The sequence below is a fragment of the Streptacidiphilus sp. MAP12-33 genome (genome assembly GCF_041261265.1).
GTDB lineage: Bacteria > Actinomycetota > Actinomycetes > Streptomycetales > Streptomycetaceae > Streptacidiphilus.
This window is the reverse complement of record NZ_JBGCCA010000004.1, coordinates 57672-114649: the sequence shown is the minus strand read 5'-3', so window position 1 is coordinate 114649 and position 56978 is coordinate 57672. Positions and strand designations below refer to the sequence as shown.

Sequence of the window (56978 nt, the reverse complement as noted above, 5' to 3'; positions counted from 1 at the left end):
CGAGGCGCTCGTAGATCCGGTGCGCGTAGGTCATCTGCCGCTGCGAGGACATGACGATGCGCGGCAGCTCCAGCTCCCGTGCGCGGGCGATGACGGCGTGGACCATCAGTTCGCCGATGCCGCGTCCGCGGGCCGTCGGCTCCGGGGAGACGGCCAGCATCCGGAACTCGCCCTCGCGGCCGTGTGCGAGGTCCGCGTACGGGGAGCCGGGCGGGGCGAAGGTGACCGAGCCGAGCACTGCTCCGTTCTCCTCGTCCACGGCGACCATCAGCTCCGCCTTCTCGGCCCGGTCCCGGGGGTCGCGCAGCAGCTTGGCGTAGTCGCCGTCGCGCTCGGTGTGGCCGTCGGTGATGAAGGCCTCGGCGACGAGGTGACCTGCGGCGTCGTATTCGGCGGGCTGGGCGGTGCGGACGATGATGCTCATCCCTGAAGTCTGCCTGACGCCTCCGGGGGGCTCGGGTGGGGGTCGCCGGAAGGCGCGACGGAGGGTGACGTGCCATGGTCGTTGAGTGATGAACGGGATGAGCCGGCGACGCGTCGGCGCTGTGGTGGCCGGAGCGATAGCCGCGGGAGCGTTGGCTGTGCTGCCCGTGTCGGCGGCACAGGCGGCACAGGCGGCACCGGCTCCCGCGTGCGCCGGGGCGGCCCGGTCGAACCCGGTGGCGGTGACCCTCGGCGGCGTCCGCTCCGCGTACCCGGTGGGCGGACCGTGGACGAGCATGCGGCTGACGCTGCGCAACCGCACCCGCGCCGTCTGCGGCCGGCTCGATCCGGTGCTGGTCTACGGCGCGCGCAACCGGACCCTGCGCCGCGACGCGGTCCGCCTGGAGACACTGACCGGCAACCGCTGGCGCGCCGTGCCGCTGCGGACGGCGCTGGGCGAGCTCACCGGCGCGGTCGGCCCGGCCCAGGGACTGCGGCTGCGCCCGGGCGCGTCGGTGACCCTCACGGTGCGCATGCGGTTCACCCGGAGCGCGCCGCGCGGGCAGTGGCTTTCCCTGGCCGTCGCATACGCCCCGATGGAGGCGAAGGGCACCAGCGTCGACTGGCCGGTCGGGGTGACGAACCCGGCGTACTTCCGGGTGGTCCCGGCGCGGCGCACGCATCGGGCCGCCTAGGTTCCGCCGAGGCCGCGCCGACCGCGCGGAGCGTCCCGCCGCTCAGCCCTCGGTCAGGTGCGGGCGGATGTTCCAGCAGTCCAGTGTGAGGGCTCCCTTCGCGTCGCGGAGCCAGCGGGTGACCGAGGTGTTGGCGACCGCGCCGTCACGGGCCAGGGTGGTGAGATCGGTCTCCTGGAGGTCGTCGATGACGTGCCGCAGCAGCATCACCACCGCGTCGTGGGCGACCACCAGGACGCGGCGGTCGGGTTCCGCCTCGTAGAGGTCGCGCAGCGCGCTGCGGACGCGCAGGGCGACGTCGGAGTGCGACTCGCCGCCCGGGGGGCGCCAGCGCAGTTCGCCGAGCAGACGGCGGCGGGCCGCCTCCTCGGGGTGGCGCAGCTCGATCGCCGCGGAGGTGAGCATCTCCAGCAGGCCCAGTTCGCGGTCGCGCAGACGTTCGTCGGTGCAGAGCTCGGGCAGCGGGAGCCCGGCCCGGTCCAGCTCCTCGACGACGAGTGCCGCGGTCTGCTGGGTGCGCAGGTAGGGAGAGACCCAGAGGCTGTGCGGCAGCCCGTCGTCGCCGCGGCCGGCGAGCCAGCGGCCGAGCGCCCGCGCCTCCTCGCGGCCGAGCTCGGTCAGCGGGAGGTCGGCGTCGCGGCAGCTGATGCCCACGTCCAGCGCGCCCACCGCCTCCGCGGCATGGAAGGCGGCGTTCGCGGTGCTCTGGCCGTGGCGGACGGCGGTCAGTGACAGGGGGCCGGGCAGCGCGGGGAACAGCCGCCTCGGCGCCGTGCGCAGGGCTCCCGGGCTTCGGTCCGTCGGTGCTTGGTCGGTCAGTGACACGTCGCCCCCTGGGGATCGACTGGGCCCGCCGCGGGAGTGCGAACGGGCCGCCGTCCCAGTGTGCGGGAGCGGGCGGCCCGTTCTAAGGGCGCATCAGGTGGTGACGGGGGCGATCACCTCAGGACCGTGCTCCGGGTCGCCGCTGACCGGTGTTTTGTCCTCGACGTCGGCGGTGTAGTCGGCGGTGACCGTCTCGTCGACGCCCTCCGGGGACTTCACGGCCTTCAGGAGCAGGGTGAGCACGACCGCGATGGCCAGGTTCAGTGCGAGCGCGGTCACGCCGATGTAGCCGATCTGGCCGATCACCGGGATGTTGGCGGCGCTGCCACCGAAGTGCGAGCCGGGCTTGCCGGCGGCGGCGACTCCGTAGGCCTTCCAGGTGCCGTAGGCCATGCCGGCCGCCCAGCCGGCGAGCAGCGCCCAGCGGTGGAACCACCGGGTGAACAGCCCGCCGACGATCGCCGGGAAGGTCTGCAGGATCCAGATGCCGCCCAGCAGCTGGAGGTTGATCGAGAACTGCTTGTCGATGCCGAGCACGAAGCCCAGTGCGCCGAGCTTGACCACCAGGGAGACCAGCTTGGCCACCTTGGTCTCCTGCGCCGGGGTGGCGTCCGGCTTCAGCAGGTCCTTGTAGATGTTGCGGGTGAACAGGTTCGCGGCGGCGATGGACATGATCGCCGCGGGCACCAGCGCGCCGATGCCGATGGCGGCGAAGGCGACGCCGGCGAACCAGCTCGGGAACATCTGCTGGAACAGCTGCGGGATGGCGAGCTGGGAGTTGTAGCCCTTGACGCCCTTGCCCACGCCGGCCGAGATCGCCATGAAGCCCAGCAGTGAGAGCAGGCCCAGCATCAGCGAGTAGGCCGGCATGACGGCCAGGTTGCGGCGCACGGTGAGCCGGTTCCTGGCGGCCATCACGCCGGTGGCCGAGTGCGGGTACATGAACAGGGCCAGCGCCGAGCCGAGGGCCAGGGTGGCGTACGACCACTGGGCCTGCGGTCCGGGGATCATCGAACCGCGGGGCTTGCCCGTGGCGGGGTTGGTCCTGGCCATGGCGGTGGCGGCGTCGTGGAAGATGTGGCCGTAGCCGCCGAGCCGGATCGGGATGTAGATGATCGCGACCAGGACCACGACGTAGACCAGGGTGTCCTTGACGAAGGCGATCAGCGCGGGGGCGCGCAGGCCGGAGCTGTAGGTGTAGGCCGCCAGCACCGCGAACGCGATGAGCAGCGGCAGGTCCTTGCCGAAGCTGCTGCTGCCGCCGACGTGCAGCGTGTCCAGCACCGCCTGGATGCCGACGAGTTGCAGCGCGATGTAGGGCATGGTGGCGAGGATGCCGGTGAGGGCGACGGCCACCGCGACGCTCTTGCTGCCGTAGCGGCCGCGGGCGAAGTCGGCGAGGGTGACGTAGCCCTTGCGCCGGGCCACGGACCAGAGCCTGGGCAGGAAGAGGAAGACCAGCGGCCAGGCGATGATCGTGTAGGGCACGGCGTAGAAGCCCTGCGCGCCCACGCCGTAGATCAGCGCCGGAACGGCGATGAAGGTGTAGGCGGTGTAGAGGTCCCCGCCGAGCAGGAACCAGCTGATCACGGTGCCGAAGCTGCGGCCGCCGAGGCCCCACTCGTCCAGGTGCTCGGCGTTGTCCGGCCTGCGCCAGCGGGCGGCGACGAAGCCGATCACGGTGACCAGCAGGAAGAAGAGAACGAAGACGGTCAGGGCCGTCCAGTCGGTCTTCACGCCTGATCACCCCCACGAGCGACGCGCAGGGCCTTGCGCTGCTTCTCCTCACGGGTGAACAGGACGTAGGCGATGCCGGTCATCAGCGCCGACAGGATCACCCACAGGAGCTGGTACCAGTAGAAGAACGGGATCCCGACGAAGGTCGGCGTGAGGGTCGCATACGAGCCGACCCAGAGCAGTGCGACGAAGGGTGCGGCCAGCAGCACCGCGCAGACCACGCGCACGGGCGTGACCAGCGCAAGCCTGGCCTCCGGAAGTTGTGGCATGAAACGGCAGCTCCCCCATGAGTCGTTGACGGTTTGTTGATCAACGGATCACAGGGGAGGCTAGACCTTTGCCGCGCTCACGTCACGAGGGTGCGCGAACCTTTCACGCTTCCGGTCTGCGCAGGCGTGCCGTGAACTTGTAGCGGTCGCCGCGGTACACCGAGCGGACCCACTCGACCGGCTCGCCGCCCGCGTCGAAGGAGTGGCGGGAGAGCAGCAGCATCGGCAGGCCGACGTCGGTGCCCAGCACGCCCGCCTCACGCGGGGTGGCCAGCGAGGTCTCGATGGTCTCCTCGGCCTCGGCGACGCTGACGCTGTAGACCTCGCTGAGCGCGGTGTACAGCGAGTTGTACTTGACCAGGTTCCGGCGCAGCGCGGGGAAGCGCTTGGCGCTCAGGTGCGCGGTCTCGATCGCCATCGGGTCGCCGTTGGCCAGGCGCAGGCGCTCGACGCGCAGCACCCGCCCGCCGGGCCGGATGTCCAGCAACTCGGCCAGCCGGTCGTCGGCGGTGATGTAGCCGACCTCCAGCAGCCGGGAGGCGGGCTCCAGGCCCTGGGCCCGCATGTCCTCGGTGTACGAGGTGAGTTGCAGCGCCTGGGAGACCTTGGGCTTGGCGACGAACGTGCCCTTGCCCTGGATCCGCTCCAGTCGGCCCTCGACCACCAGTTCCTGCAGCGCCTGGCGCACCGTGGTCCGCGAGGTCTCGAACTCCAGCGCCAGGGTCCGCTCCGGCGGCACCGGCGTGCCGGGCGCCTGGGTCTGGGTGATCTGCAGCAGGTGGCGCTTGAGCCGGTAGTACTTCGGGACGCGCGCGGTGGACGCCCCCGTCTGAGCCTCCTCGGCCAGGGCCGGCCCGGGGCCCCCTTCGGTCGTCATCACCGCTCCTGGTTCCTCGTCCCCTGTCCTCGCCGCCGGCTGCATGCCGCTCGGCCCTTATGGTGGCACGTCCGCCTGCGCGAAAGCATGCTGAGCGCCATGCCCGGATCCCTCCGCGCGCCGCGGGAGGGGCCCGCGGCGGCGATTGGTCCAGGCCAAGCGCTTCTGCATGGTCTAGACCTTGAACGGGTCACTTGGCAAGACCCCAGTTCCGGACGAGTGCGACCGGTCCAGGTCAAACGGTGGACCAATCGGTCACGCTGCGGAACCCCTCGGATGTCGGCTTGATAACGGCTCCGGTTCTTCTGTCCGCAACCCGTTGACACTCGTATTTGGTCTAGGCCAAGCTCCAGGCACTGGTCTAAACCACAGCGACCAAACAACAATCCCCGACCCATCGCTGGGACAACGGCACCCTCGACTCTGCATCAGGCAGGGGGCCGTACCGCAACGGATGGGGGGAAATCCGGGCATCCCAGGAGGATGGCGTGAACCGTCGACTTATCGCCGCTGTCGGCACCGCGGCCGTGCTGGTCAGCGTTGCCGCATGCAGTTCCAGCTCCAAGAGCACCACTGCTTCCGGCTCGCCGAGCAGCTACGCCGGCAAGACCCTCACCGTCTGGTTCATGAGCGGCTCGAACACGCCGAAGTGGACCGCCCAGGTCACCTCGGACTTCGAGAAGGCGTACCCGGGTGCCAAGCTGAACATCCAGGTCCAGCAGTGGAACGGCATCGGCCAGAAGGTCACCACCGCCCTGTCGGAGAACAACCCGCCGGACGTCCTGGAGATGGGCAACACCCAGACCGCGGGTTACGCGGCCACCGGTGGTCTGATGGACCTGACCTCGGTCAAGTCCGAGATCGGCGGCGACAAGTGGGCTGCCAACCTGAACAACTCCGCCATGTACAACGGCAAGCAGTACGCCGCCCCGTGGTACTTCACCAACCGCGTCGTCATCTACAACAAGAAGCTGTGGTCCGCGGCCGGCATCACCAGCACCCCGCAGACGCTGACCGACTTCTACGCTGACCTCACCAAGCTGAACAGCACCAAGGGTGTCTCCCAGGCGCTCTACATGCCGGGTGAGGAGTGGTACACCTACTTCGGCATGCTGCTCGGCCAGGGCGGCAAGGTGGCGGTCCAGAACAACGGCAAGTGGGTCGGCAACCTGGAGTCCCCCGAGGCCAAGGCCGCCATGGCGGTCTACGCGAAGCTGCAGGGCTTCTCCAAGGCCCCCAAGGACAAGGACGAGGCGACCCCGCAGCAGTCCACCGTCTTCTCCAAGGGTGACGTCGGCGCCGAGATCGGCCTGAGCTGGGAGGCCCCGGCCCCCACCGCCATCCCGGCGGACCAGATCGGCTACTTCGCGCTCCCGAGCGACACCGCGGGCAAGCCGATGCCGGTCTTCCTCGGCGGCTCGAACCTGGCGATCTCCCAGAACAGCCAGAACAAGGACCTCGCGGTCGGCTTCCTGAAGATCGCGCTGGACGACAAGAACGAGGGCGAGTTCGCCTCCGAGGCGGGCATCGTCCCGAACAACCCGGCGCTGAACTCGCTGGCGAACACCCCGTTCGCCCAGGCCGCCCTGCCGGCCGCCGGTCAGGGTGACACCACCCCGAACCTGCCGCAGTGGGCCGCGGTCGAGAACACCCCGAACCCGATCAAGCAGTTCATGACGGACGTGCTCGAGGGCAAGGACTACGCGACCGCCGCGAAGACCGCGGACGACGAGATCACCAAGCGCCTCAACGCTCAGCAGTAATCCCGCGGCGGTGCCGCCGGTCGTCCGCTCAGGGCGGCCGGCGGCACCGCTCGGCGCGTTCCCGGCCGGTTCGAGGAAGTGGTAGGCATGACAGTGCAGTCCGAGGGAGTGCAGACTCACTCGCCCCGCAGTGGATCCGCCGGCGGGCCCAAGGCCCCGGCGCTGAAGCGGAACAGAGGCGGCAGCGGCGCCGGCCGGCTGTCCAGAGCGACCCCGTACCTGCTGCTGCTGCCGGCGACGCTGGCGACGCTGGTGCTGCTGGGGTACCCGGCCGTCAAGATCGTGCTGATCTCGTTCCAGAAGCTCAACATGTTCGAGCTGATCCAGCACGTGACGGTGTGGAACGGCTTCCAGAACTACACCGACCAGCTGACCAGTGCCGAGTTCTGGCACACCGCCGAGCGGTCGGTCTTCTTCACCCTGGCCAATGTCGTGCTGATCATGCTGATCGGTTCGCTGGTCGGCCTGCTGCTCAACCGGCTCGGCAAGCGCATGCGGCTCTTCCTCTCGGTGGCGCTGATCCTCGCCTGGGCGATGCCCGTGGTCGCCGCGACCACCGTCTACCAGTGGCTGTTCGACTCGCAGTTCGGTGTCGTCGACTGGTTCCTCAGTGCCTTCGGCTGGCACTCGATGGCGCACTACAACTGGTTCAGCACCCAGCTGTCCACCTTCGCCGTGATCACGCTGCTGATCACCTGGATGTCGATCCCGTTCGTGGCGCTCACCATGTACGCGGGACTGACCACCATTCCCGGCGAGCTGTACGAGGCGGCCCGGATGGACGGGGCCGGCACCTGGAAGTCCTTCCGCTTCGTGACCTTCCCGGCGCTGAAGCCGTTCTTCCTCGGCACGACCTTCCTCGAGGTCATCTGGATCTTCAAGGCGTTCACCCAGGTCCTGGCGATCAACCAGGGCGGGCCCGACCGTCTGACCGAGACCCTCCCCGTGTACTCATTCGTCGAGGGTGTGGGCAACCAGCACTACGGGGTGGGTGCCGCGATCGCGGTGCTGACCATCCTGATCCTGCTGGCGCTGACGGCCTACTACCTCCGGATCATCCTGAAGCAGGAGGACGAGCTGTGAGGCGCTCCCTGTTCGGACGGACCTGGCCCAACGCCGTCGCGGTCGTCCTGTTCGTGTTCTTCGTGTTCCCCGTGTACTGGATGGTGGCGACGTCCTTCAAGAAGGACACCGACATCATCAGCTCCACCCCGGTCTTCCTCCCGCTGAACGGCACGCTCCAGCACTTCACCCGGGCGTTCCACTCGCAGGGGTTCTGGACGCTGGTGCTCGACAGCATCACGGTCACCTCGCTCTCGGTGATCTGCTCGCTGGCGATCGCGCTGCTCGCGGCCTTCGCGGTGACCCGGATGCGGTTCAAGGGACGCAAGGCGTTCCTGCTGGTCATCATGATCGCGCAGATGGCCCCCTGGGAGGTCATGGTCATCGCGGTCTACATGATCGTGCGTGACAGCAACATGCTGAACAGCCTGGTCCCGCTGACCGCGTTCTACATGATGATGGTCCTGCCCTTCACCATCCTCACCCTGCGCGGCTTCATCGCGGCGGTGCCCAAGGAGCTGGAGGAGTCGGCGATGGTCGACGGCTGCTCGCGCCGCCAGGCCTTCGTCAAGGTGGTCCTGCCCCTGCTGGCGCCCGGCCTGATGGCCACCTCGCTCTTCGGCTTCATCACCGCCTGGAACGAGTACCCGCTGGTCCTGGTCCTGAACAAGGAGAGCGCGCAGACCCTGCCGCTGTGGCTGACCCAGTTCCAGACCAACTTCGGCGACGACTGGGGTGCCACCATGGCCGCCTCCACGGTCTTCGCCCTGCCGATCCTCGTGGTCTTCTTCATCCTGCAGCGCAAGGCCGTCGGCGGCCTCACGGCCGGCGCGGTGAAGGGCTGACGTGCACGTGTCCTTCATCGAACCGTCCTCGTCCCGGACGAAGGACCGGCTGCACCGTGACGCGCTCACCGTGCTCCAGCCGGGCTTCGTGGGCACCGAGCCGCCGGACTGGCTGCGCCGCCACCTCGGTGACGGGCTCGGCTCGGTGGCCCTGTTCGCCCGCAACGTGACCGACCCGGCCCAGCTCGCCCGGCTCACCGCCGAGTTGCGCCGGGAGAACCCGCACGTGCTGGTCGCCATCGACGAGGAGGGTGGCGACGTCACCCGCCTGGAGGCGGGCAGCGGCTCCTCCTGGCCCGGCAACCTCGCGCTCGGCGCGGTCGACGACCCGGGGCTCACCCGGGACGTGGCCAGGGAGCTGGGCCGGGCGCTGGCCGAGTGCGGCGTCAACTACAACTGGGCGCCCTCCGCCGACGTCAACTCCAACCCGGACAACCCGGTGATCGGCGTCCGCTCCTTCGGCGCCGACCCGGAGCTGTGCGCCCGTCACACGGCGGCCTGGGTGGAGGGCCTGCAGTCGGCCGGTGTGGCCGCCTGCGCCAAGCACTTCCCCGGCCACGGCGACACCGCCGTGGACTCGCACCTCGGCCTGCCCGTCGTCGACGTCGACGTGGACCTGCTGCGCTCGCGGGACCTGGTCCCGTTCAAGGCGGCGATCGCGGCCGGTGCCAAGGCCGTGATGACCGCTCACATCATGGTCCCGGCGCTCGACGGCGACCGTCCCGCGACGCTCAGCAGCGCGGTGCTGGACCTGCTGCGTTCGGCCCCGGCCGCCGGCGGGCTCGGCTACGACGGTCTGATCGTCACCGACGGCATCGAGATGGGCGCCATCGCGGACACCTACGGGGTGGCCCGCGGCAGCGTGCTGGCCGTCGCGGCCGGTGTCGACGCGATCTGCGTCGGCGGGGGCCTCGCCGACGAGGAGACCGTGCTGGGCCTGCGCGACGCGCTGGTGCGCGCGGTGCGCGACGGCGAGCTCGCCGAGGAGCGGCTGGCGCAGGCCGCCGACCGGGTCCGGGCGCTCGGCGCGTGGACCGCGGAGCAGGTCGAGGCGGGGGGCCGGCTGGCGCCGGACCTGGCCATCGGGCTGCGCGCCGCCCGGCGCGCGCTGCGGGTGACCCGGGCGCCGGGGATCGGATTCGCGCCGGTCACCGAGCGGCCCTACGTCCTGTCCTTCAGCCCCGTCGCCAACATCGCGGTGGGCGACGAGACGCCGTGGGGCGTGGCCGGCATGCTCGCCGCGCGCTTCCCCGGCACGCGGGTCGAGAGCGTCGGCCCCGACGACGTGACGCCGCAGTCGCTGCCCGCGTTCGTGGAGCGGGTGCGGCGCGAGGCGGCAGGTCGCCGCCTGGTGCTGGTCGTGCGCGACCTGCACCGGCACGCCTGGATGGCCGCGGCCGCCGACGGCCTGCTGGCGGGTCGTCCGGACGCCGCGGTGGTCGAGATGGGCGTCCCGCAGGCACCGCCCCGCGGTGCGCTGCACGTGGCCACGCACGGCGCCGCCCGCGTCTGCGGCCTGGCCGCGGTCGAGGTGCTGACCGGGCAGCCGGGCATCCAACTCTGAACGGGCGCCAGGGACATGAATACCCGTGTTCATGTCGCGTACAGGTCGAGGTCCCGGTCCGGTAACGGTCGCAACTCCCGTCACTCCACGCATTGACGGCCCCAATGGTCTAGTCCAAGCTTCCCTGCAATTGGTCGAGACCATTGGGGAGAGTGGTGCGAGCATGAGACGTCGTGGTGTTGCTCTGGGGATCTGTTCGACCGTCGCCGCGCTGAGCCTGAGCGCCTGCGGCCTGATCGGGGCCGGCGGCGGAGGGGGCGGCAGCCCCTCGCCGACGAGTTGGGACGGGAAGACCCTGGTCGTCTGGCTGATGAAGGGCGACGACCAGGGCGCCTGGATGACCAGCGTCAAGAACGAGTTCCAGCACGGCTATCCCGGAGCCAAGATCGACTTCGAGGTCCAGGACTGGGACGGCATCCAGCAGCGGGTCACCGACGCGCTCGCCTCGCTGAACCCGCCGGACGTCATCGACATCGGCAACACCCAGACCCCGTACTACGCCGCCGAGGGCGGCCTGCTGGACCTCACCCCCTACCTCGCCCAGCTCGGTGGCAAGGGCTGGACGGCGTCGATGAACGCCTCCGCCGTCTACCAGGGCAAGCAGTACGCCGCGCCCTGGTACGCGGGCAACCGCGTGGTGATGTACAACCTGAAGCTCTGGAAGCGGGCCGGCCTCGGCGACCCGCCGCAGACCATGCAGGACTGGGAGGACGACCTGGCCAAGCTGCAGGGCACCAGCGGAGTCTCCTCCGCCCTGTGGCTGCCGGGCCAGAACTGGTACGCCTTCGACGGCTTCCTCCAGGACGCGGGCGCGCAGATCGTCAAGCGGTCCCCGGAGGGTGTCTGGACCGGCGAGCTCACCAGCCCCGCGGCGCAGAAGGCGGCAGCGCTGTTCAAGAAGCTGCAGGCCTTCGGGCATGCGCCGATGGACGGCAACGAGGCGAACCAGGCGAGCGACTTCGCCAAGGGCGACGTCGGCTGCATGATCGCCATGGGCTACGAGGGTCAGCAGGTCATCCAGGCCAAGCCGGCCCTGAACGGCGAGATCGGGTGGTTCCCGATCCCCGGCAGCAAGGCCGGCCAGCCGGCCAAGACCTTCCTCGGTGGCTCGGACCTGACGGTCTCGCAGAACACGATGAACAAGGATCTGGCGATCGGCTTCCTGAAGATCGCGATGGACGACGCGAACGAGTCGCTGATGGCGAAGTCCTCGGGCTTCCTCCCGAACCGGCAGAGCCTGTACAGCGCCCTCGACGGCAACGCGTACGCACAGGCGGCGGCGAAGTCGGTGCCGTACGCCGGTTACACCCCGCTGCTGCCCACCTGGGGCAACGTCGAGACCACCCCGAACCCGGTGATCACCCTCTTCCTCACCCCGTTCCTCCAGGGCAAGGACCCCGCCGACGCGGCGGCCGCGGCCGACTCGGAGCTGACGCGCAGGCTGGGCTGGAACTAGGAGTCGCAACCGCCTGGGGGCGGAGGCTCCGCTTGATCAACTGCGGGCGCGAACAATCACCGGCGTGCGGATGGCCCTGTGCGCCCCGGACCATCCACACGCCGGAGGGGGTCCCCCCGGCCGAAGGCTGGGGGATTGTCGCGCCCGCAGTTGATCAAGCAGTTCCTCGCGCCCCTGGCGGCTGCGCCGCCTGAAGGGGCGAACGGCGAAAGGCCGCGAGTGCCGGGAGCGGGACCCTCAGCCCGCGCCGGCACCGCGGCCTTCGGCCTCGTCGGAGGAGGACTCCGCTCGCGGCGTGGCGGGTGTGCGGGCCCGGGACGCGGCTGCGGATCGACCGACGGTGGGGGAGTGTCGGCCGCGCGGTCAGGGCAGATGCGCGGGGCGGTCACTCCTTGGTGCTGATTCGATTGTGGACTAGACCATTCAAGGTTGTCCAGACCAATAGCCAAGGTAATCCGCCGGGCCCCCGGCCCGCGGAATCCGCCCCGGCGCCGCCGGGCGACTACGCTCGGGCCATGCCTTCCCTGAACGAGCTGGTGCGCCACCACACCTCGCTGGAACCCGCCGACGTGGAGTGGATCCACCTGCTGGTCTCCGAATGGCAGCTGCTCTCGGACCTGTCCTTCGCCGACCTCGTGCTCTGGGTGCCGACCAGGGACGGCACCCGCTACGTCTCCCTCGCCCAGATGCGGCCCAACACCGGGCCCACCTCCTACCAGGACGACATGGTCGGGCACCTCGTGCCGCGCGGCCGCAGGCCCCTGCTGGACATGGCGCTGGACGAGGGCAGGATCGTCCGTGAGGGTGACCCCGAGTGGCGCGAGGACGTACCCGTTCGGGTGGAGTCGATCCCGGTGCGGCGCGAGGGCCGCATCCTCGGGGTGATCGCCCGCAACACCAACCTGCTGACCGTGCGCACGCCCAGCCGGCTGGAGCTCACCTACCTGCAGAGCGCCTCCGACCTGGCCCAGATGATCGCCAACGGCACCTTCCCCTTCCTGGGGGAGCAGGTCGACATGGACGCCTCCCCGCGTGCCGGCGACGGACTGATCCGGCTCGACGCCGACGGCGTGGTCACCTACGCCAGCCCCAACGCGCTCTCCGCCTACCACCGGCTCGGCCTCTCCTCCGACCTGGTCGGGCTGAACCTCGGCAAGACCACCGCCGACCTGATCCCGCCCACCCGCGGCGCCGTCGACGAGGCGCTGGTCAAGATGGCCAGCGGCTGGGCGCCTCGGCAGACCGAGATCGAGCACCCCGAAGCCGTCGTCCAGCTGCGCACCATCCCGCTGAAGCCCAAGGGCGAGCCCATCGGCTCGCTGGTGCTGCTGCGCGACGTCACCGAGCTGCGCCGGCGCGAGCGTGAGCTGATGACCAAGGACGCGACGATCCGGGAGATCCACCACCGGGTCAAGAACAACCTGCAGACCGTCGCCGCGCTGCTGCGGCTCCAGTCCCGCCGGATGGACTCCGCGCCCGCGCGGGCCGCGCTGGACGAGGCGGTGCGCCGGGTCGGCTCGATCGCGATCGTGCACGAGACGCTGTCGATGACGCTGGACGAGCGGGTCGCCTTCGACGAGATCGCCGACCGGGTGCTGGGGATGGTGATGGAGCTCTCGACGGACGGCCGGGTGACGACCCGTCGCAAGGGCAGCTTCGGCATCCTGTCGGCGGAGGTGGCCACCCCGCTGTCCATGATCTTGACCGAGATCCTGCAGAATGCCCTGGAGCACGCCTACGGGCCCAAGTCCGGTGGCGTGGTCGAGGTCGCCGCCCGCCGCGAGGAGGGTGTGCTGCACATCACCGTCACCGACGACGGCTCAGGTCTGCCCGAGGGCTTCGACCCGCAGACGGCGGGAAACCTCGGCCTGCAGATCGTCCGCACCCTGGCCGCAGGGGAGTTGGGCGGGAGCTTCGACATGCAGCCGGCCCCCGGGGCGGGAACCCGCGTGGTGCTCACCATCCCGTTTGACTGACTGTTGGGTGGTTTTTACCGGTTCCTCACCTTGCCGAGGCCAACCACAAGGGATCCTGGTTCGTCTACAGTCACAGGCGCCACGGGAGTCGCATCGAGGCGCTGAGCAGGATCAACCCAAACTGACGCCCGGCGAGAACATACGTGGATCAACAGAACTTCATCGCGCCCGCCCGCCCCACCGCCTCCGGCGTGGGCACCGTCGCCGCACCTTCCTGGCAGACGGGCGCGGTGTGGCCGACGTCCGATCCGGCCCCGGCCCGGACGCTGCTGGACATCCTCGACGAGACCGCCTGGCGTCATCCCGACGCCCCGGCACTCGACACCGGCAGCGCCGTCCTCTCCTACCGGCAACTGCTGCACGCCGTCGGCCGACTGGCCGCCGAGCTGGCCGGCTACGGCATCGGCCCCGGTGACCGGGTCGGCGTCCGCGTGCCCAGCGGCACCCCCGAGCTCTACCTCGGCATCCTCGGCGTGCTGCGCGCCGGCGCGGCCTACGTCCCCGTCGACGTGGACGATCCGGACGAGCGCGCCGAGATGATCTGGACCGACGCCGGGGTCTGCGCCATCGTCGGCGCCGGCCTCTCGGTGGTCGCCGGTCCGAGCCCCACCGGCGGCGAGCCCGGCACCGCGCGGCTGAGCGACGACGCCTGGATCATCTTCACCTCCGGTACCACCGGCCGCCCCAAGGGCGTCGCGGTGACCCACCGCAGCGCCGCCGCCTTCGTCGACGCCGAGGCACGGCTGTTCCTGCGCCAGGCGCCGCTCGGCCCCGGCGACCGGGTGCTGGCCGGGCTCTCCGTCGCCTTCGACGCCTCCTGCGAGGAGATGTGGCTGGCCTGGCGCCACGGCGCCTGCCTGGTGCCCGCGCCGCGCTCGCTGGTCAAGGCCGGCACCGACCTCGGCCCCTGGCTCGTCGAGCGCGGCATCACCGTCGTCTCCACGGTGCCGACGCTCGTCGCGCTCTGGCCCGAGCAGGCGCTGGACCGCGTCCGGCTGCTCATCGTCGGCGGCGAGGCGTGCCCGTCGGAACTGGTGGAGCGGCTGGCCGTGCCGGGGCGCGAGTTCTGGAACACCTACGGCCCGACCGAAGCCACCGTCGTCGCCTGCGCCTCGCTGATGCGCGCAGGCGAGCCGGTGCGCATCGGCGCGCCGCTGGACGGCTGGGAGCTGGCGGTCGTCGGCCCCGGCAACCGGCCCGTCGCCTGGGGCGAGGTCGGCGAGCTGGTGATCGGCGGCGTCGGCACCGCCCGCTATCTCGACCCGGCCAAGGACGCCGAGAAGTTCGGCGCGCAGCCGTGGCACGGGCGCCCCGAGCGCGTCTACCGCAGCGGCGACCTGGTCCGCGCCGACCCGCAGGGCCTGGTCTTCATGGGCCGCGCGGACGAGCAGGTCAAGCTCGGCGGCCGCCGCATCGAGCTCGGGGAGGTCGACGCCGCCCTCCAGGCCCTCCCGGGCATCCGAGCGGCCGCCGCGGCGGTCAAGGAGACCCCGGCCGGCGGTCAGGTCCTGGTCGGCTACCTCGTGGCCGAGGGCCGGACCGCTGGTGGCGCTGCCGTGCCGGGGCAGGCCGCCGCGCCCGGCTCCGCCGGGGCAGCCGGCCGGACACTCCAGTTGCGCGCACAGCGCGCCGCGGACGACGCGGCACCCGGCTTCGCCGGCGCCGTGCGCTCCGGCGTCTCCGCGCCCGGCGCGGGCGGGCCCGACCTCGCCGCCCTCCGCACGCTCCTGCTGGACAGGCTGCCGCAGGCGCTCCTCCCCGTTCTCGCCGTCGTGCCCGAACTGCCGACGCGGACCTCCGGCAAGGTCGACCGGAAGGCGCTGCCCTGGCCGCTGCCGGGAGTCGGCACGGACGCCGGGGCCGACGCGGGCGGGCCGTTGCACGGGACCGCGGCGTGGCTGGGCGAGCAGTGGCAGGCCGTGCTCGGGGTGCCCGTCGGCCCGGAGAGTGACTTCTTCGCCCTGGGCGGCACCAGCCTCGCCGCCGCCAAGCTCGTCTCGCTGCTGCGGCAGCGCTTCCCCGGCGCGTCCGTCGCCGACCTCTACCAGCAGCCCCGGCTGCGGTCGCTCGCCGACCACCTCGACGGCGGCGCCGACGAGGTCGCGCAGGCCCGCGAGGTGCGGCCGGTGCCGCGTCACGTCGGGCTGTACCAGGCGCTCGTGCTGGCCGTCCTCTACACCGTCACCGGCCTGCGCTGGGTGCTGGCCCTGGCCGCCGTCGACAACGTCATAGGGCCACTGCCGTGGGCCCCGCACACCTCCTGGGCGCTGATCGTCGGAGGCTGGGTGCTGCTCTCCAGCGCCCTCGGCCGCTCGCTGATCGGAGCGCTCGGCGCGCGTCTGCTGACGGCGGGTCTGAAGCCGGGCAGCTATCCGCGCGGCGGCGCGGCGCACCTGCGGCTGTGGACGGCCGAGCGGCTGGTCGCGATGTTCAACGTGGCCGCCGTCATCGGCACCCCGCTGGCCCGCCGCTACGCGCGGATGCTCGGCTGCAAGGTCGGCCGTGACGTCGAGCTGCACAGCATGCCGCCGGTCACCGGCATGGCCGTCTACGGCGACGGCTGCGCGGTGGAGACCGAGGTCGACGCCGCCGGCTGGTGGCTCGACGGCGACGTGCTGCACCTGGGCACGGTCCGCATCGGCAACGGCGCCCGCGTCGGCACCCGCACCATGCTGATGCCCGGCGCCGAGATCGGTTACGACGCCGAGGTGCTGCCCGGCAGCTGCGTCGTCGGACGCGTTCCGGCCCGGGCCCGCGTGCACGGCAACCCGGCCGCCCCGGACGAGAACCCGGTGCCGCCCACCGAGATCTGGCCCGCGCCCGCGCACCGGCGGTCGCGCGCATGGAACCTGGCCTTCGCCGTCGCGCTGCCCGGCTTCCAGCTGCTGCCGCTGCTCTCCGCGCTGCCGGCCGTCGCGGTCGTCTGGACCCTGATCGGGACCGACCCCTCCTACCTCGGCGTCTTCGACCGGATCCTGGTCGCCTCCGTCCCGCTCGCGCTGCTCACCATGGCCCTGTACGCGCTGGCCGTGATCGCGACGGTCCGGCTGCTGTCGATCCCGATCAAGCCGGGGCTGCACCCGGCCCACGGCAGGGTCGGCTTCTGCGTCTGGGCCGTCCACAACCTGATGGCATCCTCGCGGGTCACCCTGTTCCCCTTCTACGCGAGCCTGATGACCCCGCTGTGGCTGCGGGCCCTGGGAGCGACGATCGGCCGCCGGGTCGAGGCCTCGACCGCGATCGGCCTGCCGGGCCTGATGCGGGTGGACGACCACGCGTTCCTCGCCGACGACACCATGGTCGGCTCCTTCGCCGTGCGCGGCGGCTGGATGCGCCTGGGTGTCTCCTCGGTCGGCAAGCGCTCCTTCGTCGGAAACTCCGGCATCGTCGCCCCCGGGCGCGCGCTGCCGGACGACTCCCTCGTCGGTGTGCTCTCCGACGCGCCCGCCGTCGCGGAACCGGGCAGCTCCTGGCTGGGCCGTCCGGGCATGCGGGTGCAGCGCGTCGTGGAGGGCGGCGAGGACACCGCCCGCACCTACGACCCGCCGCGCAGGCTGGTCTGGGCGCGTGCCGCCGTGGAGCTGTGCCGGATCGTGCCGGTGCTGTTCGCGGTGCTGCTCGGCGACCTGGCCGCCACCGGCCTGCAGGCCCTGTTCGACTGGGACGGCCTGACGGCGACCGCGGCCCTGGCCGGCGTGCTGCTGCTGGTGCTCGGGGTGACGGCGTGTCTGATCACCACCGCCGCCAAGTGGTTGCTGATGGGTCGCTTCCGGGAGGGCCAGCAGCCACTGTGGAGCTCGTTCGTGTGGCGCAACGAACTCTTCGACACCTTCGTCGAGGAGCTCGCCATGCCGTGGCTGGGCGGCACGCTGGTCGGCACGCCGTTCTTCACCGCGTGGCTGCGCAGCCTCGGCACCCGGATCGGTCGCGGAGTGTGGTGCGAGTCGCACTGGTTCCCGGAGACCGACCTGATCGGCCTCGGTGACGGAGTCACCGTCAACCGCGGTGTGGTGGTGCAGACTCACCTGTTCCACGACCGCTTGATGCGGATGGACGCCATCGAGGTGGAGGCCGGCGCGACGATCGGCCCGCACTCCATCGTGCTGCTCGGCTCGACGCTGGGGGAGGGGGCCGTGGTCGGCCCGTCCTCGCTGGTGATGCGTGGCGAGTCGGTCCCGGCGGGCACCCGCTGGCTGGGCAACCCGGTGCGTCGCTGGGCGTGACGCCGCCGTACGTGAGAAGGGCCCGTCCGCAGCTGCGGACGGGCCCTTCTCACGTACGCCCCGGATGTTCTGGGGATGTCTGGAGACGAAGCGAGGCCCTGCCGAACGGGGGGGAGGTTCGGCAGGGCCTCTTGACCTGCTCCGGCCGTCGGGGGGAGTCGGCCGGAGCAGGGGCTCTGTGATGACAGTAGCGCTCCGTGCACGGCACGGGCGACTGCCCTCGGCTCCGACGGTATCAAATCCTCGGGGCCGTTGAGCAATGCACAGGTGTGCATTGCTCCGGAAAATGCTCGCTCTCCGTTGAGAGCGGCACTTGATCAAGGGCTGATCGAAGGGTGGAACGGTGGTGCGGTTACTCTGAGTGTCAGCCGGGTGGGCCGAGTGTCAGGCGGTGCGGGCACGGTTGCGGGCGGCGCGGCGCTTCATCGCACGACGCTCGTCCTCGCTCATGCCGCCCCAGACACCGGCGTCCTGACCGGACTCCAGCGCCCACTGGAGGCAGCTCTCCATGACCGGGCAACGACGGCACACGGCCTTCGCCTCCTCGATCTGGAGCAGCGCGGGGCCGGTGTTGCCGATCGGGAAGAACAGCTCGGGGTCCTCTTCCCGGCAGACAGCGCGGTGGCGCCAGTCCATCTTGTCCAACTCCTCTAAAGGCGGGGATGTCCCACCAGTATCAATGGCAGCTTGTGAATGTGAACGCTTTCACGAACCCGATGGCAGGCACTGGGCCGACAGGTGGGTCGGCGCACGGATGCTCGCGGCGTTGCGGGGTGGATTCGGGCGACTCAGGCGGTCTCCGTTACGGACCGTCCCGATCGCCATGTAAAGGTTCGCAAACCTCGACCTCGGATACAACCCCCTTCGGGTAGGAAATTTTGAATCGTCGGTGTCGCTTGGGTCACACCCTGTACTTCGATGGAGTGAAGCGGTGCGTGCGTTCGAGAACAAGGCCAAACGGCCCTCGCGTTCACACAATCACACGCAGTGCCCGAGATACGCCTGTGAAGCTGATGGTGTTCCGCTCTCCAAGGTGGTCCCCATCGACCTGGAACGGCAGCGGTTCCTGCGAATGCAAGGTGAATTCGGAGAGATCGTGGTAAGCGACCACGTGTTTGCCATGCGGTCCGGCCCCCGTGGAATCCAGCAGTTGCGGGATCGTGCGCAGGGTCTGAACGAGTGACATCCGGGTCATGCCGAAGAGGTCCAGGCTCGTGTCGAAGCCGGCCTCGGGGGACGCGTAGACCGGCCGGTTCCCCAGGTACGTCCACGGCGAGGTGTTGGAGACTATCGACACCGCGAGGCCGGGGACCGGCTCCGCATCGTCGCTACTGAACGTGATGGGCCCGTGCCGGCGGTGCTGCTTCTCCTCGAAGAACTGCTTCCACGCCTGCCCCACGTACAGCGCGTGCGTCGACCGCTTCCCGCTGCGGCGCGCCTGCTCCACCCGGCCCACGACGCCGGCGTCGAATCCGAACCCCGCGGTGAAGGTGAACCACCGGTCCGGCAGCCCCTCTCCTCCGGAGCGCCCCAGACTGATCGACCGCTGTCTCGGCGCGCCGGGCGCGCCGAGCGCGTCCAGCAGGACGCCGGTCGCCTCCACGGGATCGTTCGGAAGGCCGAGCGCGCGGGCGAAGACGTTGGTGCTGCCGCCCGGGACCACCGCGAGTGCGGGCAGGTGTTCGCCGGGTCCATCGTGCAGCAGCCCGTTGACGACCTCGTTCACCGTGCCGTCCCCGCCGAGCGCGACGACGAGGTCATGCGTGCCCTCGCGGGCCGCCTCCCGCGCGAGATCACGCGCGTGGCCCCGGTAACCGGTGGCGACGACGTCCAGTTTCAGGTCGTTGGCGAGGGCGTGCGTGAGGACGTCTCTGGTCCGTCCACTGGTGGTGGTCGCTTTGGGATTGACGACCAGGAGCGCACGCATGCTGGTAAGGGTACCTACGGGGGGAAGTTGCAACCCTCCACGGGCGCGAGGCTCTGCCCGGTGAATTGCGTGCGCGGGGAACCCACCCGAGGGAGACGGCCCTGTTCGCTCGGGATCTCAAGGCCCGGGGTGGCTTGTCGCGCACGCAGTTCATCGGGCAGAGCCCCGCGCCCCTGGAGGCTGTACCTCCCGAGGTAGTGCAAGTGATCAAAAGTGCACGGGCTAGCCTGGAGCGGTGACTGTCGATGCCGTACTGCCTGCCGCCCCCGCGCGTCCGTGGACGCTGACCACCGGGGCGTGGTTCTCCGTCGCCCAGGGTGTCGTGATCGCCGCCTACGGCGTCTACGTCATGGTGGCCCCGCTCACCTCCAGCACCAAGACCGGTGTCGGGATGGCCGAGTTCGCCGGCGTGATCCTGCTGCTGATGGGCCTGCTGCCGCTGCTCGCGGGCCGCGCGCTGCTGCGCGTGAGGAAGTGGGGGCGCAGCCCGGCCGTGATGGTCGACACGCTGTGCCTCGCGGTCGCGTACTTCGCGGTCGAGAACGGCGGAGCCTTCATCGCGCTGGGCGCGGCCGTCGGTCTCGCCGGGATCGCGGGCGTCGTCCTGCTCCTGCACCCGAGGACCACCGCCGCGCTGTGGCCCTCGGGTCAGTGAGGCTGCTGACTACTCCTCGATGAGGAGCTTCTCCCGCAGCTGCGCCAGGGTCCTGGCCAGCAGGCGGGAGACGTGCATCTGCGAGATGCCGACCTCCGCCGCGATCTGCGACTGCGTCATGTTCCGGAAGAACCGCAGCACCAGGATCCGCTGCTCGCGCTGGGGCAGCTGCGCCAGCAGCGGCTTCAGCGACTCGCGGTACTCCACGCCCTCCAGGGCGTCGTCCTCCGCGCCCAGTGTGTCCGCGACCGCGGGGGACTCGTCGTCGGTGTCCGGGACGTCCAGCGAGAGCGTGCTGTAGGCGTTCGCCGACTCCAGGCCCTCCAGCACCTCCTCCTCGGAGATGCCCAGGTGCTCCGCCAGCTCGTGCACCGTGGGCGAGCGGCCGTGGCGCTGCGAGAGCTCGCTGGTCGCCGTGGTCAGCGACAGCCGCAGCTCCTGCAGGCGGCGCGGCACGCGGACCGCCCAGCCCTTGTCGCGGAAGTGCCGCTTGATCTCGCCGACGATGGTCGGGGTCGCGTAGGTGGAGAACTCCACCCCGCGCTCCGGGTCGAATCGGTCCACGGACTTGATCAGACCGATGGTGGCGACCTGCGTCAGGTCGTCCAGCGGCTCGCCGCGGTTGCGGAAGCGGCGGGCGAGGTGCTCGACCAGCGGGATGTGCATGCGCACCAGCTGGTTCCGAAGTTCCACCCGCTCCGGCGAACCGTCGGGCAGCTGTGCGAGACGGACGAAGAGCGCACGGGCGGCCTCGCGGTCCGGCGCGCTGTGGCGCTGCGGCGCGGCCGTGCGCGGACCGCCCGGGCCCCACGGCTCGGCCGGCTTCTCGTCCTCGACCACGACCTCGACGTCGTCCTCGGTCTCGTCCTTGACCGCGGTCTCGTCCCCGTCCGCGTCGCCGACCTCGGTTTCGTCCACCGCGGTGTCGTCCGCCACGGTGTCGAGCTCGAGTTCGGCCGGCCCGTCGTCGGCGTGCCCCGCCTGCGCGGCCTCGGGGGCCGAACGGGCGTCGGCGCGCTCGGGGTCGTCCGCGAACACCCTTGCCTCCGTCTGCTTCTGGTCGCTCGCGTCCGCCTGGGCGGGCACGTGGGCCCGGTCCGTTCCGGGCCGGTGGTTGAGGTCTCTCACGGCGATCCCCCGCTCCCGTCTCCTCGCGTCACGGCTGGCCGGGGCCGGCCCCGCGCTTCTTGTGCAGGCTGATGGTCACCGTCTTGTCCGGCTCGACGATGGACTCGACCTCGCCGGCCAGAGCGGAGAGCACCGTCCAGGCGAAGGTGTCGCGCTCGGGAGCGCGGCCGTCCGTGGTCGGGGCGGAGACGGTCACCTTGAGCGAGTCGCCGACCAGCTTGAACAGGCAGCTCAGGACGGACCCGGGCACCGCCTGCTGGAGCAGGATCGCGCACGCCTCGTCGACCGCGATGCGCAGGTCCTCGATCTCGTCGAGCGTGAAATCGAGCCGCGCCGCGAGACCGGCTGTCGCGGTTCGCAGAACCGAGAGGTAGGCGCCCGCCGCGGGAAGTCGGACCTCGACGAAGTCCTGCGCGTCGGGCTCGCCGTCGATCTGGGACACCCTCACCTCCGAGCTGTTCCGTGCCGTGCTGTGCATAGGGCTGTGCGTGTGGCTGTTTGGTGCCGTGACCGGTGACGCTATCGCGATCGCGAGCGCCGTGTCGCCCATCTGGCCACCCCGAGCTTGCCGGTGACTCATAGTAGGTCCCCATATACGGACCGTGGCAATGGTGGTGGCGAAATCAGGAGAAATCAGCTGCCGAGCTCCGCCAGGGCGTCGTCGCTGAGCCGGTACACGGTCCACTCGTCCATCGGCGTCGCGCCGAGGGCGCGGTAGAAGGCGATCGACGGCTCGTTCCAGTCCAGCACGGACCACTCCAGCCGTCCGTAGCCGCGGTCCACGCAGATCCGCGCCAGCTCCGTCAGCAGCGCCTTGCCGTGGCCGCCGCCGCGCGCCTCCGGGCGGACGTAGAGGTCCTCCAGGTAGACGCCGTGGGTGCCGGTCCAGGTGGAGAAGTTGCGGAACCAGAGCGCGAAGCCCACCGTGCGGCCCGCCTCGTCCTCGGCGACGTGCGCGAACGCGGCGGGGTGCGCGCAGAAGAGCGCGTCGTGCAGCTGCCGCTCGGTGGCCTTCGCGTCGGCGAGGCACTTCTCGTAGTCGGCGAGCTCGCGCACCATCGCGTGGATCTCGGGGACGTCGGTGGGGACGGCGGGTCGGATCATGTCTGAAGCCTAAGCGAGTGCGCGGCGGTGGCGGAAAGGCCGGACGGGAGGGTCACACCAGTCGTTGGTCCTCGTAGCACCAGCGCCAGCTCTCGCCGGGCTCGAAGCTGCGCATCACGGCGTGGCCGGTCCGCCGGTGGTGCTCGGTGGCCCAACGGCCCGGCGTGGAGTCGCAGCAGCCGACGTGCCCGCAGTGCAGGCACAGGCGCAGCGCGACGGGGCGCTGACCGAGGTCCGCGCAGTGCGCGCAGGTGGGTGCGGCCGCGATCGGCTCCGGCTCTGGCAGCTCGGCGAGGTGCACGCAGGGGCGGGAGGGGGACATGGCGTCCAGGGTACGGTGCGGTGCCTGGTCTGTGTGGTTCTGTGTGGCTATGGCGATGAGCAGTCCCGGTGCGTTGTTGGTGCTGGTCGCGGGGAGTACGGCGGTGGCGGGGGTCGCCCGCCGTTACCGGCTTTCGGCGCCGCTGCTGCTCGTGGTGGCCGGGCTGGTCGCCTCGGAGGTCCCCGGCGTCCCGGACTACTCGCTGGACCCGGAGATCGTGCTGCCGCTGGTGCTGCCGCCGCTCCTCTACACCTCCGCCCAGGACGCCTCGTACACCAGCATCCGGGCCAACCTGCGGCCGGTGGCGATGCTCTCCGTCGGCTACGTGCTCTTCTGCACGGTCTCGATGGGCCTGATCACGCACGCGCTGATCCCGGCGATGCCGCTGGCGGTCGCCTTCGTCCTCGGCGCCGTGATCGCGCCGCCGGACGCGGTGGCCGCCACCGCGATCGCCCGCCGGGTCGGCCTGCCACCGCAGCTCGTCTCGATCCTCCAGGGCGAGAGCCTGGTCAACGACGCCACCGCGATCACCGCCTACCGGGTGGCGGTCGCGGCGGCCGTGGGCCAGGGCTTCTCCTTCGGCAGCGCGGTCGGGGAGTTCCTGCTGGCCGCACTCGGGGGCGCGGCGGTGGGTCTGGCCCTGATGTGGCCGTTGCAGTGGCTGCGGGTGCGGCTCGGCGACCCACTGCTGAGCAACAGCTTCTCGCTGCTGGTCCCGTTCGCCGCCTACGCGGCGGCCGAGGCGTTCCATGCCTCCGGCGTGATCGCGGTCGTGGTCGTCGGGCTCTACCTGGGCCACTACGCGAACTGCGTCGACTTCGCGTTGCGCCTGCAGGAGGAGGCGGTCTGGCGGATGGTCTCGTTCCTGCTGGAGTCGACGGTGTTCGCCCTGATCGGGCTGCAACTTCCGGTGGTCGTCCGGCAGTTGGGTGACTACTCGGCGGGGGAGCTGGCGCTGTGGACGACGGTGCTGCTGGTTGCGCTGATCGGGCTGCGCTTCGTCTGGTCCTGGCCGGCGACCTACCTGCCCGGTCTGCTCAGCCGCCGCGTCCGCGAGCGGGAGGGCCGTCCGGCCTGGACGCGGCCCTTTCTGGTCTCCTGGGCCGGGATGCGCGGCGTCGTCTCCCTGGCGGTGGCCTTCTCCATCCCGGAGACCACACAGGACGGCGCGCCGTTCCCGGAGCGGGACCTGGTCCTGTTCCTGGTCTTCGCGCTCGTCATCGGCACGCTGCTGGTGCAGGGGCTGACCCTGCCGGGTCTGGTGCGCCGCCTGCCGTTCCCGTCCCCCGACCGCGCGGCCGAGACGCTGCGGGAGGCCCAGGCGCAGTACGAGGCCTCGACGGCGGCGGAGGCCCGCCTGGACGAGCTGCTGCGGGATCCGCGCAACCGCGTTCCCGAGGTCCTGGAGGCCCGCCTGCGCAAGCTGCTGGACCGGCGCCGCAACGCCGTGTGGGAACGGATGGGCGCGCCGGTCCACGAGGAGACGGGCGAGTCCGTCGACACCGCGTACCGCAGGCTCGCCCGCGAGACGCTCGACGCGGAGCGACGGGCGCTCGTCGCCCAGCGGGGCTCGGGCCGGGTGGACGACGAGCTGCTGCGGCGGCTGGTCCGCCGCCTGGACTTCGAGGAGGCCCTGATGGAGCACACGGAGGAATAGGCCGTAGCTCTGGTTGCACCCTCCAGGGGCGCGGGGCTTGTACCGATATGCGGCTCCTCCCCCAGCCTTCGGCCGGGAGGTGCCCCCTGCGTGGGCGCGAGAAACCCACCCGAGGCGGATGGCTCTGCGCGCCCCGGACCATCTGCTCGTCGGAGGGGGCACCTCGGGGCACCTCCCGGCCGAAGGCTGGGGGATTGTCGCGCACGCAGTTGATCGAGCAGAGCCCCGCGCCCCCGGACAGTGCAGCGGTGCGTCCGCGGTCAGCGGGCGGTCAGCGGCGCGGGCGAGTCTCGTACTCGTGAGCGCACCGCAGAGCGCGGGGCCGGGGAAACGAGGAGCCTGCCATGGACCGCGTGTCGACGAAGAAGATCCTGATCTCCGGCGCCAGCATCGCCGGCCCGGCACTCGCGCTGTGGCTGGGCCGATGCGGCCACGACGTCACCGTCGTCGAGCGGGCGGCGACCTTCCGGGAGGGTGGGGGCGCGGTCGACTACCGGGGGAGCGTGCACCGCGAGGTGCTGGCGCGGATGGGCGTCCTGGACACGCTCCGCGGTCTGGACACGGGCATGGGCGAGCAGGCCGTCCTGGACGAGCAGGGACGCGAACTCCTGCGGCTGCCCGCCTCGTTCATGAGCGGGGAGCTGGAGGTGACCCGCGGCGACCTGGCCCGGACGCTCTACGAGGCGAGCCTGCCGTTCGCCCGCTACGTCTTCGGTGACTCCGTGCGGACGTTGACCGAGCACGGCACCGGCGTCACCGTCGATTTCGAGCACGGTCCGACCCAGGACTTCGACCTCGTCGTCGGCGCCGACGGAATCCACTCGACGACCCGGCGGCTGGCCTTCGGGCCGGAGGAGGCGTACCGGCGGGACTCCGGCTGGTTCTTCTCCACCTTCTCGGCGAAGGCGCCGAGCCACCTGGGCCTGCGCGACAGCGCGGTGCTCTGGAACGATCCGGGGCGGATGGTCGGGCTCGGCAACACCCTCGGTGAGGACGGCGCGATGCTCGTCTTCCACGCCCCGGGGCTGACGTACGACCACCGGGACGTGGCGGCGCAGAAGGAGCTGGTGCTGCGGCGCTTCGCCGACGCGGGGTGGGAGGTGCCGGCGGTGCTGCGGTCGGTGCCGGGGGCGCCGGACTTCTACTTCGACTCGTTGAGCCAGATCGTGATGGACCGCTGGTCGAGCGGGCGGGTCGTGCTGCTCGGTGACGCGGCCTGGGCGCCGGCGCCGGGCGGCATGGGCAACGGGCTGGCGGTCGTGGGCGCCTACGTGCTGGCGGGGGAGTTGGCGACGGCGCCCGACCACGCGACGGCCTTTGCCCGGTACGAGGAGCGAATGCGCCCGTATGCGGTCAAATGCCAGAAGCAGGGCGCGGGGGCCGGCCGGTTCCTGGCGCCGGTCACCGCCAAGCAGTTGAAGCAGCGGAACCGTGCCTATCGTTTGCTCTGCCACCGAACGATGCGTGGCCTCTTTGAGTGGTTGACCACGCGGACGGCCGAGGCGATCGATCTGCCCGCATACGGACTTTCTGTCCCGAGCCGTGCCGAAGCACCCGTGATCTCACAGTTGTAGACGAACCCTCAATCCCCCAAGCAGGGGAAGCAGAAACCACCAGACGGCGGGCTACGCGCGTTGCACTGCGCTGAGCTCGCCGTTTGTTCACTTGAGGGCCGCATGTGCGTCGGCTCTCTGTGAATTGACTGTTGACCCAGATTCGTCAACCCTGCTTTGCTTTCGCAACGAGCCGGACAGCACCACCACAAGTGGTGACACTGAGCCAATTCACCTGTGTGCGCGACGAATTGGCTGCAAGTGGCTGATCCGCAGCGAGTTCTCCCAGGGCAAGCGGATGCCTCGTCCCCCATTCGTGGGCATCCGCGACGAGAGAGGAACACTCCCCACATGCGCAACTCCCACATGAGAGGCGCGACGCTCGCCGGCGTCGCTTCTCTCTCCCTCGCCGCGGCGGGGCTGGCCTTCATGGCCCCCGTGGCTCAGGCCTCCACCGGTGGTCACCGCCACGTCTCCGGCATGGCGCACCACCAGGCCGCTGCGGTCTCCGGCACTGCCGTGAACAACGAGTTCAACCCCTACGCCTCGTCGATCAACGCCAGCAAGACCCCGGGCGTGAAGCAGTGGGAGGCCAAGCAGCGCCAGCTGCGCGCCACCCGCGCGACCGCTGCGGCGACCGGCCAGGAGACCCTGTCCTACGGCGGTGGCGTCGACGGCATCGGTGTCCAGAGCGGCCACTCCAAGGTCTACCTGGTGTTCTACGGGACCCAGTGGGGCACCCAGAGCACCGACGCCAACGGCAACCTGAAGTTCTCCGGCGACTCCGCCGGTGCCGCCGGTGCCGCCCAGCAGATGTTCAAGGGCATCGGCACCAACGGCGAGACCTGGTCGGCCGACCTGACCCAGTGGTGTGACGGCCCGAACGTCGCCTCCGGAGCGGTCAGCTGCCCGAGCAACGCCAACTTCATCCCGTACCAGAGCGGCGGCGTCCTCTCCGGCGTCTGGTACGACAACGCGGGTGCCTCGCCCGCCGGCGCGACCGGCAACCAGCTGGCCCAGGAGGCCATCAACGCGGCCGGCCACTTCGGCAACACCACCTCCGCGGCCAACCGGGACGCGTACTACGTCATCCTGTCGCCCCACGGCACGGACCCGGACAACTACGAGGACCCGAACACCGGCTACTGCGCCTGGCACGACTGGAACGGCGACACCACCCTCACCGGCGGTGCGGCGACCTCGCCCTACGGCGACATCGCCTTCTCCAACCAGCCCTACAACATCGACCAGGGCGCCAACTGCGGCGTCGGCTTCGTGAACTCGCCCGGCACCACGGACGGCTTCACGATGACCCTCGGCCACGAGTGGCACGAGATGATGTCGGACCAGAACCCGGCGGGCGGCTGGACCAACCACGTCTCCGGCTCGTCCTACAACGGCCAGGAGAACTCCGACGAGTGCGCGTGGCTGAAGCCGGGCACCGCCGGTGGCGCCGCCAACGTCTCCTTCGGCTCCTTCGGCTCCTACGCCGAGCAGGCCAGCTGGTCGAACGACACCAACGCCTGTGCCATCTCGCACACCATCCTGACCCACGGCAACACGGTCACGGTCACCAACCCGGGCAGCCAGTCCGGCACCGTCGGCACCGCCGCCTCGCTGCAGATCAGCGGCTCCGACTCGGCCTCGGGTCAGACCCTGACCTACTCCGCGACCGGTCTCCCGGCCGGCCTGTCGATCTCCTCGACCGGCCTGATCTCCGGCACCCCGTCCGCTGCCGGCACCTCCTCGGTGACCGTCACGGGGACCGACACCACCGGCGCCACCGGCTCCACCACCTTCACCTGGACCGAGGCGACCTCGGGCGGCGGCGGTGGCGGTAGCTCCGTCACCAACGGCGGCTTCGAGACCGGTTCCTTCTCCGGCTGGACCACCACCGGCAACGCCACGGTCATCGCCGGTGCGGCCCACACCGGCAGCTACGGCGCGATGCTCGGCTCCACCAACCCGAGCACGACCTCCACGGCGGCGCAGACCTTCACCGCCGCGAGCGGCACCAGCCACCTGTCCTTCTACTACAGCAACACCTGCCCGGACACGGTCACCTACGACTGGGCCACGGCGACGCTGAAGGACAACACCACCGGCACCACCACCACGATCCTCGCCAAGACCTGCGCCAGCAGCTCGGCCTGGACCCCGGTCACCGCGTCCGTCACGGCCGGCCACAGCTACACGCTGACGCTGACCAACAAGGACGACAACTACCCGGGTGACCCGACCTACACCTACTACGACGACGTGACCGTCTCCTGATCATCCTGACCTGATCGGGAGCGACGAGAAGTCGCCGAAGCGCGCGAGCGGAGACCGCCTGGGGGCGGCCTCCGCTCGCTGCGTTTTCCCCGCTCCCAGGGCTCTCCGGTCAGACGCGCACCAGCACGCCCCGGGCGGCGGTGCCGTCGGCGAGCGTCCAGCCGGCGGTGACCGTGCCGGTGGCGTCGGGGGCCGCCGAACCGGCCTGGGGGACGCGGACGAAGTCGAGGGGCAGACCGGCGGTCGCGTCGGTGGCGAGCTCGCCCACGACCGTCAGGTCCGGGGTGTCGCTCTCGCTCTGGGCCTGGGCCACGGCCTCGCCGCGCAGCAGCGCGGCCAGCTGGGCGCGCAGCACCGGGTCCTGGGTGCCGTCGTAGATCCAGCGCTTGCCGAGCAGGCCGTGCTCGCAGGTGCCGATCAGCGCGTGCTCCGCGCCGTCGAGCGCCGCGCCGCGGTAGGTCATCGGCACGTGGTAGGCCACGGAGCCCTCGGTGACCACCATGAACTCGATCCCGACCTCACCCGCGGGGTCGTCCAGCCGGAAGCCGCCGGCCTTCCGCGGGTCCGCCGGGCCGTCCGCCTCGCCCCGGTACCAGGGCTGCCGGGGCAGCCACGCGGCGAGCAGTTCCAGCTTGGTGGGCGTCAACGTGGTGTGGTGGACCACGGCCATCGGGGTGCTCCTCGGGGTAGGGGGACGGCAGGAGTGCCGAAGGGCCCGGCCGTGTGGACGGCCGGGCCCTTCGACGTACGCGTGGTGACGCGAAGGCCGGGTCAGGCCTTCTTGGTCTCCCAGAAGATCTTGTCGATCTCGGCGATCAGGTCGAGCGCCTTCTGGCCGGTCGCCGGGTCCGTGGAGGCCTTGGCGGCGGACAGCGCCTTCAGGGTGTCGTTCACCAGCTGGTGCAGCTGCGGGTACTTCTCGAAGTGGGGCGCCTTGAAGTAGTCGCTCCACAGGACGGAGACGTGGTGCTTCGCCATCTCCGCGCGCTCTTCCTTGATCACGGTGGCGCGGGCGCGGAAGTGCGCGTCTTCGTTGGCCTGGTACTTCTCCTGGACGGCCTTGACGGACTCAGCCTCGATACGAGCCTGAGCCGGGTCGTAGACGCCGCAGGGGAGGTCGCAGTGAGCGTGGACAGTGACCCGCGGAGCAAAGAACCGAGAGAACATGGGAGTCCTTCCTGTGATCGTCTTCCCAGGGAGGAGGTTACCGCCGAAAGCGCCGCGCTTCGCGTCCACCCCGGAGGCTTAGGACAAAGGTCGTAGCAGTCCGGGTATCGGTGGTGGACTTGTCCACCGTGCTTGCGAAGATGGAACGGGACGGAGCCGCGAGCATGGGCGAGGTTGAACGGGATGGCCGAGCGGATGGGTGACCGCGACGCGCAGGCGCTGTTGCAGGAACCCCCGGAGGGGGGACCGGTGACGGGAAAGTTCGGGGTGCTGCTGGTCGACGGGCCGTCGATGGCCCCGACCCTGGCGCACGGGGACCGGCTGCTGTGCCACTACGGCGCGCGGGTGCGCGCGGGGTCGGTGGTGGTGGCCCAGCATCCGCTGCGCCAGGACCTGCTCGTGGTCAAGCGCGCGGTGGAACACCGCGAGGCCGGCTGGTGGCTCCTGTCGGACAACAGCGCGGTCGAGAGCGACTCCCGGGACTACGGCCCGGTCCCGGACGAGTTGATCCTCGGCCGCGTCCTGCTGCGCTACACGCCCCGCCCGGCCTGGCTCGCCCCACCCCCGTGGTCCCGCACGGCGCTGCGGGTGATGCCGTACGCCATGGCCCGGCGCTTCGGCGACTTCCGCAGGGCTTGAGCTTTCGCTCCCGCAGGTGCTTGCACCACCGGGGGCGCGGGGAACTGCGCGAGGAACCCACCCGAGGGGATGGCCCTGCTCGCCCGGGATCCGACTGCCCAGGGTGGCTTGTCGCGCAGTTCCCCGCGCCCCTCGGTGTTTGCAACGTCCCCCTGCGTACATCAGGCCGAAGCGGCCTCGCGCTTGCGGGCGCGGTAGGCGGCGACGTTGGCGCGGGTGGCGCAGCGGTCGCTGCAGTAGCGGCGGCTGCGGTTGGTGGAGGTGTCCAGGTACGCGTTGCGGCACGGCGCCGCCTGGCAGATGCCGAGGCGGTCCACGCCGTGCGCGGTGAGGTGCATGGCCAGGCCCATGCCGGCCAGCGCCGCGTACAGCGCGGTGGCCGTGGGTGCGTTCTCGGCGAGGTGCATGTGCCAGTCCGGCTGGCCGGTCTCGTCGAGCAGGTCGTGGCCGGAGATGATCGGGCTGACCGGGAACTCGATCAGCAGCCCGTTGAGCAGGTCCACCGCCCGCGTCTGCTCGCCCTGCGCCGCGGACTCGAACACCGCCCGCAGTCGCGCGCGGACCGTGCGCAGACGGGAGACGTCCGCCTCCTCGGCCAGCTTGACGCCGCGGCCGCCGGGGCTGAACAGCCGGCGGACCTCCTCGACGCTGGTCAGGACGTCCTTGCCGCGCTCCGGCTCCTCGGTGTTGACCAGCCGGACGGCGAAGTCCGCGTAGGTGGTGAGTTCCATGGTCGTCGTCCTTGGGCCCGGAAGCTGGATGGAAGAGCCGGGTAATGAGCCCTGCTTGTACCAGGGTATTACGCTTTCGCAAGGCGTGTGATGCACCAGACCGAAACGTGAAAGCCGCCCGGCTGCCCACCACGGCCCTGGCTGTGTCAAAATCGGCAGACGGGTGACCCCCGTCAGTCGAGCTGGCCTACCGGATCGGGACCGATCCGGTGGTGTGCCGGACCGGAAGCCAGGACAGAGCTCCGGATCCATGTGCACCGTTCGCACTCCGGCCGCTCGCCGTTCGGCTTCGAGTGCTCTTCTGCACCCTGTGTGCCACCGTGACCCCGTCTGTGCGGGCGGATCTCACGACACAACGGAGGAGAAAGCCCCTTCCACCGGGACAAAAAGACGAAGCAGCGGCGGCTTTGCCCCGACTAGTGTCGAGACCGGCACGGAACCGGACGCAGAAGCGCTCACCCCTACCCTCAAAGAACGACGACGAAGAGGTCCTCGTGGCAGCCGAGATCATCAGCCCCCGCTCCATCGACCAGGAGCCGCTCGACCCCGCCTTCGCCCTGCACCGCGGCGGCAAGATGGAGATTCGCGCGACTGTCCCGGTCCGTGACGCGGACGACCTTTCCCTCGCCTACACCCCTGGTGTCGCGCGTGTCTGCACCGCCATCGCGGAGCAGCCGGACCTGGTCAACGACTACACCTGGAAGTCCAAGGTGGTCGCGGTCGTGACCGACGGCACCGCCGTGCTCGGCCTCGGCGACATCGGTCCCGAGGCGTCCCTCCCCGTGATGGAGGGCAAGGCGATCCTGTTCAAGCAGTTCGGCGGCGTCGACGCGGTGCCGATCGCGCTGGCGACCAAGGACACCGACGAGATCGTCGAGACCGTGATCCGCCTCGCGCCGTCCTTCGGCGGCGTGAACCTGGAGGACATCTCCGCCCCGCGTTGCTTCGAGATCGAGCGTCGCCTGCAGGAGGCGCTGGACATCCCGATCTTCCACGACGACCAGCACGGCACCGCCGTGGTCACCTTGGCCGCGCTTCGCAACGCGGCCAGGCTGACCGGCCGCACCCTGGCCGACCTGCGTGCCGTCATCTCCGGCGCGGGCGCGGCCGGCATCGCGATCGCCAAGATCCTGGTCGGCGCCGGCATCGGCGACGTCTCGCTCTGCGACCGCCAGGGCGTGGTCCACGTCGGCCGCACCGACCTGACCGACGTCAAGCGCGAGATCGCCGAGCTCACCAACCGCGGTGGCCTCACCGGCTCGCTGGCGGACGTGCTCGAGGGCGCGGACGTGTTCATCGGCGTCTCCGGCGGCACCGTGCCGGAGGAGGCGGTGGCCAAGATGGCGAAGGACTGCTTCGTCTTCGCCATGGCCAACCCGAACCCCGAGGTTCACCCGGACGTGGCGCACAAGTACGCCGCGGTCGTGGCCACCGGTCGCTCGGACTACCCGAACCAGATCAACAACGTGCTGGCCTTCCCCGGCATCTTCGCCGGTGCGCTCCAGGTGCGCGCCTCCCGCATCACCGAGGGCATGAAGATCGCCGCGGCCGACGCGCTGGCCGCGCTGGTCGGCGACGAGCTCTCCGCCGCCAAGGTCATCCCGAGCCCGTTCGACGAGCGGGTCGCCCCGGCCGTTACCAAGGCCGTGGCCGAGGCCGCCCGCGCCGAGGGTGTCGCCCGGATCTGACCCCTCATAGCGTTTGGACGTTCGCCCGTCGCGGAGCCATAGATCACACTGTGGCGCGGTTCCGTGGCGGGCGAGCGCGGTTCTAGGGTCGAGACATGTTCGCCGCCTATGCCGCACGTATCGCACCGGACGACCCGCTCAGCGGCCTGGAGCTCGGGCAGCGCCCCGAGCCGGAGGCCCGGCCCGGGTGGAGTGTCGTCACCGTCAAGGCCGCCTCGCTCAACCACCACGACCTGTGGTCGCTGCGTGGCGTCGGGCTGCCCGCCGAGAAGCTGCCGATGATCCTGGGCTGCGACGCCGCCGGTGTCGACGAGGACGGCAACGAGGTCGTACTGCACTCCGTCATCGGCCAGAGCGGCCACGGCGTGGGCCCCAAGGAGCCGCGGTCGATCCTCACCGAGCACTACCAGGGCAGCTTCGCGGAGAAGGTCGCCGTACCGACCTGGAACCTGCTGCCGAAGCCTGCCGGGCTCTCCTTCGAGGAGGCCGCCTGCCTGCCGACGGCCTGGCTGACGGCGTACCGGATGCTCTTCACCAACGCGGGTGTGAAGCCCGGTGACACGGTGCTCGTGCAGGGCGCGGGCGGTGGCGTCGCCACGGCCCTGATCGTCCTCGGCAAGGCAGCGGGGCTGCGGGTCTGGACCACCAGCCGCGACGAGGCCAAGGGCGCCCGTGCGGTGGAGCTGGGCGCCGACGCCTGGTTCCCGAGCGGCGCGCGGCTGCCGGAGCGGGTGGACGCCGTCATGGAGACGGTCGGCGCGGCCACCTGGTCCCACTCCGTCAAGTCGCTGCGCCCGGGCGGCACTCTGGTCATCTCCGGCGCGACCAGCGGCCCGAACCCGCCTGCGGCGGAGCTGAACCGGATCTTCTTCCTGGAGCTGAAGGTGGTCGGCTCGACCATGGGCTCCAAGGAGGAGCTGGCCCAGCTCCTCTCCTTCTGCGAGACGGCGGGTGTGCGCCCGCTGATCGACTCCGTGCTGCCGCTCGCCGACGCCCGTGAGGGCTTCGCCCGCCTGGAGAAGGGCGACGTCTTCGGCAAGATCGTCCTCACGCCGTAGGCGTGCGGGGGCGCGAGGCTCTGCTGATTCGCGGCTCCTCCCCCAGCCTTCGGCCGGGAGGCGCCCCCTGCGTGGGCGCGACAAGCCACCGAAGTGGTGAGTCGGTCAACGAGCAGGGCCATCCGCACGCCGGTGGTTGCTCGCGCACGCAGTTCTTCGAGCAGGGCCTCGCGCCCCTACCGGTCAGCGCCGGCGCAAGCGTGACGCGGCGTCGGCCAGGACCGTACGGGCGTGGTCCAGGGAGTCCCGGTTGACGCCCGCGTCGCGGGCGCTGTCGCGGACCTCGTCGCGGAAGCGGTCCAGCAGCGCGCTCAGCTCACGCAGCGGCTCGCCGTCCGGGTCGACCCGGGTCCACGGCGGGAGGTCCTGCGGTGCGGCCGCCCCGGCGCCCGCCGGAGCGTCCGCCGTGCCGCCGTTGGCGGGGGAGGACCAGCGGGAGGAGTCGGCCAGGCCACTGAGGGTCTTGGTCAGCTCCGAGAGGCCCTCGGAGAGCCCGGAGGGCCAATCTCCGCTGCGCACGTGCGCCTTGATCTGCTCGCCGATCCGCCTGGCCTCGCGGCCCGCCTGCTCGCGCACCGCGCGGGCCTGCTCCTTGGCCTCGCGGGCCTCCTCCTTCGCGGAGCGAGCCTGCTCCTTGGCCTCGCGGGTCTGCTCGCGGGCCTGCTCCTTGGCCTCGCGCCACTCCTCCTTGGCGCGCTGCCAGGACTCGCGGTCGGTACGCCAGCTCGCGTCCTCGCCGAAGCGGGTCTGACGGCGTGACTCCTTGGCCGCGCGGCGCATCTCCTCGCGCAGGTCCTGCGCGGAGTCGCGGACGTCCTCGCGGATCTGGTCCGCGAGCTGCGAGACGGAGTCGTGGATCTCGGCCTCCAGCTCCGCGAGTTCGGCCGCCCGGGCCTCCAACTCGGCGTGGCCGGCCGGGGTGATCCGGTAGACCTTGCGGCCGCCCTCCATCGAGTGCTCGACGAGGCCCTCCTGCTCCAGCTTGGCCAGGCGCGGGTAGACCGTGCCGGCGGAGGGGGCGTAGAGGCCGTGGAAGCGCTCCTCCAGCAGGCGTATCACCTCGTAGCCGTGGCGTGGTGCCTCGTCCAGGAGCTTGAGCAGGTACAGGCGCAGGCGCCCATGGGCGAACACGGGGCGGCTCATGCCTCGTCAGCCCCCTTCTGGTGGTCGATCGCGAGAGGGATGGAGTCTTCGGGGGCCGACGGGTTGTCGTCCTCGTCGGGGCGGCGCAGCACGGCGACGGAGCCGGAGACCGTGGTGATCTTCAGACGGCTGGTGCCGGAGCCCAGGGTGCCGGTGATGCGCTTCGCCCCCCAGGTGCCGGAGACCTGGAGCTGGTCGAAGGAGGAGGAGATGGAGCCGCTCGTGGTGTCGGCCCGGACCTGCGTGTCCGCGGGGGCGGGGATGCGGACGGCCACCTCGCCGGAGACATTGGTGAGCTCCACGTCGGCGGCCGCCGGACGGTCGAGGTCGACCGTCATCGCGCCGCTGACGCTGTTGGCCTTCAGCGCGCCGCTGGTTCCGGCGAAGACGGTGAGCGCGCCGGAGACAGTGTTGATCTTAAGGCCTCCGGAGGTCCCGTGGGCCTCCACGGCCCCGGAAACCGTGTTGGCGTCCACCGGGCCGCTGACGCGTACCAGCGTGACGTCGCCGCTGGCGGTGTTGGTGCGCACCTTGCCGGCGATGCCGGACACCACCGTGTCGGAGGAGGCCGCGCCGATCTCCACCTCGACGCCCGCCGGGACGATCAGTGAGACCACGGCCCGGCGCTTCTGACGCCAGCCGTCGATGAAGCGGGAGAGGGCCTTCCACTGGAAGTCCTTCCACTGGAGATCCTCGTAGGTGATCAACAGTTCTCCGTCGTCCACCGTGACCTCGAGCGGCGCGCCGTCGATCTCCGAGATCTCCAGCCGGGCGGGCGCCTCGCCGGCCACGACGTTGACGGCACCGGCGATGGTGCGCACCTTGACGCGTCGTACGGGCTCGCCGAAAGTGATCTTCTGCGGCTCGCTGACGGTCCACTTCTCGGACATACCGGACTCCCCGATGCTGCGACGGACGTTCCTGTCGCTATTCACGATATATCGCAGCGAACGAGAGTCAAGCTATATCGCGAATATCAGGGTCGCCTCAGGGGGTTCCCCTACGCGTCGCCCAGGTGTCCTGGTCCGCCTCAGTCTGGTCCGTCCCGCTCCGTCCTAGTCCTCGTCCTCGTCCTCGTCGTCGAGCCGCGCCAGCCAGGTGGCCAGCCGCTCGACCGGCACCTCGAACTCGGGGTTGAGGTCGACGAACTCCTGCAGTCGGTCGGCCAGCCAGTCGAAGCTGACCTCCTCCTCGCCGCGACGGCTCTGCAGTTCCTCGATGCCACGGTCGGTGAAGTACATCCATGTCTCCGGATAGGCGAGGGCCCGACCCCGCGAGGAACGCGGGATCGGGCCCGGGCGGTCTGACAGTCACCCTACGTCAGAGCGAGAACACCTCGTCGACCAGCGCGGCCTGCTCGGCCGCGTGACGCTTGGCCGAGCCGACCGCCGGGGCCGAGGAGGCCGAGCGGGCGACGCGACGCAGACGGCCGCGGTCGGCCGAGGGGCCGACGACGACGTCGAGGTGGTCCACCAGGTTGAGCGCGATGAACGGCCACGCACCCTGGTTGGACGGCTCCTCCTGCGCCCAGATGTACTGGACGTTGGCGCCGTAGCGCTTGAGCTCCTCCTGGAGCTCCGCCACCGGCAGCGGGTAGAGGCGCTCGACGCGGACGATCGCCGTGTCGGTGATGCCGCGCTCGGTGCGGGCCGCCGCCAGGTCGTAGTAGAACTTGCCCGCCGTGATGACGACCTTGCGGACGCTGGCCGGGTCGACCGTGGAGTCGCCGATGACCGGGCGGAAGCCGCCGGTCAGGAACTCCTCGGTCTTCGAGGTCGCGGCCTTGTTGCGCAGCATCGACTTCGGGGTGAAGACGATGAGCGGCTTGTGGTGCGGGTTGTGCGTCTGCCACCGCAGCAGGTGGAAGTAGTTCGACGGCAGCGTCGGCATGGCGACCGTCATGTTGTTCTCCGCGCACAGCTGCAGGAAGCGCTCCGGGCGGGCGGACGAGTGGTCCGGGCCCTGGCCCTCGTAGCCGTGCGGCAGCAGCAGGGTGACGCCGGACGTCTGGCCCCACTTGGTCTCGGCGGAGGAGATGTACTCGTCCACCACCGTCGAGGCGCCGTTGACGAAGTCGCCGAACTGGGCCTCCCACATCACCAGCGCGTCCGGACGGGCCAGCGAGTAGCCGTACTCGAAGCCCATCGCCGCGTACTCGCTGAGCAGCGAGTCGTAGACGGTGTAGCGGGCCTGGTCCTCCGTCAGGTACAGCAGCGGGGTGTAGTCCTCGCCGGTCTTGTTGTCGATCAGGACCGCGTGGCGCTGACCGAAGGTGCCGCGGCGGCTGTCCTGGCCGGCCAGGCGGACCGGGTGGCCCTCCATCAGCAGCGAGCCGATGGCGAGGGTCTCGCCCATGGCCCAGTCGATGGTGCCGTCCTCGACCATGGCCGCGCGACGCTGGAGCTGCGGCAGCAGACGCGGGTGCACGGTCAGCCAGTCCGGCAGCGCGACCTGGGACTCGGCGATGCGCTTGACCAGCTCCTGGGAGATGCCCGTCTGCACCGCGACCGGGAAGGTCGCCTGCGGACGCTCCGAGACCGCCGGGGTCGGCACCGTGGCCGCGGCGCGGACCTCGGTGAAGACCTTCTCCAGCTGGTCCTGGTAGTCCTTGAGCGCCTGCTCGGCCTCTTCCAGGGTGATGTCGCCGCGACCGATCAGGCCCTCGGTGTAGAGCTTGCGCACCGAGCGCTTCTTGTCGATCAGCTCGTACATCAGCGGCTGGGTGAACGACGGGTTGTCGGCCTCGTTGTGACCGCGGCGGCGGTAGCAGATGAGGTCGATCACGACGTCCTTGTGGAACGCCTGGCGGAACTCGAAGGCGAGCCGCGCGACGCGGACCACGGCCTCCGGGTCGTCGCCGTTGACGTGGAAGATCGGCGCCTCGACCATGCGGGCCACGTCGGTGCAGTACATGCTGGACCGCGAGGCGGTCGGCGCGGCGGTGAAGCCGACCTGGTTGTTGATCACGACGTGCACGGTGCCGCCGGTGCGGTAGCCGCGCAGCTGCGACATGTTCAGCGTCTCCGCGACGACGCCCTGGCCGGCGAAGGCCGCGTCACCGTGGATCTGCAGCGGCAGCACGTCGAAGGAGTCGCCGGCCTTGTCGAGCACGTCCTGCTTGGCGCGGGCGATGCCCTCGACGACCGGGTCGACCGTCTCCAGGTGGGACGGGTTGGCCGCGAGGGAGACCTTGATGGTCTCGCCGTCCAGGCCGGTGAAGACGCCCTCGGAGCCGAGGTGGTACTTCACGTCGCCGGAGCCGTGCATGGACTTCGGGTCGAGGTTGCCCTCGAACTCGCGGAAGATCTGCGCGTAGGACTTGCCGACGATGTTGGCCAGCACGTTCAGGCGGCCGCGGTGGGCCATGCCCATGACGGTCTCTTCGAGGTGGGCCTTGGCGGCCGAGTCGAGGATCGCGTCCAGCAGCGGGATGACGGACTCGCCGCCCTCCAGCGAGAAGCGCTTCTGGCCGACGTACTTGGTCTGCAGGAACGTCTCGAACGCCTCGGCGGCGTTCAGGCGGCGCAGGATGCGCAACTGCTCCTCGCGCTCGGGGCGCTCGGTGCCGCGCTCGACGCGGGCCTGGATCCAGCGGCGCTGCTTCGGGTCCTGGATGTGCATGTACTCGATGCCGACGGTGCGGCAGTACGAGTCGCGCAGCACGCCGAGGATGTCGCGCAGCTTCATCATGGTGTGGCCGGCGAAGCCGCCCACCGCGAACTCGCGCTCCAGGTCCCACAGCGTCAGGTCGTGCGCCTGGACGTCGAGGTCCGGGTGCTTGCGCTGCTTGTACTCCAGCGGGTCCGTGTCGGCCATCAGGTGGCCGCGGACGCGGAAGGAGTGGATCAGCTCCATGACGCGGGCGGTCTTGTTGACCTCGTTGTCGTGGGTACGGGCGACGTCCGTGGCCCAGCGCACCGGCTCGTACGGGATGCGCAGCGACTCGAAGATCTTGTCGTAGAACTCGTCCTTGCCCAGCAGCAGCTGGTGGATCGTGCGCAGGAACTCACCCGACTGGGCGCCCTGGATGACCCGGTGGTCGTAGGTCGAGGTGAGCGTCATGACCTTGGAGACGCCCATCGCGGCCAGGGTCTCCTCGGCGGAGCCCTGGAACTCGGCCGGGTACTCCATCGAACCGACGCCGAGGATCGTGCCCTGTCCGGGCATCAGGCGCGGGACCGAGTGGACGGTGCCGATGCCGCCGGGGTTGGTCAGGGAGCAGGTGACGCCGGTGAAGTCGTCGACCGTGAGCTTGTTCTGGCGGGCGCGGCGGACGATGTCCTCGTAGGCCTGCCAGAAGCCGAAGAAGTCGAGCGTCTCGGCCTTCTTGATGGCCGCGACGACCAGCTGGCGGTCGCCGTTCGGCTTGGTCAGGTCGATCGCCAGGCCGAGGTTGATGTGCTCGGGCTTGACCAGGAAGGGCTTGCCGTCCTTCTCCTGGAAGCCGTGGTTCATCGCCGGCATCGCCTTGATCGCCTGGACCATGGCGTAGCCGATGAGGTGCGTGAAGGAGACCTTGCCGCCTCGCGCGCGCTTGAGGTGGTTGTTGATGACGATGCGGTTGTCGATCAGCAGCTTCGCGGGGACGGCGCGGACGCTGGTCGCGGTGGGCATCGAGAGCGAGGCGTCCATGTTCGCCACGATCCGGGCGCTCGGGCCCTTGAGGGCGACGAGCTCGGGTCCTGACGGGGCCTCGGCGGGGGCGGTCACAGTGGTGCTGTCCTTCACGGTGTCGGCGGGGTGGGCCGGGGCCGCGGCGCGCTGGGTCGGCGCGGGAGCGGCGGGCTTGGGGGTCAGCGGAGCGGTCGGCGCCGCGGGCGCCTGGGTGGCTGCGGGAGCCACGGGTGCGGCCGGAGCGGCTGCGGGAGCCACGGGTGCGGCCGCAGGAGCCGGAACGGCGGCCACGGGAGCGGCTGCGGGCGCGGGGACCGCTGCAGCCGCCGGGGTCGCAGGCGCCGCGGGCGCCTCGGTCACGGCGACGGCGGGGGCACCCGCCTGGTTCGCGCTCTTGGCGTGCTTGTAGTCGGCGAAGAAATCCCACCAGGCCCGGTCGACCGAGTTCGGGTCCTGGAGGTACTGCTGGTAGATCTCGTCCACGAGCCACTCATTGGGGCCGAACGCGGCTCCCGGGCCGGATTCGGCCGTGGTGGCAGGTGAGCTGCTCGAGTTGGGGGACTGTGGAGACACGGCGGCAACCGCCCTCTTCCGCTTCCGTGTGGATGTGTGGACAGCGGGTAGTAAGGCTACGCCTCCGCCGCACGTCCGCGCAGGTCCCGCAGACCAAGCGTCGCCCAGATCACAGTCCGGTCGCAAACATTGGCCGGAAACCGAGGTTAGAACTCGGGCGTGATGGGGGAGAACGAAGGGCTGTTCGTGCGGCCCGGAGCAGCAGAATCGGGCATTCTTGCGGTTCAGCGCTGGGCGTGCGGGATGATCGACTGCGGTCGCCGCGGCCCGGGGAGTTCGACGCGGATCAGACAGCCCAGCGGTGAGTCGGCGACGGCGATGGTCCCGTGGTGCAGTTCGACGGCCCAGCGCGCGATCGCCAGGCCCAGCCCGGTGCCGCCGTCGGAGCCGGGGCCCTGGGCGGTGGCGGTGCTGCCGCGCCCGAAGCGTTCGAAGACCCGCCCCCGGTCCTCCGGAGCGATGCCGGGACCCTCGTCGGCGACGTCCACCAGCAGCCCGCCGCTCTCCGCGGCGCGGGCCCGCACGGTGACCGTGCCGTCGACGGGGCTGTGCCGGCAGGCGTTGTCGACCAGGTTGGCGACGACCTGGTGCAGCCGTTCGGCGTCCGCGGTGGCGGTCAGCCCCTCGGGTACGTCGAGGCGGAGCGAGACGTCGGTGCGGCGTTTGCTGGCGCCGCCGGAGACGGAGCCGTCCACGGTGAGCCCGCGCAGCACCCCGGCGAGGAACACCTCGACCTCGAAGGGCCGCAGCTCCAGCGTGTCCGCTCCGTCGGCCAGCTTGGACAGGTCCAGCAGGTGCGAGACCAGGCGGCCGAGCCGCTCGGTCTGCTCCAGGGCTGCCGCCATGGTCGCGGGCTCCGGCGTCACCACGCCGTCGACGACGTTCTCCAGCACCGCGCGCAGGGCGGCTATGGGGGTGCGCAGCTCGTGCGAGACGTTGGCGATCAGCTCGCGGCGCTGCCGGTCGGCGGCGTCGAGGTCGTCGGCCATGGTGTTGAAGGCGTGCGCGAGCTCGCCCACCTCGTCCAGCGAGCGGCTGTGCACCCGGCGGGTGTAGTCGCCGTCCGCCATGGCCCGCGCCGCCGCCGTCATGTCGCGCAGGCCCGAGGTCATGCTGTGCGCCAGGAACTGGGTGACCAGCAGCGAGGCGATCACCGAGAACACCATGACCACCCGGATCTGGGTGGAGGAGTTCAGCGCCAGCACCACCATCAGCGTGGAGATGCAGACCGAGATCAGCACCACCACGTTGAGCTTGGCCTTGACCGAACGCAGCGGGTCGAGCGGGCGCAGCCCCGCCCAGAACCGCTCCGCCCTGCTGTTCTCGCTCGGCAGGGCGGGCGGCGGCGCGGCCCGCAGGCCGTGGTCGTGGGCGGGTCTGCGGCGGCTCACGGAGTCGGGGCCTCCAGGGCGTACCCGACGCCGTGGACGGTCCTGATCCAGGCCGCGCCGATCTTCCGGCGCAGGGCCTTGACGTGGCTGTCGACGGTCCGGGTGCCGGACGCGTCGGTCCAGTCCCAGACCTCGGCCAGCAACTGCTCGCGGGTGAGCACCGCGCGCGGCTGCTGGGCCAGGCAGACCAGCAGGTCGAACTCGGTCGGCGTCAGGTGCACGTCGTCGCCGGCGACCCGGACGCGGCGCTGCACGTGGTCGATCTCCAGCTCGCCCAGGCGCAGCGTGCCGCCGACGGGGGCGCGGGCCGCCAGCTGCGCCCGCTCCACGCGGCGCAGCAGGACGTTGACCCGCGCCGCGAGCTCGCGCATGGAGAAAGGTTTGGTCATGTAGTCGTCCGCGCCGACGCCGAGACCGACCAGCATGTCGGTCTCGTCGTCACGCGCGGTGAGCATCAGCACGGGGACCGGGCGCACCGACTGGATCCGGCGGCACACCTCCAGCCCGTCGAAGCCGGGGAGCATCACGTCCAGTACGACGAGGTCGGGCTGCCAGGTCTGGAAGCAGTCCACGGCCGTCGGGCCGTCGTGGGAGACGGCCACGCGGAATCCCTCGGCGCCGAGCCGGGCCGCGATCGACTCGGCGATCGTCGGTTCGTCCTCCACCACCAGGACTCTGCGCTGGTTACCCAGGCCATTGTTCGTCTGCTGCTGTACATCCGTCACGGTCACGCCACCGCCCCCAGGGCCTCGCGTTCTCGGGCCCGAGCTGTTCAGGCCTTCCGGGTCGTACGGTTCGTACGGTGCCCCCGCCGCTCCTTGTTCAGTCCGCTCGTGGTGCTGTCGTTCGGCAGCGTACGGACGGGACGGCCGCTGTGGCAGGCCGACGCCGGATAAACCGACCCTTCGGGCGGTGGCACGGGCAGGACCATACCGTGCGTCACCTAGACGCGCGAGGACAGGTACACGACATCGGGAAGACCGCGCTCCACATGCACCGGTACTTCGATCACCTCGATCCGCGCGAACCGGGCCCGCAGCCTGGCCTCGAAGGCCGGTGAGGGGGCCGCGCTCCACACGGCGAGGACGCCCTCGTCGGCGAGGGTCCGCTCCACCAGATCGAGACCCTCGTCACCGTAGAGGGAGTCGTTCGATTCGGTGACGGTCCAGTCCGGGCCGTTGTCGATGTCGAGGCAGAGCGCGTCGTACCGGTTCTCGGTCGTCCGCAGGTGCTCGATCAGGTCCGCGTGCACGATTTCGGCCCGTGGGTCGCTGTGACCCTCGCCGGCGAACGGTGCCAGCGGGGCGTCGCCCCGGGTGTGCCAGTCGATGATCGCCCGCTCCCGCTCCACGACGGTGATCCGCCCGGGTCGCCGGTCCCGCGCGGCCTCGGCGAGCGAGAAGCCGACCCCGAGCCCCCCGATCAGCACGTGCGCCCCACGCGCGCCGTCCAGCGCGTCCAGCGCGCAGCTGATGAGCATGCGCTCGGATCGGCCGTCGGCGGTGTCCATCAGGAACGTTCCGTTGGCGATGATCTCGAAGTGCGGACCCCTGCGCCGCAGGGCCACCTCCCCGTAGGGGCCGTCGCGGCGGTCGAGCGGTTCGGGCGTGTCGGCGTGGTAGCTGGACATGGGCACATCGTTCGCCCGACCGCCCGGCCCGGGCAAATCGGTGGCCTCGGGCGCGGCCGGGCAGCAGGCTGCTGCGCATGACCTTCTCAGTGATCGCACACGATCCGGCGAGCGGACTGACCGGAGTGGCGGTGGCCAGCTGCGTGCTGGCGGTGGGCACCCGCGTCGCCACGGCGCGGCGCGGCGTCGGCGTCGTGGCCGCGCAGGCCTCGTCGCAGCTGTGGCACGGGAACGCCGCGCTCGACCTGCTGGCCCGGGGCGCCACCCCGCAGGAGGCGGTGGCCGCGGTGGCCGCGCTGTCGGAGCCGGAGGCACGGCAGCTCGCGGTCGTCGACGTGGGCGGCCGCGTCGCGGCGTGGACCGGGCCGCAGTGCGAGGGCGAGGCCGGGCACCGCCTCGGCGAGCACGTCTCGGTCCAGGGCAACACGCTCGTGAACGGCGTGCTCGACGCCCTGTGGGCGGCCTGGGAGGCGGCGCGGGGGCAGCCGCTCGCCGAGCGCCTGCTCGCCACGCTCGCCGCGGGCGACGCCGCCGGCGGCGACCGGCGCGGACGCCAGTCGTCGGCCCTGCTGGTCGTCGGCGAGGACGACCCCGTCGATCTGCGGGTGGACGACGCCCCGGAACCAGTCGCGGAGCTGGGCCGACTGCTGACCGTGGACCGGGCGCACCGGATCTTCCGCGAGGCATACGCGCGCCACCGCGACGGTTCCAGGGTCGAGGCCGTGGCCCTGCTGCGGAGGGCGCAGGAGCTCGCGCCGGGAGACCGGCTGATCAGGACCTGGGCGCCGCGCATCCAGGGCGGCATCGCCTGATCGCTCAGAGCGAACACGGAGTGGGGAACATTATCGGGGTCATGAACCTTTAGTCCCTTGAACTCAACTTGGATGACCGGGGAGAAATCATGGCTTCGACCTCTGGAACGCTCACCCTGCCGGTGCTGCCGCTCGACGACGACGCGGTGCTCCCCGGCATGGTCGTCCCACTCGACCTGTCCGACCAGGACGTCCGTGCCGCTGTGGAGGCCGCGCAGGCGGCGGTTCGGGAGACCGGGGCGCAGGCCCCGGGGATTCGTACGGTGGCCAACGCGCGCAAGGCGCGGGTGCTGCTGGTTCCGCGCGTGGACGGCGCCTACGGCGCGATCGGCACGGTCGCGACCGTGGAGCAGGTCGGCCGCCTCGCCGACGGCGACCCGGCCGCGCTGGTGCGCGGCGTCCGCCGGGTCCGCATCGGGGCCGGCACGACCGGCCCGGGGGCCGCGCTGTGGGTGGAGGCGGTGCCGGTCGAGGAGACCGCCGTCCCCTCGCCGCTGCCCGGCGCCCTCGCCGAGATCGTCACCGAGTACAAGGCGCTGACCACGGCCTGGCTGCAGAAGCGCGGCGCCTGGCAGGTCGTCGACCGCTTCACCCAGATCGACGGCGTCTCCGAGCTGGCCGACAACATCGGCTACGCGCCGTTCGTCACCGCCGAGGAGAAGGTCGCCGTCCTGGAGGAGCTGGACCCGGTGACCCGGCTCAAGCTCGCCCTGCAACTGCTCAAGGACCACCTGGCCGAGGCGGAGGTCCAGGAGACCATCCGCAAGGACGTCCAGGAGGGCATGGAGAAGCAGCAGAAGGAGTTCCTGCTCCGGCGCCAGCTGGAGGCGGTCAGGAAGGAGCTGGCCGACCTCAACGGTGAGCCCGACTCCGAGGAGGAGGACTACCGCGCCCGCGTGGAGGCCGCCGACCTGCCCGAGAAGGTCAAGGAGGCGGCACTCAAGGAGGTCGAGAAGCTGGAGCGTTCCAGCGACGCCTCGCCCGAGGGCAGCTGGATCCGCACCTGGCTCGACACCGTCCTGGAGCTCCCCTGGAACAACCGCACCGAGGACGCCTACGACATCGCGGGTGCCCGGGCGGTGCTCGACGCGGACCACTTCGGGCTCGACGACGTCAAGGAGCGCATCGTCGAGTACCTGGCGGTTCGCAAGCGCCGCTCCGACCGTGGTCTGGGTCTGGTCGGCGGCCGTCGCGGCGGCGCGGTGCTGGCGCTCGTCGGGCCCCCCGGGGTCGGCAAGACCTCGCTCGGCGAGTCCGTGGCCCGTGCCATGGGCCGTGAGTTCGTCCGGGTCGCCCTGGGCGGCGTCCGGGACGAGGCGGAGATCCGCGGCCACCGTCGCACCTACGTCGGCGCGCTGCCCGGCCGCATCGTGCGGGCCATCAAGGAGGCCGGCTCGATGAACCCGGTCGTGCTGCTGGACGAGATCGACAAGGTCGGCTCGGACTACCGCGGCGACCCGGCGGCGGCCCTGCTGGAGGTCCTGGACCCGGCGCAGAACCACACCTTCCGCGACCACTACCTGGAGGTCGAGCTCGACCTCTCCGACGTGGTCTTCCTCGCCACCGCCAACGTGCTGGAGGCCATCCCCGAGCCGCTGCTCGACCGGATGGAACTGGTGCGCCTGGACGGCTACACCGAGGACGAGAAGGTCGTCATCGCCCGCGACCACCTGCTCCCGCGCCAGCTGGAGCGGGCGGGCCTGGGCGCCGAGGAGGTCGTCGTCGCGGAGGACGCGCTGCGCAAGCTCGCGGCCGAGTACACCCGTGAGGCCGGTGTCCGCACCCTGGAGCGCGCGGTCGCGCGCATCCTGCGCAAGGTCGCGGCTTCGAGCGAGCTCGGCGAGGCGGGCGCGGAGCTGCCGCGCACCGTCCACGAGTCCGACCTGCGCGGCCTGATCGGCCGGCCCCGGTTCACCCCGGAGCACGCGCAGGAGCCGGAGGAGCGGCGCACGGCCGTGCCCGGCGTCGCGACCGGCCTGGCCGTGACGGGCGCGGGCGGCGACGTCCTGTTCGTCGAGGCGTCCATCGCCGATCCGGAGACGGGCGGCAGCGGGCTGACCCTGACGGGTCAGCTGGGTGACGTGATGAAGGAGTCCGCGCAGATCGCGCTGTCGTTCCTGCGGTCGCACGGGGCGGAGCTGGAACTGCCGGTCACCTCACTGCGGGAGCGCGGCGTGCACATCCACGTGCCGGCGGGCGCGGTCCCGAAGGACGGCCCGAGCGCGGGCGTCACCATGACGACGGCTCTCGCCTCGCTGCTGTCCGGCCGCAAGGTGCGACCGGAGGTCGCGATGACGGGCGAGGTCTCCCTGACCGGACGCGTCCTGCCGATCGGCGGCGTGAAGCAGAAGCTCCTGGCGGCGGACCGGGCGGGCATCACCACGGTGCTGATTCCGTCCCGCAACGAGGCCGACCTGGACGACGTCCCGGCCGAGGTCCTCGCCCGCCTCACCGTCCACGCGGTGGCGGACGTCCGCCAGGTACTGGAGCTGGCACTCGAGCCGGCCACGGCACTGCAGGAGACCCTGGCGGCTTAGCTTGTGTTCCCGCCGGTGGTTGCACTGTCAGGGGCGCGGGGAACTGCGCGACAAGCCACCCACGTGGTGAGTCGCTCAGCGAGCAGGGCCATCCGCACGTCGGTGGTTGTTCGCGCAGTTCCCCGCGCCCCTGGGTAGTGCGACTAAAGCGTGCCCGTTTCCGGATTCCTGGCCGTGAGGCAGTAGGTGCCGCCCGCAGGGTCCTGCATCACGATCCAGTGGCCGTGCTCGGCCACGAAGGTCGCGCCCAGCGACTCGTGTGCCTCGCGCGTCGCCCAGCGGTCGCTGCACGCGAGGTCGAGGTGGGCCCCGGTCGGGCGGGCCTCGGCGAGCCTGTGCAACAGGATGCGGATCGGCAGTTCCGACGGAGGCTGGACCACCGCGAACTCCGGGCGGGACCCCTTGGAGACGGTCCAGCCGGTGAGCTCCGTCCAGAACTCGATCTCGGCCTCGAACGCCTCCGGCGCCATGTCGATCGCGATCTGGTCCACCCGGGTGCCCGCGACCACCGGCGGACGCCGGAACTCGCGGTGCCAGGGGACCACGCAGAACAGCTGTCCCGCGGGCGACCGCAGCACGGACCAGGCGCCGTGGTCGGCGACCCGCCGCGCGCCGAGGGCCACCGCGTCGTCCGCCAGGGCGCGCGGGTTCTCGGCCGCCAGGTCGAGGTGGCCGCCGTGGCTGTCGCCGACGGCCTGAAGCTTCAGGCAGGCGTCCGTGCCGTCCTTCGGCAGGAACGTCGCGAACTCTCCCTCCGCACCGCGCGGAGCGGACAGCGTGGTGTCCGTCACCGCCGTCCAGAACTCGGCGGCAGCCGCCCACTGGTCCCGAGGCCGGTCGATGAACGCGTACACCCAGCGGATCATGGCTGCAGCGTAGCCTGCGTCACACCTGGAGCGTTCGGAGAACCGCAGCGTTCGAAAGACGCGTTCCCCACCTTGAGACCGGACCTGCGACAATGCCACGGTTCTCGGAACGTCGGTGAAGTGTTGGGTGGGTGCAGAACATGGGCGCACGTAGCTCGCGGGGCGCTGCCGTGGAGGTGGTCCCGGGGGCGAAGCGCAGGCGGAACCTCGAACTGTTCCTGCTGCTCTTCGCCGTCGTGGTCTGCGGCTTCGCCAAGGCCAGTGCCGATCTCGGCCTGACCGGCAAGCTGTCGGGCGGTTTCCTGACGGATGTGCTGGGGCTGGCTGCGCTCGCGATAGCCGCGCACCTGGTGGTGCGGAAGTGGGCGCCGTACGCGGACCCGCTGATCCTGCCGCTGGCGGTGGTGCTGACGGGTCTCGGCCTGGTGCTGATCGACCGGCTCGACACGTCGTACATCAAGGTCTACAACTCCACGGCCGCCGCACCGAACCAGGTGATGTGGACGGTCATCGCCGTCGTGGTCTTCGCAGCCGTGATCATCATGGTCAAGCACCACCGGCTGCTCTCCCGGTACACCTACCTGCTGATGGCGATCTCGCTGATCGCGCTCGTCGCGCCGGCCTTCTTCTCCGGTGACCAGTACGGCGCGCGGCGGTGGATCCACCTCGGGCCGCTCTCGTTCCAGCCGGGTGAGTTCACCAAGCTCGCCATCATCGTCTTCTTCGCCAGCTACCTGATGGCCAACCGGGACGCGCTGGCGCTGGTGGGCCGTAGGTTCATGGGCATCGCGCTGCCGCGCGGCCGCAACATGGGCCCGATCCTGGTGGTCTGGGCCGTGAGCCTGGTCGTCCTGGTCTTCGAGTCCGACCTCGGCACCTCGCTGATCTTCTTCGGCGCGTTCATCATCATGCTGTACGTGGCCACCGAGCGGACCGGGTGGGTGGTCCTCGGCGCGCTGATGGCCGTGGGCGGCGCGGTCGCGGCCGGCACCCTGGTCACCCACGTCAAGTACCGCGTCAACAACTGGCTCGACCCGATGGCCGCCTACTCGCCGACCCCGCCGACCGGCTCCTCGCCGCAGCTGGCGGAGTCGCTGTTCAGCCTCGGCCACGGCGGGCTGCTCGGCACCGGGCTGGGCCGCGGCGACTCCTGGCTGATCGCCTTCGCCGGGCGCAGCGACTGGATCCTCGCCACGGTGGGCGAGGAGCTGGGCACCGCCGGGATCATGGTCGTGCTGGTGCTCTACCTGATGCTCGGCCAGCGCGGCATGCGCACCGCCGTCCGCCTGACCGACCCCTTCGGCAAGCTGCTCGCCGCGGGTCTGGCCGCCGCGCTCGTGCTCCAGGTGTTCGTGGTCGCCGGTGGTGTGCTGGGGCTCATCCCGCAGACCGGCAAGGCGCTGCCGTTCCTCGCCCAGGGTGGTTCCTCGACCGTCGCCAACTGGCTGATGATCGCCCTGCTGATCAAGCTGAGCGACGCGGCCGGCCGCGCCGAGATGGAGCCCAAGCCGGACCCGAACGCGACGCTGACCATCTCCGCCGAGGAGATCGCCCGCGCCCAGGCCGAGATGGAGCAGCTGGGCAACTAGCCCAGCCGGCCGGGCCGAGGCTCAGCGGAAGATCCCCGTGTGGCCGAGCGAGTAGCGGCCCGGCTGCGGGTAGACGCACAGGCCGTGCGGGCCGTCGCCGACGGGGATCTTCGCCAGCAGCTTGCCGTCCGCCGTGGACATCGCGTAGACGACGGAGTTGTAGCGGCCCGACAGCCACAGCACCTTGCCGTCGGCGGAGACACCGCCCATGTCGGGGCTGCCGCCTCCCGGGATCCACCACTTGTGGACGAGCTTGCCCGTCGCGAAGTCCAGGACCGAGACGGAGCCCTCGCCGCGGTTGGAGATGTACAGCTGCTTGGAGTCGCGGCTGACGTAGAGGCCGTGCGCGCCCGCGCCCGTCGGGAGCAGGACCGGCTTGGAGAAGGTGTCGCCGTTCAGCTCCCAGACCCCGTTGGCGATCATGTCGGCGACGTACCAGGTCTTCCCGTCCGGGGAGATCTTCACGTCCTGCGGCATCGAGCCGGTCATCGGGATCTTCTGCTCGGCGACGATCTCCATCTTCGCCGTGTCGACCTTGAGCAGGTCGCCGGAGAACTCGCAGGAGACGATGAAGTACCGGCCGTCGGGGGAGAAGTCGGCGTGGTTGACCCCGTCGCACTGCGAGGGGATGGCCTTGACGGTCTTCATGGTGTGCGCGTCACGGAAGACCAGCTGGTGGTCGGCCGAGGCCATGACGACGGCGTACTTGCCGTCGGGGGTGAAGTAGAGGTTGTAGGGGTCGTGCACGTCCACGGTCGGGCCGGCCTTGCCCGTGGCGGGGTCGATCGGGGTGAGGGTGTTGCCGAGGTCGTTGTTGACCCAGAGCGTCTTCAGGTCCCAGGAGGGGACGACGTGCTGCGGCTGGTCGCCCACCGGGATGGTGTCGATCACCTTGTAGGTGGCCGGGTCGATCACGGTGACCGTGTTGGACAGCGTGTTGGGCACGTAGACCCGCGCGGGGAAGCCCTTCACCACCGGCGACAGCTGGTTGGGCCGGTCGGCCGCGTACACGTCCTTCGGGTCCAGCAGCGGCGGCATGCCGGGCAGGGTCGCGTCGCCGCTCTTCGCCGCTGCCCCGGTGGTCCCGCCGGTCGCTCCCGCTGCCGCAGGGGAGCCGGAGGCGGCGGGTTTCTTCGGTGCCTCCACGGCGTTGCCGGTGGCCGGACCACTGGAGGAGCAGGCGGTGGCGACCAGCAGGGTGGCGGCGCTCAGGGCGGCAGCGGTGGCGAGGTGGTGAGTGCGCATCAGCTCAGCAGCTCCGAGGTGGTGACAGCGCGCAGGCCACGCTGCCGAAGGCCGTCAAGGATCGCGGGCAGTGCGGCGACGGTGCCGGTGTGCCCGAAGTGCAGTGAGACCACCGATCCGGCCCGTGCCTGGTCCAGCACCGTGCGGGTGACGGCGCTCGCGCCGGGGTCGGTGTAGTCGAGGGAGTCCACGTCGTAGGAGAGGCAGTGCCCGTAGCCGGCCCGGCGGGCCTGCGCCGCGACGACGGCGGTGCAGTCCTGTGCCTGCGAGGGCCGGAACCAGGTGCCGATGGAGCCGGTCAGCTGCCGCAGCCGTTGCGCGCAGCGGGCGATCTCGGCGTAGGCCGCGTCGGCGGAGAGCGTCGAGATGGCGACGTGGTTCTGGGTGTGGTTGCCGAGCTCGTGGCCGCCGTCGAGGATCCGCTTGGCCATGTCCGGGTAGCTGTCCAGCCAGCTGCCGACGGCCATCACGGTGACCTTGCCGTCCGCCCGCTCCGCCTCGGCGAGCAGCGAACGTGCGACGGCCGGGTCGCCCTGGCCGTGGAAGGTGAGGGCGACGCGGTCGGTGGTGGTGGGCCCGGAGTGGATCTCGAACGGCAGCCCGGCGGCGACCGCCGCGACGGTGGCCTTCGGAGTCGGAGTCGGAGTCGGAGTCGACGTCGACGGGTGCGAGGGCAGTGCGGTCGTGCCGCCCGCGCGCGAGGACGGCGCGGCGCTCCCGCAGGCGCTCAGCATGGACGCGGCGGCACCGAGGGTGGCGGCGCGGAGGACGTGGCGTCGGTCCAGGGGGCTCACCGTCCCGACGATATGCAGAACGTCACATATCCGCGCGTCGAGATTCTGACGGACGATCGGAGTCGGCAGTCGGTCCGAACGCGGGTGGAACGAGGAGTACAGGTGCTCACAACCGACCGGAAAGAGCTTCCTTTCGGCGTACCGGGGCTGCGCGCCTTCCTCGGTGACGACGGGGTCGCGGTGCTCCTGCTGGACCGGCCGGAGAAGAAGAACGCGCTCACCCGCGCCCAGTGGGAGGCGCTGCCGCACCTGCTCACCCGTCTGGAGCAGGAACCGGGCCTGCGGGCGCTGCTGCTGACGGGCGCGGGCGGCGCGTTCTCGGCCGGAGCGGACATCGGCGAGCTGGCCGAGGTCTACGCGAGCCCGGAGGCGGCCGACGAGTACCACGCCGTCAACGTGGCGGCGGAGACCGCGCTCGCGGCCTTCCCGCACCCGACGCTCGCGGTCGTCGACGGTCCGTGCGTGGGCGGCGGCTGCCAGCTCGCGGTCGCCTGCGACCTGCGCTTCGCGGCACCCGGCGCGCGGCTCGGGATCACCCCGGCCAAGCTCGGCATCGTCTATCCGGCGGTGCCCACCGCGCGCCTGGCCCGGCTGGTCGGACCGGCCCGCGCCAAGTACCTGCTCTACTCCGCCGAACTGGTGACGGCGGACCAGGCGCTGGTGTTCGGCCTGGTCGACGAGGTGGCACCGCAGGTGCACGAGCGCGCGCTCGCCTTCGCGCGGGTGCTGGCCACACGCTCGGCGCAGACGCAGGGGGCGGTCAAGGCGGTGGTCGACGCGGTGGTCACCGGCGGGGACGCCGGGGCGGCGGCGGAGCCCTGGGAGCGCGCGTCGCGGACCACCCCGGACGTGCGGGAGGGCCTGGCCGCGTTCCTGGAGCGGCGCCCGCCCAGGTTCTCCTGAGCACCACCTGACCTGCCTGACGTGCCTCACGTGCCTGACCTGCCTCACGTGCCTGACGTGCCTCACGTGCCTGGCATGCCCGGCCTGGCGGTACTGCGGCGCGCCTGCGCGGCCGCCGGCGGTCCGGAAAATAGCTTTATGTCCGTTTCTTGCTGATGCGCGGAGCGGAACGGACGGACCTGATGGCCAGTGGAGTGACCGGAAGCAGGGGCCCCGGCGGCCGGCGCGGATTCCTCGCCGAGCTCAAGGACGCCGTCAACGGCCGCACCGCGATGCTGGTCATCGCGGTGCTGGCGCTCCAGCTCGGCTTCATCGTGTCGTACATCGGCGCGCTGCATCACCCCTACCCGCACAAGGCGTCGATCGGCGTCGTGGCACCGCAGCCGGTCAGCGCGAAACTCGTGGGGCAGCTGAACGCGCTGCCCAAGCAGGTCCTCGACGCCAAGCCGGTCGCGGACGAGGCGACGGCCGTCAGCCAGATGAAGGACCAGAAGCTCTACACCGCACTGGTCGTCAACCCGGCCGGCACGCAGGACACCCTGCTGGTCGCGAACGCCTCCGGTCCGGCGCTGGCCACGGCCGTCACCCAGGTCATCACCGCGGCCGAGGCACAGCAGGGCCGCACCGTCGTGGTCAAGGACGTGGTCCCGCTGGCGGCCGGTGACGCCGAGGGGCTCTCCTCCTTCTACCTCGCCGTCGGCTGGTGCGTCGGCGGCTACCTGGTCGCCTCCCTGCTCGGCATCAGCGCGGGCACCAGGCCCGCCAACGCGCAGCGCGCGGTCATCCGCCTCGGCGCGCTGCTGCTCTACTCGCTGGCGGCGGGCCTCGGCGGCGCGGTGATCGCGGGCCCGATCCTGAACGCGCTGCCCGGCAGCATCATGGCCCTGTGGGGCGTCGGCACGATGGTGGTCTTCGGGGTCGGCGCGGTCACGATGGCGCTGGAGTGCTTCTTCGACGTCATCGGCATCGGTATCGCGGTGCTGCTCTTCGTCATCCTCGGCAACCCCAGTGCGGGCGGGGTCTTCCCGCCTCCGCTGATGCCGCCGTTCTGGCGGGCGATCGGCCCCTGGCTCCCCAACGGCGCCGGGACCGACCTCAACCGGTCCATCGCGTACTTCCACGGCACGGACGTGCTGCGACCGCTGCTGGTGCTGTCGGTGTGGATCGTGGTGGGCGTCGCGCTGACCATGGTCGCCTCCGTCGTCCGCCCGGGCACGGGGCGCGCGGACCTGCCGACGACGGAGGAGGCGTCCCCCGCGCAGCGGGTGCCCGACCCGGCGTAGCCGCGGGAGGGCGAGGGCGCGCCGGTCGCGTAGGGTGTGGCGTTCGGTGAAGTCGCGCTCGGGGAGGGGCCGGTGGACGAGGTCGACGAGGTCGGCGAGGTCGGCGCCAAGGGTCGTACGGCGAACGGGGCAACGGCCCCGGCAGCCGAGCCGGCCGGCGCCACCGTGCAGCTGAGGGTGGCCGAGGTGCTGCCGGAGGCCGCCGCAGGGCCGCAGGCCGAGGCCGATGTGCCGGGGGCCCATGCCTCCGGGCTCCTGCCGGAGGGTGGCGCCGTGGAGGCGCCGCAGGCCGTTGCCGTGCAGGCGGCGGCCTTGCTGAATCGGGCCGTGCACGTCGCGGACATCGGCCGGCAGGCCGTGGTGCGGGGGAGCCGCAGGGCCGCCGAGGGTGCCGCGCGTGGCGCGTGGGCCCACCACGCGCTCACCTCCATCGCGCCGCCGCGGATACCGGCGGACGTGCCGTGGGTGCTCTCCGTCGGTGCGCTGCTGGGCCGCCACCCGCGCACGCCGCAGCTCGCGCACAAGGCGCTGGGCCTGCTGGACGGCTTCGGCGCGGTGCACCTGGGCCCGGAGTCGGTGGGTTTCGACGGGGAGGAGATCCCCTGGGCCAAGGTCGTCGCGATCCGCACCCGCAACGCCTTCGAGGTGATGACGACGCAGGCGCTGGAGCAGGAGGTGGACCGGATCCGCCAGTTCCTGCCGCCGGTGCCGGGCCGCAAGTGGCTGGTGACGCGAGCGGCCGAGGCGCTGGCGACGGTGGTGCTGGCGGCGTTGGAGCACGGGTCCGTGGACCGGCCGTTGGACCAGGTCGAGGTGCCTGTCGAGATCGTGCACAAGGGCCTGCTGGGTCGTGAGCGCGTGCAGACCGGCGGTCTGTTCTCGGTGGCCGGGCTGGTCGTGGTGCCGCAGGCGGCGGAGAGCCTCGCCGCGACCGCGCGGCAGCACGGCCTGCCCGTCGTGCCCGGCCGGCCACTTTCCGCCGTTCAGCCGGACCGCGCCGACCGGGTCGGCATCCTGCGCGACCGCACGGACGCGATGGCCGCCCTCCTGGCCCGTCTCCAGCGCGAGGAGAGCGACGACCTGGACCATGTCGACCACGTCGACCACGTGCCGGCGCCGCGTCCCGCGGACGCCCGGTCCGTCCCGGACCCCCGCGCCGACTGGGCTCGGTGAGGCCCTTCCCCGACGCAGAAAGTTGTCAGTAGCAAGCAACGTTCCTATGGTTGCTTGGAACAACTTTCTGCGTCGGGGAAGGGCCTCACCATGAGTCATCGCGAGATCATGCGGGCGCTGTCCGGACTGCTGCTCGGGCTCTTCGTGGCGATGCTCTCGTCCACGATCGTCACCAACGCCCTGCCGAAGATCCTGGCGGACCTGCACGGCGGCGAGTCCGCCTACACCTGGATCGTGGCCTCGACACTGCTCGCGGTCACCGCGAGCACGCCGCTGTGGGGCAAGCTGGCGGACCTGTTCAGCAAGAAGCTGCTGGTCCAGATATCCCTGATCTCCTACGTCGCCGGCTCGATGCTGGCGGGCCTGGCCCAGAACCCCGCCCAGCTCATCGCCTGCCGCGTGATCCAGGGCCTCGCCGTCGGCGGGATCTCCGCCCTCGCCCAGGTCTGCATGGCGGCGATGATCTCGCCGCGCGAACGCGGCCGCTACAGCGGGTACTTCGGCATGGCCTTCGCCCTCGCCACGGTCGGCGGACCGCTGATCGGCGGCGTCATCGTGGACACCTCCTGGCTCGGCTGGCGCTGGTGCTTCTACGTCTGCGTGCCGCTGGCCGTCGTCGCGGTGGTCATCCTCCAGCGCACCCTGCACCTGCCGACCGAGCGCCGCGAGGGCGTCCGCATCGACTACCTCGGCGCGACCCTGATCGCCGCGAGCGTGACGCTGCTGCTGGTCTGGGTCACTCTGGCCGGCACCTCCTACGGCTGGCTCTCCTGGCAGACGGTCGCGATGGTCGGCGGCGCGCTGGTGCTGGGCGTGCTCGCGGTCCGTACGGAGCAGCGGGCGGCGGAGCCGATCGTCCCGCTGCGGATGTTCCGGCACCGTACGGTGGTGCTGGCGACGATCGCGTCGGTCATGGTCGGCGTCGGGATGTACGGCGCGACGATGTTCCTCAGCCAGTACTTCCAGCTCGCGCGCGGCAAGTCGCCGATCGCGTCCGGCTTCGCGACGACCCCGCTGGTGCTGGGCCTCGCCGTCGCCTCCTACGCCAGCGGCAAGCTGATCACGCGGACGGGCCGCTGGAAGGCCGTCCTGATGGCCGGCGCGGCGTCCCTGACGGCGGGCTTCGCCCTGCTGGGCGTGCTGCGGGCGGACACCTCGTACTGGATCGCGGCGGTCGCCATGGCCGTGGCGGGCGTCGGCGTCGGCACGGTCATGCAGAACCTCGTCCTGGCGGTGCAGAACACGGTTCCGGCGGGGGAGTTGGGTATCGCCAGCTCCATGGCCACGTTCTTCCGCACGATGGGCGGGGCGATCGGCGTCTCCGCGCTGGGCGCGGTGCTGGCCGCGCGCGTCTCGCACGATCTGGGCGGCGCGGCGGGAACGGGCGGCGCGATCCCGGACCTCTCCACGCTGCCGGCGGCGATCCGCCCCGTGGTGGAGGCGGCCTTCGGCCGGGGGATCGGCGAGGTCTTCCTGTGGTGCGTGCCGTTCGCACTGGCGGCGCTGATCAGCATCTGGCTGATCCGCGAGGTCCCGCTCAAGACCGAGTCCGGCCTCGAGCGGATGGCCGCCGCCCCGCGCGTCACCGCCGAGGACGTCGCCTCCTGAGGCCGAGGCGCGCGGCTCCTCGCACGTCGTGCTTCAGGTGGCGGACTCGGGAACGGTCTCGGGAACGGCCTTCGGGAGGGGGTCTCCCGGGCGGTGGATCGCCGGGAGCGCCAGCGCCTGTGCCTGGCGGTCCGTCAGCTGTGCGATGAGGCGGATGTAGACCACGGCCCGCAGCAGGATCACGGCGCAGAGCCCGAGGAGCGCCCAGTGCGCGTGCCGCAGGTAGGCGCCGCCGACGAGGTCGACGACGAGGCCCACGAGCCCGGTGGCCCACCACAGGTTGACGACGCCCGGCTGCGGGAGGCCACTCGCACGCCGGAGGTCGAGCAGGACACGGCGCGGCCACCAGAGGTTGACCAGGGGGACGAACCAGAGGCCGACCGCCCGGGTGCGTCCGTCGCGCAGGGTGCCGGGGGCGAGCAGCTCGGCGTTGGTCCAGCAGTGGCGGATCCAGATGCTGCGCCAGACCAGGAGGGCCACGAAGAAGCCGAAGGCGCAGAGGATGATCAGGCCCAGCAGTTCCGGCGTGGGGGAGTAGAGGAAGGCGGTGTCGGCCAGCATGCCCGCGACGGCGGTCAGGCCGACGAGCATCTTCAGGTTCGCGGCCGCCTTGCGCGGGTCTGCCGGCGGGACGGACTGAACGGGTTCCACGGACATGCTGCTCCCTGAGCGACGAAGGTCGTCGGGAGAGTAGAAGCTGCCGAGCCCGGCTGTCGAGTGACTTCCCTGGGGGCGGGGGTCCCCCGCGCCCCCAGGGTGTGCCGCCTACTTGTGGGCGATGAGGTAGAAGCCGTAGCCCACGGCGCTCGCGCAGAGCGCGAAGCTGACGTAAGCCGCGGCGGAGAGGGAGGCGACAGCCGCGCCGCCCGTGGTGCGGGTGCGGCGCGAGAGCGCCGTCATGCCGAGGCAGAACGCGCCGACCACCGCGACGGTGATGAGCAGGCTCATCCCGAACGTGCTGCCCAGGGCAGACCAGTTGATCTTCATTTCGGTTCTCCTTTGGCCTCAGGCCGCGACGGGCGCGTTCGGCGTGACCACGGTGGGCGCGGACTCGGCGATGCTCGGGGTCGCGTCCACGACGTTCGTCGCGTCGACCTTCTGGCGACGGGAGAGGACGTAGATCCACGCCGCCCCGCCGATGCCGATCGCACCCAGTGCGATCTCGCCCCACACGCCCTGGTCGGCCAGCAGCACGCCCA

Annotated in this window: 49 protein-coding genes (2 of these 49 cut by a window edge); 22 read left to right on the top strand and 27 right to left on the bottom strand. The window is 71.2% G+C overall.

Annotation, left to right across the window (positions count from 1 at the left end; genetic code table 11):
* Positions 1-424, bottom strand: partial view of a GNAT family N-acetyltransferase gene (locus tag ABH931_RS06435; protein WP_370110747.1) — the 5' portion only. 92 nt of this gene lie to the left of the window's left edge; only the first 424 of its 516 coding nucleotides appear in the window; its start codon is at positions 422-424; its stop codon lies beyond the left edge, outside the window.
* Positions 425-521: 97 nt separating this feature from the next.
* Between ABH931_RS06435 and ABH931_RS06430 the strand changes: the two genes are divergently transcribed.
* Complete coding sequence (locus ABH931_RS06430; protein WP_370110745.1) at positions 522-1118, top strand: hypothetical protein; 597 nt, start codon at positions 522-524, stop codon at positions 1116-1118.
* 42 nt (positions 1119-1160) lie between these two features.
* Here the strand turns inward: ABH931_RS06430 and ABH931_RS06425 are convergent, their stop codons facing one another.
* The 4 genes from ABH931_RS06425 to ABH931_RS06410 form a co-directional block, all read right to left on the bottom strand.
* Positions 1161-1943, bottom strand: coding sequence for a histidine phosphatase family protein (locus ABH931_RS06425; RefSeq protein ID WP_370110743.1), 783 nt, complete (start codon positions 1941-1943; stop codon positions 1161-1163).
* A 93-nt stretch (positions 1944-2036) separates the two neighbouring features.
* Positions 2037-3680 (bottom strand): monocarboxylate uptake permease MctP, encoded by a 1644-nt coding sequence (gene mctP, locus ABH931_RS06420; RefSeq protein WP_370110741.1) that lies wholly within the window; start codon positions 3678-3680, stop codon positions 2037-2039.
* A complete protein-coding gene (locus ABH931_RS06415) occupies positions 3677-3949 on the bottom strand; it encodes a DUF3311 domain-containing protein (protein WP_370110739.1) in 273 nt (90 codons plus the stop codon). Before ABH931_RS06415 ends, mctP begins: the two co-directional genes overlap by 4 nt.
* Before the next feature lie 103 nt (positions 3950-4052).
* The gene (locus ABH931_RS06410) at positions 4053-4826 is read right to left on the bottom strand and encodes a GntR family transcriptional regulator (protein ID WP_370110737.1); all 774 of its coding nucleotides are present in this window, start codon (positions 4824-4826) and stop codon (positions 4053-4055) included.
* Positions 4827-5314: 488 nt separating this feature from the next.
* Between ABH931_RS06410 and ABH931_RS06405 the strand changes: the two genes are divergently transcribed.
* The 7 genes from ABH931_RS06405 to ABH931_RS06375 all read left to right on the top strand — a co-directional run bounded on the left by ABH931_RS06405 (position 5315) and on the right by ABH931_RS06375 (position 17715).
* Positions 5315-6589 (top strand): extracellular solute-binding protein, encoded by a 1275-nt coding sequence (locus ABH931_RS06405; protein WP_370110735.1) that lies wholly within the window; start codon positions 5315-5317, stop codon positions 6587-6589.
* Positions 6590-6676: 87 nt separating this feature from the next.
* The gene (locus ABH931_RS06400) at positions 6677-7672 is read left to right on the top strand and encodes a carbohydrate ABC transporter permease (RefSeq protein WP_370110733.1); all 996 of its coding nucleotides are present in this window, start codon (positions 6677-6679) and stop codon (positions 7670-7672) included.
* Positions 7669-8496: a carbohydrate ABC transporter permease gene (locus ABH931_RS06395; protein WP_370110731.1), complete on the top strand. Its 828-nt coding sequence runs from the start codon at positions 7669-7671 to the stop codon at positions 8494-8496. Before ABH931_RS06400 ends, ABH931_RS06395 begins: the two co-directional genes overlap by 4 nt.
* 7 nt (positions 8497-8503) lie before the next feature.
* On the top strand, positions 8504-10060 hold the full coding sequence (locus ABH931_RS06390) for a glycoside hydrolase family 3 protein (RefSeq protein WP_370110729.1): 1557 nt from the start codon (positions 8504-8506) through the stop codon (positions 10058-10060).
* Between the two features lie 163 nt (positions 10061-10223).
* Entirely contained in the window at positions 10224-11516 is a 1293-nt protein-coding gene (locus ABH931_RS06385) for an extracellular solute-binding protein (RefSeq protein ID WP_370110727.1), read from the top strand.
* 515 nt (positions 11517-12031) lie between these two features.
* A complete protein-coding gene (locus ABH931_RS06380; RefSeq protein WP_370110726.1) occupies positions 12032-13492 on the top strand; it encodes a sensor histidine kinase in 1461 nt (486 codons plus the stop codon).
* Positions 13493-13683: 191 nt separating this feature from the next.
* Entirely contained in the window at positions 13684-17715 is a 4032-nt protein-coding gene (locus ABH931_RS06375) for a Pls/PosA family non-ribosomal peptide synthetase (protein ID WP_370110966.1), read from the top strand.
* Positions 17716-18099: 384 nt separating this feature from the next.
* On the opposite strand, the gene ABH931_RS06370 is transcribed toward ABH931_RS06375, so the two are convergent.
* Positions 18100-18351: a WhiB family transcriptional regulator gene (locus ABH931_RS06370; RefSeq protein WP_370110725.1), complete on the bottom strand. Its 252-nt coding sequence runs from the start codon at positions 18349-18351 to the stop codon at positions 18100-18102.
* A gap of 334 nt (positions 18352-18685) precedes the next feature.
* A complete protein-coding gene (locus tag ABH931_RS06365) occupies positions 18686-19642 on the bottom strand; it encodes a diacylglycerol kinase family protein (protein ID WP_370110723.1) in 957 nt (318 codons plus the stop codon).
* A gap of 235 nt (positions 19643-19877) precedes the next feature.
* Between ABH931_RS06365 and ABH931_RS06360 the strand changes: the two genes are divergently transcribed.
* Positions 19878-20297, top strand: coding sequence for a hypothetical protein (locus ABH931_RS06360; protein ID WP_370110721.1), 420 nt, complete (start codon positions 19878-19880; stop codon positions 20295-20297).
* Between the two features lie 9 nt (positions 20298-20306).
* Here the strand turns inward: ABH931_RS06360 and ABH931_RS06355 are convergent, their stop codons facing one another.
* The 4 genes from ABH931_RS06355 to ABH931_RS06340 all read right to left on the bottom strand — a co-directional run bounded on the left by ABH931_RS06355 (position 20307) and on the right by ABH931_RS06340 (position 22851).
* Entirely contained in the window at positions 20307-21425 is a 1119-nt protein-coding gene (locus ABH931_RS06355) for an RNA polymerase sigma factor SigF (RefSeq protein WP_370110720.1), read from the bottom strand.
* 28 nt (positions 21426-21453) lie between these two features.
* Positions 21454-21867, bottom strand: coding sequence for an anti-sigma regulatory factor (locus ABH931_RS06350; protein WP_370110719.1), 414 nt, complete (start codon positions 21865-21867; stop codon positions 21454-21456).
* Between the two features lie 191 nt (positions 21868-22058).
* Positions 22059-22529 (bottom strand): N-acetyltransferase family protein, encoded by a 471-nt coding sequence (locus ABH931_RS06345; protein WP_370110717.1) that lies wholly within the window; start codon positions 22527-22529, stop codon positions 22059-22061.
* A gap of 52 nt (positions 22530-22581) precedes the next feature.
* Positions 22582-22851 carry a UBP-type zinc finger domain-containing protein gene (locus ABH931_RS06340; RefSeq protein ID WP_370110716.1) on the bottom strand — a complete coding sequence of 90 codons (270 nt, stop codon included), beginning with the start codon at positions 22849-22851 and terminating at the stop codon, positions 22582-22584.
* A gap of 55 nt (positions 22852-22906) precedes the next feature.
* Between ABH931_RS06340 and ABH931_RS06335 the strand changes: the two genes are divergently transcribed.
* From ABH931_RS06335 to ABH931_RS06325, 3 genes are all read left to right on the top strand, one after another.
* Positions 22907-24508 (top strand): Na+/H+ antiporter, encoded by a 1602-nt coding sequence (locus ABH931_RS06335; RefSeq protein WP_370110715.1) that lies wholly within the window; start codon positions 22907-22909, stop codon positions 24506-24508.
* 344 nt (positions 24509-24852) lie between these two features.
* Positions 24853-26082, top strand: a complete 1230-nt coding sequence (locus ABH931_RS06330; protein ID WP_370110713.1) for an FAD-dependent monooxygenase — start codon at positions 24853-24855, stop codon at positions 26080-26082.
* 330 nt (positions 26083-26412) lie between these two features.
* The gene (locus ABH931_RS06325) at positions 26413-28335 is read left to right on the top strand and encodes a putative Ig domain-containing protein (RefSeq protein WP_370110711.1); all 1923 of its coding nucleotides are present in this window, start codon (positions 26413-26415) and stop codon (positions 28333-28335) included.
* A 109-nt stretch (positions 28336-28444) separates the two neighbouring features.
* Here ABH931_RS06325 and ABH931_RS06320 read toward each other — a convergent pair whose 3' ends face one another.
* Complete coding sequence (locus ABH931_RS06320) at positions 28445-29005, bottom strand: 1,4-alpha-glucan branching protein (RefSeq protein WP_370110709.1); 561 nt, start codon at positions 29003-29005, stop codon at positions 28445-28447.
* 101 nt (positions 29006-29106) lie between these two features.
* Positions 29107-29502, bottom strand: coding sequence for a superoxide dismutase, Ni (gene sodN, locus ABH931_RS06315; RefSeq protein ID WP_042456097.1), 396 nt, complete (start codon positions 29500-29502; stop codon positions 29107-29109).
* A gap of 183 nt (positions 29503-29685) precedes the next feature.
* Between sodN and sodX the strand changes: the two genes are divergently transcribed.
* Positions 29686-30141 (top strand): nickel-type superoxide dismutase maturation protease, encoded by a 456-nt coding sequence (sodX, locus tag ABH931_RS06310; RefSeq protein ID WP_370110707.1) that lies wholly within the window; start codon positions 29686-29688, stop codon positions 30139-30141.
* A 161-nt stretch (positions 30142-30302) separates the two neighbouring features.
* On the opposite strand, the gene ABH931_RS06305 is transcribed toward sodX, so the two are convergent.
* Complete coding sequence (locus tag ABH931_RS06305; RefSeq protein WP_370110706.1) at positions 30303-30872, bottom strand: CGNR zinc finger domain-containing protein; 570 nt, start codon at positions 30870-30872, stop codon at positions 30303-30305.
* Positions 30873-31366: 494 nt separating this feature from the next.
* Between ABH931_RS06305 and ABH931_RS06300 the strand changes: the two genes are divergently transcribed.
* Together ABH931_RS06300 and ABH931_RS06295 are read left to right on the top strand one after the other, a co-directional pair.
* A complete protein-coding gene (locus tag ABH931_RS06300) occupies positions 31367-32560 on the top strand; it encodes an NADP-dependent malic enzyme (protein WP_370110705.1) in 1194 nt (397 codons plus the stop codon).
* Between the two features lie 95 nt (positions 32561-32655).
* Positions 32656-33618 carry a zinc-binding dehydrogenase gene (locus ABH931_RS06295; RefSeq protein ID WP_370110704.1) on the top strand — a complete coding sequence of 321 codons (963 nt, stop codon included), beginning with the start codon at positions 32656-32658 and terminating at the stop codon, positions 33616-33618.
* A gap of 183 nt (positions 33619-33801) precedes the next feature.
* Here the strand turns inward: ABH931_RS06295 and ABH931_RS06290 are convergent, their stop codons facing one another.
* From ABH931_RS06290 to ABH931_RS06260, 7 genes are all read right to left on the bottom strand, one after another.
* The gene (locus tag ABH931_RS06290) at positions 33802-34761 is read right to left on the bottom strand and encodes a helix-turn-helix transcriptional regulator (RefSeq protein WP_370110702.1); all 960 of its coding nucleotides are present in this window, start codon (positions 34759-34761) and stop codon (positions 33802-33804) included.
* A complete protein-coding gene (locus tag ABH931_RS06285; RefSeq protein WP_370110701.1) occupies positions 34758-35651 on the bottom strand; it encodes a DUF4097 domain-containing protein in 894 nt (297 codons plus the stop codon). Before ABH931_RS06285 ends, ABH931_RS06290 begins: the two co-directional genes overlap by 4 nt.
* Positions 35652-35816: 165 nt before the next feature.
* Positions 35817-36002, bottom strand: a complete 186-nt coding sequence (locus ABH931_RS06280; RefSeq protein ID WP_370110699.1) for a DUF6104 family protein — start codon at positions 36000-36002, stop codon at positions 35817-35819.
* A 79-nt stretch (positions 36003-36081) separates the two neighbouring features.
* The gene (locus ABH931_RS06275; RefSeq protein ID WP_370110698.1) at positions 36082-39948 is read right to left on the bottom strand and encodes a multifunctional oxoglutarate decarboxylase/oxoglutarate dehydrogenase thiamine pyrophosphate-binding subunit/dihydrolipoyllysine-residue succinyltransferase subunit; all 3867 of its coding nucleotides are present in this window, start codon (positions 39946-39948) and stop codon (positions 36082-36084) included.
* Positions 39949-40172: 224 nt separating this feature from the next.
* Positions 40173-41306, bottom strand: coding sequence for a sensor histidine kinase (locus ABH931_RS06270; RefSeq protein WP_370110964.1), 1134 nt, complete (start codon positions 41304-41306; stop codon positions 40173-40175).
* Positions 41307-41335: 29 nt separating this feature from the next.
* Complete coding sequence (locus ABH931_RS06265; protein ID WP_370110696.1) at positions 41336-42064, bottom strand: response regulator transcription factor; 729 nt, start codon at positions 42062-42064, stop codon at positions 41336-41338.
* Between the two features lie 218 nt (positions 42065-42282).
* Positions 42283-42969, bottom strand: coding sequence for a spermidine synthase (locus ABH931_RS06260; RefSeq protein ID WP_370110694.1), 687 nt, complete (start codon positions 42967-42969; stop codon positions 42283-42285).
* Between the two features lie 77 nt (positions 42970-43046).
* Here ABH931_RS06260 and ABH931_RS06255 point away from each other — a divergent pair, with 77 nt between their 5' ends.
* Positions 43047-43781, top strand: coding sequence for a DUF1028 domain-containing protein (locus tag ABH931_RS06255; protein WP_370110692.1), 735 nt, complete (start codon positions 43047-43049; stop codon positions 43779-43781).
* A gap of 89 nt (positions 43782-43870) precedes the next feature.
* Positions 43871-46318, top strand: a complete 2448-nt coding sequence (gene lon, locus ABH931_RS06250) for an endopeptidase La (protein WP_370110690.1) — start codon at positions 43871-43873, stop codon at positions 46316-46318.
* Between the two features lie 143 nt (positions 46319-46461).
* Here the strand turns inward: lon and ABH931_RS06245 are convergent, their stop codons facing one another.
* Positions 46462-47184, bottom strand: a complete 723-nt coding sequence (locus ABH931_RS06245; protein WP_370110688.1) for a VOC family protein — start codon at positions 47182-47184, stop codon at positions 46462-46464.
* Positions 47185-47324: 140 nt separating this feature from the next.
* Between ABH931_RS06245 and ABH931_RS06240 the strand changes: the two genes are divergently transcribed.
* Positions 47325-48773, top strand: a complete 1449-nt coding sequence (locus tag ABH931_RS06240) for an FtsW/RodA/SpoVE family cell cycle protein (RefSeq protein ID WP_370110686.1) — start codon at positions 47325-47327, stop codon at positions 48771-48773.
* Positions 48774-48794: 21 nt separating this feature from the next.
* On the opposite strand, the gene ABH931_RS06235 is transcribed toward ABH931_RS06240, so the two are convergent.
* Both ABH931_RS06235 and ABH931_RS06230 read right to left on the bottom strand, forming a co-directional pair.
* Complete coding sequence (locus tag ABH931_RS06235) at positions 48795-50018, bottom strand: hypothetical protein (protein ID WP_370110684.1); 1224 nt, start codon at positions 50016-50018, stop codon at positions 48795-48797.
* Complete coding sequence (locus ABH931_RS06230) at positions 50018-50812, bottom strand: polysaccharide deacetylase family protein (protein ID WP_370110682.1); 795 nt, start codon at positions 50810-50812, stop codon at positions 50018-50020. The genes ABH931_RS06235 and ABH931_RS06230 overlap by 1 nt, the downstream gene beginning before the upstream one ends.
* Positions 50813-50959: 147 nt before the next feature.
* Here ABH931_RS06230 and ABH931_RS06225 point away from each other — a divergent pair, with 147 nt between their 5' ends.
* The 4 genes from ABH931_RS06225 (at position 50960) to ABH931_RS06210 (ending at position 55779) form a co-directional block, all read left to right on the top strand.
* Positions 50960-51715, top strand: coding sequence for an enoyl-CoA hydratase/isomerase family protein (locus tag ABH931_RS06225; protein ID WP_370110962.1), 756 nt, complete (start codon positions 50960-50962; stop codon positions 51713-51715).
* Between the two features lie 182 nt (positions 51716-51897).
* Positions 51898-52998: an ABC transporter permease gene (locus ABH931_RS06220; protein WP_370110680.1), complete on the top strand. Its 1101-nt coding sequence runs from the start codon at positions 51898-51900 to the stop codon at positions 52996-52998.
* Between the two features lie 72 nt (positions 52999-53070).
* Complete coding sequence (locus ABH931_RS06215) at positions 53071-54171, top strand: hypothetical protein (protein WP_370110679.1); 1101 nt, start codon at positions 53071-53073, stop codon at positions 54169-54171.
* Positions 54172-54261: 90 nt separating this feature from the next.
* Complete coding sequence (locus ABH931_RS06210; RefSeq protein WP_370110677.1) at positions 54262-55779, top strand: MFS transporter; 1518 nt, start codon at positions 54262-54264, stop codon at positions 55777-55779.
* Positions 55780-55812: 33 nt separating this feature from the next.
* Here the strand turns inward: ABH931_RS06210 and ABH931_RS06205 are convergent, their stop codons facing one another.
* From ABH931_RS06205 to ABH931_RS06195, 3 genes are all read right to left on the bottom strand, one after another.
* On the bottom strand, positions 55813-56436 hold the full coding sequence (locus ABH931_RS06205; RefSeq protein ID WP_370110675.1) for a DUF4328 domain-containing protein: 624 nt from the start codon (positions 56434-56436) through the stop codon (positions 55813-55815).
* Positions 56437-56544: 108 nt separating this feature from the next.
* Positions 56545-56766, bottom strand: coding sequence for a hypothetical protein (locus ABH931_RS06200; protein WP_370110672.1), 222 nt, complete (start codon positions 56764-56766; stop codon positions 56545-56547).
* An 18-nt stretch (positions 56767-56784) separates the two neighbouring features.
* Positions 56785-56978, bottom strand: the end of a protein-coding gene (locus ABH931_RS06195; protein WP_370110671.1) for an anion permease. The gene runs 970 nt beyond the window's last position; 194 of the gene's 1164 nt are visible here — the last part of the coding sequence; its start codon lies beyond the right edge, outside the window; it ends in the stop codon at positions 56785-56787.

What these genes read in the sequence shown, in the direction of transcription:
- ABH931_RS06285 (WP_370110701.1), bottom strand. Translation starts at nt 35,651, where the DNA reads ATGTCCGAGAAGTGGACCGTCAGCGAGCCGCAGAAGATCACTTTCGGC.
- ABH931_RS06330 (WP_370110713.1), top strand. Translation starts at nt 24,853, where the DNA reads ATGGACCGCGTGTCGACGAAGAAGATCCTGATCTCCGGCGCCAGCATC.
- sodN (WP_042456097.1), bottom strand. Translation starts at nt 29,502, where the DNA reads ATGTTCTCTCGGTTCTTTGCTCCGCGGGTCACTGTCCACGCTCACTGC.
- ABH931_RS06280 (WP_370110699.1), bottom strand. Translation starts at nt 36,002, where the DNA reads ATGTACTTCACCGACCGTGGCATCGAGGAACTGCAGAGCCGTCGCGGC.
- ABH931_RS06255 (WP_370110692.1), top strand. Translation starts at nt 43,047, where the DNA reads ATGACCTTCTCAGTGATCGCACACGATCCGGCGAGCGGACTGACCGGA.
- ABH931_RS06410 (WP_370110737.1), bottom strand. Translation starts at nt 4,826, where the DNA reads ATGACGACCGAAGGGGGCCCCGGGCCGGCCCTGGCCGAGGAGGCTCAG.
- ABH931_RS06365 (WP_370110723.1), bottom strand. Translation starts at nt 19,642, where the DNA reads ATGCGTGCGCTCCTGGTCGTCAATCCCAAAGCGACCACCACCAGTGGA.
- ABH931_RS06345 (WP_370110717.1), bottom strand. Translation starts at nt 22,529, where the DNA reads ATGATCCGACCCGCCGTCCCCACCGACGTCCCCGAGATCCACGCGATG.
- ABH931_RS06385 (WP_370110727.1), top strand. Translation starts at nt 10,224, where the DNA reads ATGAGACGTCGTGGTGTTGCTCTGGGGATCTGTTCGACCGTCGCCGCG.
- ABH931_RS06325 (WP_370110711.1), top strand. Translation starts at nt 26,413, where the DNA reads ATGCGCAACTCCCACATGAGAGGCGCGACGCTCGCCGGCGTCGCTTCT.
- ABH931_RS06380 (WP_370110726.1), top strand. Translation starts at nt 12,032, where the DNA reads ATGCCTTCCCTGAACGAGCTGGTGCGCCACCACACCTCGCTGGAACCC.
- ABH931_RS06415 (WP_370110739.1), bottom strand. Translation starts at nt 3,949, where the DNA reads ATGCCACAACTTCCGGAGGCCAGGCTTGCGCTGGTCACGCCCGTGCGC.
- ABH931_RS06240 (WP_370110686.1), top strand. Translation starts at nt 47,325, where the DNA reads ATGGGCGCACGTAGCTCGCGGGGCGCTGCCGTGGAGGTGGTCCCGGGG.
- sodX (WP_370110707.1), top strand. Translation starts at nt 29,686, where the DNA reads ATGGCCGAGCGGATGGGTGACCGCGACGCGCAGGCGCTGTTGCAGGAA.
- ABH931_RS06430 (WP_370110745.1), top strand. Translation starts at nt 522, where the DNA reads ATGAGCCGGCGACGCGTCGGCGCTGTGGTGGCCGGAGCGATAGCCGCG.
- ABH931_RS06400 (WP_370110733.1), top strand. Translation starts at nt 6,677, where the DNA reads ATGACAGTGCAGTCCGAGGGAGTGCAGACTCACTCGCCCCGCAGTGGA.
- ABH931_RS06205 (WP_370110675.1), bottom strand. Translation starts at nt 56,436, where the DNA reads ATGTCCGTGGAACCCGTTCAGTCCGTCCCGCCGGCAGACCCGCGCAAG.
- ABH931_RS06245 (WP_370110688.1), bottom strand. Translation starts at nt 47,184, where the DNA reads ATGATCCGCTGGGTGTACGCGTTCATCGACCGGCCTCGGGACCAGTGG.
- ABH931_RS06370 (WP_370110725.1), bottom strand. Translation starts at nt 18,351, where the DNA reads ATGGACTGGCGCCACCGCGCTGTCTGCCGGGAAGAGGACCCCGAGCTG.
- ABH931_RS06220 (WP_370110680.1), top strand. Translation starts at nt 51,898, where the DNA reads ATGGCCAGTGGAGTGACCGGAAGCAGGGGCCCCGGCGGCCGGCGCGGA.
- ABH931_RS06335 (WP_370110715.1), top strand. Translation starts at nt 22,907, where the DNA reads ATGAGCAGTCCCGGTGCGTTGTTGGTGCTGGTCGCGGGGAGTACGGCG.
- ABH931_RS06320 (WP_370110709.1), bottom strand. Translation starts at nt 29,005, where the DNA reads ATGGCCGTGGTCCACCACACCACGTTGACGCCCACCAAGCTGGAACTG.
- ABH931_RS06260 (WP_370110694.1), bottom strand. Translation starts at nt 42,969, where the DNA reads ATGTCCAGCTACCACGCCGACACGCCCGAACCGCTCGACCGCCGCGAC.
- ABH931_RS06210 (WP_370110677.1), top strand. Translation starts at nt 54,262, where the DNA reads ATGAGTCATCGCGAGATCATGCGGGCGCTGTCCGGACTGCTGCTCGGG.
- ABH931_RS06290 (WP_370110702.1), bottom strand. Translation starts at nt 34,761, where the DNA reads ATGAGCCGCCCCGTGTTCGCCCATGGGCGCCTGCGCCTGTACCTGCTC.
- lon (WP_370110690.1), top strand. Translation starts at nt 43,871, where the DNA reads ATGGCTTCGACCTCTGGAACGCTCACCCTGCCGGTGCTGCCGCTCGAC.
- ABH931_RS06235 (WP_370110684.1), bottom strand. Translation starts at nt 50,018, where the DNA reads ATGCGCACTCACCACCTCGCCACCGCTGCCGCCCTGAGCGCCGCCACC.
- ABH931_RS06305 (WP_370110706.1), bottom strand. Translation starts at nt 30,872, where the DNA reads ATGGAACTCACCACCTACGCGGACTTCGCCGTCCGGCTGGTCAACACC.
- ABH931_RS06200 (WP_370110672.1), bottom strand. Translation starts at nt 56,766, where the DNA reads ATGAAGATCAACTGGTCTGCCCTGGGCAGCACGTTCGGGATGAGCCTG.
- ABH931_RS06295 (WP_370110704.1), top strand. Translation starts at nt 32,656, where the DNA reads ATGTTCGCCGCCTATGCCGCACGTATCGCACCGGACGACCCGCTCAGC.
- ABH931_RS06340 (WP_370110716.1), bottom strand. Translation starts at nt 22,851, where the DNA reads ATGTCCCCCTCCCGCCCCTGCGTGCACCTCGCCGAGCTGCCAGAGCCG.